The sequence below is a fragment of the Lysinibacillus sp. NPDC056185 genome (assembly GCF_047737915.1).
Lineage (GTDB): Bacteria > Bacillota > Bacilli > Bacillales_A > Planococcaceae > Lysinibacillus.
The window spans coordinates 1-57671 of sequence record NZ_JBLLLQ010000003.1; the positions used below are offsets into that span (position 1 = coordinate 1).

Sequence of the window (57671 nt, forward strand, 5' to 3'; positions counted from 1 at the left end):
TGTTTTGAACAGTTCTCAAGATTGGGGTATCCCATTACCCCTCCCTATCCAGTGCATATAGCAGATAGGGCTACACCCTGCATGGGCTTTCTCGTTCGGAAAATCTGTAATCTTTATGTGGAAAGACATTATAAATCTAAATGACTATATATTTCTCTGAATGTCCAAGCATAAGTACAACTGACGAATAATTAGCATGCTGAAATAAAAACTGCTCATGCTAACGGAATAACCATCGTCTTCTGTGCTGATCACATAAAAATAAAGAAGAGGTATTTGCATGCAAATTATTATTTCAAACAGCTCAAAAGAACCGATTTATGAGCAAATTTATACTCAAATCAAAAAGCTAATTTTATCAGGTGAATTACAAGAGGGGCAGTCATTGCCGTCTATGCGACAGCTTGCAAAGGATTTAGAAATTAGCGTTATTACAACAAAACGCGCTTATGAAGAGCTAGAGAAAAACGGATTTATTTATTCTATTGTGGGGAAAGGTTCGTTCATCTCAGAACAAAATAAGGAAATGATGAGAGAAAGAAAAGTAAAAGTAATCGAAGAAAATCTATTGATTGCCATCCAAAATGCTAAAGAAATGAACATTGGCTTAGCAGAGCTCAAAGAAATGCTCACACTATTGTATTCAGAGGATGAGTGATGGAGACAACTGCTAAATTCGTGTGGTGAATATATTTAGAAATGCGGTTATTGTGAAAAGGTCTACCCTCGAAGATAGTATGTAATATACGAAAAAAGGAAGGTACTTGGATGATTAACCTTATACTTAAGGATTTTTTAATACAAAAGAAATTAATTTTATTTTACATTGCTACTATAATAATCTACTTATTGGCAGGTGCACCCCTAATATTTTTGGGATTTCTTTATAGTGTAATATATATACTAAATGCTTTCGCTTACGATGAAAAAGACAATGCTAATATTTTGCTCAATTCTCTGCCATATACGAGAAAGGAAATTGTCAGTTCAAAATATATAGGTTCACTGATATTTACAACAGTATTTGTTTTCATGATTTATGTGGGAGATTTCCTTATAAATGGAAAAGGGGATCTTTTTATTTGGAAAGAAATGTTGCTTATTATTGGTCTAGTTATGGTCGCTATATCATTCATGTTTCCAATCTCCTATAAATTTAAAACGCAATATTTATTGATTGCTTCAGGTGTTTTATTTGGTATTTATATGTTAACGATTAGTTTACTAGTTCCTATAAATGATATATTAAGAGAACTAACACGAAAGTTCTTGACTCTACAAGAAACGCAAATGTATTTTGTAGCTAGCATTACGGTTATTATTTTATTTATTGGGTCGTGGCTACTATCTATTCGTATATATGAGAGAAAAGCTTTTTAAAATAAACGGCTTGAGCTCAGGCTCAAGCCGTTTTCGTACGCTTAAAAGCAAGCTTCCATAGAACGAAGTTCGTGAGGACAAGCATGAATAAGTAAATGATTGCTCCATAAGTAGTATGAGTAGTCAGGAAGTAATGCAGTGCCGCCAGAACACCTAATGGGATAAGCAATATAACGGTTTTCCAGCTCTGGGCATCGCCAACTTCATTATAAGGCTTTGTGAAAGGAATTACGCTTCCCATGCCGATGTAGCAAATAACGGTGAACATGCAGCTTGCTACTAAAACAATTAATAAATCTGGGATAATTCTCGTACCATAAATGAAGCAGAAAATGATGCTTAGAAAAATATACAATGGAATATACAACTTAATCAAAAAGGCTTTTAAGGTACCTTTTTTCAAGTTTGTATAATCTATAATTGGAAAGACTTTATAGATCCAAGCCGCTTTATATTTTCCTGAATGTCCAAGCAAAAGCACAGCTGACGGAATAATTAGCATGCTGAAATAAATATTTAAATAGCCCATGCTAACGGCATAATCAACAGTTTCGGACCTTGAAAAAGAAAACATAAAAATAAATGGAATGACAAAAGAAAATCCTAAAGATGGATATACTTTCAGTTTAAACTCTCGCTCCTGTTTCATCATAAGAGAAGCGAAACGGTAGAAAGCTCTTTCTTCATGAGTTCTACAAATGATTGTTAACAAAAGGGTCTTAAGTCGATTGTTCTTCTCTTTTTTCGATTTGCTTGTGTTTAATAGTTTTTGTAGATTACGTTCAAAGGTTGGAACCAGCTTTAGATAAAGCCATATCGAGATGATTGGCATGACAATAGCAAATATACTGAACACCACTGTAAATAAAGAGTTGTTACCGTTTAGCAGTAGTTCATAAGGAGCGGAAAACCACATAGGAATTAGAAAAATACTCCACCAATGAAACACTACCGCCATATCAAAATTAACGAATTCAAAGGATCTAATAAGAACTTGATAGCCAATCATCATCATTAATGATAAGCCGATTTGTACATAATTGATGATGTCTTTCAGCTTTTCTCCATCAAAGAATCTTAAAATAGCAATATATAAAATAGCGGTTAATACAACAATAAAAACATTAATTAAAACGAGTAAGAGCACAGTTAAAATGAAGAATACAATCCCTTGATTATATAGGCCCACCATAAGGGGAATGGCAGTGAATGCAATAGTTAAATACGTCAAGTAAATGAAAATATGCATAAATTTGGCTGCATTGATCGTTTTAGCAGAGATAGGCTTGGTCGATAGGATACTTCTGTCCCGTACATCCAAAAGTACTGAAGAAAAATCAGAAATCAATGTGGTCATGATGATAAAAATAATCATTGCATAAGCAATACTCATCTGGAAAAGATAGTTTTGACCAAACCCCATAAAAGGAACCAACATAAGCCCCATTAAAACATAAATCCATAAAGATTTGATGTAGCCATTCTTTTGCTTTTTGTTGTTTTTATTTGACGCTTGGTTAAATATGGTCGGTACTTTACGCTCATCCATTGTTAGTTTAATATGGAGGATCTTTCTCATGATCTCGTAATCGATGCCCATTTTCACAAAAACAAATTGAATCTTATCAAGTAGTTGAAGCGTTTTGAAATCTTTCATGATCATACCTCTTGCACAATAGAAACGAATTTCTCACCAATTTCCTGATGATCATGGAAGCCTGTCAATTGGTTGAAAATCTTTTCCAGAGTTCCTTCGGTATTGTCTGCCTGTAGTTGGGCAAATGTCCCATCGGCAGCGATTTTCCCATCATTCAGCAGGATGATGCGACTACTGATTTTTTCGACAACATCCATAATATGAGAGGAATAAAATATTGTTTTTCCTTGGGCAGCTAGTTGAATCAAAATCTCTTTAAAGATCATCACACTATTCGCATCTAATCCATTGATCGGTTCATCTAAAAATAACAAATCGGGATTATGTATAAGGCTAGCGATAATTAATAGCTTTTGCCGCATCCCTTTTGAATAAGAAGATATCCTTGAATGATACGCTTCACCAACACCAAACAATTCCATTAAGGATTTTGATTTATCCGCAACGACTTCTAATTCAAGGCCATAAAGCTGGCCGATGAAGGTTAAATACTCGTAACCAGATAAATTATCATAAACATCTGCTATTTCTGGTACATAGCCAATACGCCGTCTATATTCAATGCTGTCTTTTCCAATATTCTCCCCGAAAAGCTTAATTTCTCCACCGTAATCGCCTTCGATCCCCAAAATGATTTTGACAGTGGTACTTTTACCTGCACCGTTTGGACCGATATAACCAATTATTTCTCCTCGCGAGACGTGCAAGTCGATTCCTTTTAATATTTCCTTACTACCATAACGCTTCGTCAAATTCGTAATCGTCAAGATTTCTTCCATGTTGCAACTCCTTTCGGTTGATCCTATATTAACCGGCAGTAATTTATCTGGTACCGTCTGGAAAATCTCGATTGGTGAAGACTAATAATCGGTGGAGGATGAAGAAACGCCACCAATTAGAGTTTCACCTTATCTTATGTTTAGTGTAATCGATTTAGATAAAATATCCACAAATATTATGTAATGTATAATAAGTGGGATAATATCCCTGTCGTTATATTATATAATCTATTGATGACCATTATAAGTTAGAAATTTTGGTTTATTGTGAGGGAATTATATCTTTTATGCTGAGAGGGTTGAGCTTTTAGAGATGTATTGAATATTCTGTATTCGCAGATGAGTCAACTTTTTTCGAAGAGATTAATAGCAAAAAAATTATATAATATGACTAAATTTGGGGTATTGACATATTTATGGTTAGAATTATATATTTATTTCAGCGTAATTTTTGGAATATTCACTATACTATTTCGGTCTAACTTGTACCTACAACGTGTTGACATGTAGTTGTGTTGTTGTGGATGATTTTTAAAATCAGTATCAAATGTAAACGTTTACTTAATACAATTGATTGAATGCAAGATTTTTAAAGGGGGAAAATCAATGAAGAAAGTACGCATTGGAGTAATTGGAGCTGGATTAAGAGGAGGTTTAGCTCAATATTGGCATAAGCCTGATGGAGAATCAGAAATTGTTGCTTTGGCTGATATTTCTCAAGAACGTTTAGATAAATTTCAAGAAAAATTTGAAACACCTTTATTTTTAACGAAGGATTATAAGGAATTATTAACAAGAGACGATATTGATGCTATTGCAGTTTTATCACCGGATTATTTACATGAAGAACATATTATTACTTGTTTAGAAGCAGGAAAGCACGTATATGCTGAAAAACCTTTAGCGATTACAGTGGAGGGTTGCGATCGAATTTTAGATATATGGAAAAAATCAGGGAAACATCTAATGGTCGGTTTTAATATGCGATATATGGCGATGTATCAAACGATGAAAGGCTTAATCGATTCAGGTGCTATTGGAGAATTAAAAGCCATATGGGTCCGCCACTTTGTTGGCTTTGGCGGTTACTTCTATTATCATGATTGGCACGGCAATTCCAAAAATACAACATCTCTATTACTGCAAAAAGGCTCACATGATTTAGATGTGATTCATTGGATTTCTGGAAAACATGCGACGAAAGTATCTGCATTTGGTAGCTTAGATTATTACGGTGGAGATAAACCAAATACGTTAACATGTCCGACATGTGATCAGAAAAAAACATGTCCAGAATATGTCCCACATACATTCACGGAATGTGCGTTCCGAGAAGAAATTGATGTTGAGGATAATAACATGCTCATTATGGAATTAGAGGGTGGCATAAAAGCTTCCTATTTACAATGTCACTTCACCCCAGATTATTCACGAAATTATACATTTATCGGTACGAAAGGGCGTATCGAAAATGATGATGTAAACAATAAAATTTATTTGAAGACGCGTAAATCTAATTCCTGGGAAGAGCTTAGTGATGTTGTTTATGAAATGAAACCCGAGGAAGGAAGCCATGGGGGAGCAGATCCTAAAATTGCGCAAGATTTCGTAGAGCTAATACTTTACAATAAAGAGCCTTTAACAACTCCATTTGCTGGTCGTATGAGTGTAGCAGTTGGCTGTGCAGCAACGGAATCACTCCGTAATGGGGGAAGAGTTGTTGAAATTTCACAGGAATCTACTATTCTACAGCATTGATAAATAGGGGGTGTATGTATGACGCTTTTGGATGAAACAACTGTTGAAGAAAAGCCATTTAAAACAAAGCGTTTGTTCAAAAAGCAATCAAAAGTAAAGAGGAATCACTGGGTAGAGTGGAAGAAGTCTATCAGGAAAAATTGGGAGCTTTATTTATTATTAGTCCCTGTCATCCTTTACTTTTTGATTTTCCATTATTATCCGTTATACGGCTTGCAAATTGCCTTTAAGGACTTTATTGCTACAAAGGGGATTACTGGTAGCCCATGGGTAGGTTTTAAGCATTTTGAACGCTTCTTTGATAGTTATTATTTTTGGAGATTAATTAAAAATACAATAGGAATTGGTGTATTTACGTTACTAGTATCTTTCCCTGTACCGATTATTATTGCATTACTGTTAAATGAAGTGAAAAGTCTTCGCTTTAAAAAGTTTATACAGACAATTATTTATGCACCGCATTTTCTATCAACAGTAGTTGTAGTAGGTATGTTGTTACTTTTCTTAAAGTCAGACGGGATGATTAACCAAGTTATTACGTTGTTTGGTGGTACGCCGATTGATTTTATTTCGGAGCCAGCATGGTTTAAGTCAATCTATGTACTATCAGACGTATGGCAAACAATGGGGTGGAGTTCCATTATATATATTGCAGCGTTATCGGCGGTAGATCCAGCGCAGCATGAAGCAGCAATGATGGATGGGGCATCAAAATTTCAGAGAATTATTCATATTAACATCCCGGCGATTATGCCAACAATCGTTATCTTATTTATCTTGAACGTAGGATCAGTTATGGCAATTGGATTTGAAAAAGTATTTTTATTGCAAAATGATTTAAATATATCGACTTCGGACGTCATTTCAACCTTTGTTTATCGAAGCGGGATTATAGAAGCGCAGTATAGCTTTTCAGCGGCTGTAGGCTTATTCAACTCTATCATTAACTTTATCCTTCTCATTATGGTAAACCAAATAGCGAAAAAAGTAAGTGATACAAGCCTATGGTAAAGGAGTGGTGAAATTGAAAGAATCGAAAGGCGATCGAGCGTTTACAATCTTTAATTATATTTTTTTAGCAATTGTTGCGATTATCGTTCTTTACCCATTGCTTTTTGTATTAAGTGCTTCATTAAGTAATCCGCAGTATGTTATCTCAGGTGATATGTGGTTATGGCCGAGGGAATTTACTGTCGAAGCATACAAAAAGGTATTTCAAAATCCAGATATTATTAATGGATTTATCAATACATTGAAGTACACATTTTTCGGAACGGTATTGAATGTTGTGATGACAATTTGTGCAGCCTATCCTCTTTCACGTAGAGATTTGAAAGGAAAAGGTTTCATTATGGCATTTATGGTATTCACGATGTTCTTCAGTGGAGGGTTAATACCAACATACTTATTAATTCGTGACTTAGGCATGATTAATACATTTTGGGTCATGATTATTCCGAATGCTGTTGCTGTATGGAACATTATTATTATGCGGACATTCTTCCAATCGATTCCTCATGAATTAGAGGAATCCGCAACGATTGATGGAGCAGGAAACTTTCGAATTTTATGGAGTATTGTACTGCCGCTATCATTCCCTGTTATGGCAGTAATGGTTTTATTCTACGCAGTAGGCCATTGGAACTCGTATTTTCAAGCTTTAATTTATTTACAAGACCAAAGCAAGTTTCCGCTCCAACTTATACTTAGACAAATCTTAATTCAAGGACAAGCCGATGATATGATTCAAGCAACTTCAGAAAGCTTTCTAGCTCAAAAACTTAGCGTTGAAGGGTTGAAATATGCTGTTTTAATCATTGCCAACCTACCAATGCTAATGCTTTATCCATTCTTACAAAGATATTTTGTAAAAGGTGTCATGATTGGTTCATTAAAAGGTTAAAGAATAGGAGCGATTTAAATGGCGATGAAAAAGAAACGTGTATATGGTTTGATGGCAACTATGATGTTAGCAGCTAGTATTTTAGGAGCTTGTTCAGATAATAAAGAAAATAAAGCAAGTACAAGCGGCAACGCCGACAATGTGAATGCTTCGGGGATGCCCATTGCTAAAGAAAAAATAGAAGTAGATGGATTTGCAGCTAAGTTTTTTGCTTCACAAGATTGGAATAGCTTAATGCTATGGGAAGAATATGAAAAAATGTCTAACATCCATATTAATTGGACAACAGTTCAAACAGAAGTATTAGCAGATAAAAAGAACTTACTTTTAGCAGCGGGGAACTATCCTGAAATTTTCTTTGCATCGGCATTCTCAAGAACTGATTTAATCAAGTATGGTCAGCAAGGCGTATTCCTACCATTAAATGATTATATTGATAAATATGCACCGAATTTCAAAAAGCTTTTAGAAGAATACCCGACTGTAAAGCAAGGTATTACGATGGCAGATGGAAATATTTATGGTTTCCCAACAATCTATGATCCAAAGTTTGAGTCGCTTCGTGTAGGGGCACCATGGATCAATCAGCAATGGCTAGATAAATTAGGCTTACAATCACCTGAAACGACAGAAGATTTATATAAAGTGCTTAAAGCATTTAAAGAAAACGATCCAAACGGTAACGGTCAACAGGACGAGCAAGGCTGGGGATCTGGTTATGGAATTAAGCAATTTATTGATTATTTAAGAGGTTCATTCGGCTTAAACAAACAAGGAACGATGAATCTGAATTTAGACTTTAAAGAAGGAACTGAAGAATTCCGCTTCGTTCCAACAACAGACGAATACAAACAACTACTTGAATTTTTAAACAAATTGTATAGCGAGGATTTAATCAATAAAGATGTTTTCACAACAGAGCCTCAAAAATTCGCTGCTGAAGCAGGTAAAGGGACTTTCGGTATGCTAAGTGAAGTAGATCCGAAAGAATTGTTCAAATTAGATGGTTATGTAGGTGCGCATGTATTAGAAGGCCCTAATGGAGATCGTCAATTTACAGCAATGTCTAACGGTCTTGGTAATTTAGGAATGTTTGTTGTCACAGATAAAGCGAAAAACCCTGAAGCGATGGTACGTTGGATTGACCATTTATACGGTGATGAGGGAACAAAAATGTTCTTCATGGGCTTTAAGGGTGTAACTTACGAGGAAGATGCAGCTGGTAATGTAAAGTATGTAGATAACATTACCAACAGCCCTGATGGTAAAAACTTAGATCAAGCAATAAGTGACTACCTAACATGGCCAGGCGGTTACTACCCTGGAATCGTTACACAAAAGTATTTCCAAGGGGCAGAAGCTAAAGAAAATTCAATTAACAATGCTAAGCAAGTAATGCCATATGCATTGAAAGATGAAGACATTATTCCAGGCTTGAACTTCACATTAGAGGAAAATGATCAAGTGTCAGCTATATTAACAGACATTCAAACATATGTGGATGAGATGACAGCAAGCTTTATTACAGGTAAGACAAGCTTCGACAAATGGGATGACTATAAGAAAACAATTGAGAAGATGGGCTTAGAGAAATATATGGAAGTAGCTCAAGCAGCATATGACCGTACAAAAAAATAAAGTGTAGCTTCATACAGTCGGTGTCATCTCATTGAATGATAAAAGAACACAAGCTAAAACTCTCACTTCCTATGAAAACGCTTGTGTGACCAACAACCTATTGTCTGGAACTAATCGAACATTTACTGGCAGTTGAGCTTCAATTTATTCATTCTTTTGATGTAGATGCCTGACTGCCGGTTAATGTGGGATAAGAAAGAGACATACGCGGCGAATTTAGTCGTGCATGGATTTCTATTGTAGGGAGGCAAAGTAAATGAAATTTGAAGGATGGAAAGGGAAATTATACTGGACAGTTGAGTTAATAACATTGTTAGCAGTGTTACAGTTAATGTGGATTGGCTTAACCTTACTTGGACTTATTTTATTCGGAATTACTCCCGCAACTGTTGCGATGTTTACAACATTACGTAAAAGGTTGCAAGGGGAGGACGATTTAAAAATACTTGTCAAAACATATTGGAAGACATATAAAATAGAGTTTATTTCATCGAATAAAATAGGTATTGTTATTTTAGGTATCGGCTATTTTTTAACAATTAATTTCCAAATAATTTCGTCGTTTCATGGGATGATAGGTTTACTATTGCTTACCTTATTTGTAACGATTAGTATTCTATTTTGCATTATGGTATTGAATATTTTTCAAATTTACGCTCATTATGAGCTACCATCCATCCGTTACTTTGCTGTTTCGATATTATTTAGCGTAGCATACCCACTTCAAATGATCGGCTCTATTGTAGGGATTGCCGTATTATATCGCATTTTTAGTTGGATTCCAGGATTATTGCCGTTTTTCGGCGTTAGTTTAACAGCTTTATTTTTATCTTGGATGTCATCGCATATTTTCAAAAAGAAAACGGAAGCTGAAGCACAAATAAAATCAGAGCATTATCCCAATGAAGGGGTGACTTCATGAACAAGACATGGATCATTCATGCCAATATTGTGATGGAAGACGGCATTTTAGCGAATGGTTTTTTACAAATGGTAGATGGGGAAATTGCAGTAATCGATCAAATGAATAATTGCCCTCCATTGATATCGTCTGACAATATTATTGATTGTCAGCAACAAGGCTATATTATTCCCGGGATGATCGATATACATGTACACGGTGCTTTAGGGCATGACTTTATGGATGGCGTCCCTGCTGATTATGCAAAAATTGCAAAATATTTAGCAAGCGAAGGTGTAACAGCCTTTTTAGCAACAACGACGACAAGCCCTATGTCAGAAATTGAAGCTGCTATCGAAGCACTTGCGTTTTATAACAAAGAACAGCCTACTGCGGTAGCTGAAATGTTAGGAATTCACCTGGAAGGTCCATTTATCAATCGATCAAAAAAGGGAGCGCAGCCAGAGGAATCAATTTTAAAACCAAATGCTAGGCAATTTAATGATTTATACGACAAGTCAAATCAATTAATTCGCTTGGTTACATTTGCACCAGAGGAAGATGTGAATTTTGAATTACTTCGGGCATTGAAAAGTAAAGATGTGATCGCATCTATTGGTCACTCCGATGCTAACTATGATATGACTATCTGTGCCATAAGAGCAGGTATTACACATGCAACCCATCTATTTAATGGAATGAGAGGCATTCATCATCGCGAACCAGGTGTTGTAGGGGCAGTGCTATTAGAAGATGATGTCTATGTTGAACTGATTCCAGATAATATACATTTTCATAAAGATTTGCTGTTGATGATTCGTAAAATGAAAGGTTTGAATCGCATGCTTGTCATTACTGATGGTATGCGTGCAAAGGGAATGCCAGACGGTATTTATACATTAGGTGGCGAAGAAGTAGAGGTGTTTGATAATCGCTGTATTCAACGTAAAACAGGCTCCTTAGCAGGAAGTGTGTTGAATATGAATACAGCAAGAAAAAACATAGAAGAGTGGCTGACACTTTCACTAATCGAACAAGTTCGTCTCGTTTCTCTAAATCAAGCAATCCATTTAGGAGTTTCTGATCGTAAAGGCTCTCTCGCTATAGGGAAAGATGCAGATGTTGTTTGGCTTAATGCTGAGGGGGAAATAGAGAAAACCTTTTGCTTAGGGAATCTTGCCTATGAAAAGAATTGATATATCGATAGGCATCTTTTTGATTAGATGATATATTGATAACAAAACCTAGGAGAAGGATGAGTAGAAGATGAAACCGTTAGATCAAGCTAGTGTAATCCCGCTATATCATCAATTGAAACAAAGATTATCTGCTAAGATTCAATCGGGTGAGTGGAAGCCAGAGGATAAAATTGATTCTGAAAATCAATTGATGGAGATGTTTCGCGTCAGTCGAAATACTGCAAAGAAAGCAATAGAAGAATTAGTACAAGAAGGAAAATTATACCGTATTCAAGGGAAAGGAACTTTTGTCGCGAAGCCAAGGTTTGAACAATCGCTGGGTGGTTTTTATAGTTTTAGTCGTGTGCTTCAAGAAAAAGGTCTAAACCCAAGAGATGAAGTGCTTGAGATTCAGGAAGTATTCCCTTCAACTAAGGTTAGACACAGTCTTGAATTAGGTGAAGATGAACAAGTCATTGAAATGAAACGCTTACGTTTTGCAGATAATGAACCAATTGTTTTAGAATCATCATTTTTACCTAAAAGTATCATCAAGGATAGTGAAATATTACATGAGGTTAGTTCCTCTTCCTTGTATAGCCTATTAGCACAACGTTTTGACATTATCGTTGTGAGGGCAAAAGAAGCTTTCGAACCTGTTCTCATTAGTAGAGATGAGGCGCATTTGTTGAAAACGGAGGCAGGAAAACCCGCTTTATTACTAGAACGTACTGCATTTGATACTTCAGGAAAGCCAGTCGAATTTTGCATTTCAATAGTAAGAGGCGATCGCTGCCGGTTTTATACAGAATTAAATTAAACTCATAGTTACTCTCTATGAGTTTCATAGTGTTAAAAAATAAAAAGTCCAAGGAATCTTTGCGAATGCTGGTATTTTAAATGTGGGTTATTTCTGTTTCTCTGACTACTCGCTGAGGATCGAGTGCTTTTTCCGCTTACGTTGCTTCTGACACTTTGCTTTCGCACAGACGTGAAGAAGTTCCGTTTATCGTTATAAAAATGGAGTATCATGCTAAGTGTAGTGTTTGATTGGAGTGCAAGACTGAGCGACTCCTTGGCAATCACAGAGAGGATTCTGCTTCAAACTTATAGAGGAACGAAGGCTAAAAGTATCGTGTCCTGTGATAACGCCTTCGTACCTAACATCCTTTTGGCCTAAACTGCTAATCGGGCGACTCTGGAAAGTGCTCAGTCGGAACGGAAATCAACCCATTTGTTTTGTCGGTGAGTTCATAATTTATAGGCATCTTAAGCTCATAGACATAATTGTTTTTAATAATGTCACATAAGTTATCTGAATTTTTATACTATAAATCATACCAACAACCCATTGAGGGAGGAACTCGATTATGCCACTAGTAACGACGAAAGAAATGTTAGAAGACGCTTATAGAAATAATTATGCAATTGGTGCTTTCGGGGCGCATAATTTGGAAATTATTAAAGCGGTTATTGCAGGAGCAGAGAAAGTAGGTGCACCTGTTATTTTACAAACGACTTCAAGCACTTATAAATACGTAGAAATGCATTATATGATTGCGCTTGCCAAAACAGCTGCTGAACAAGCAAAAGTACCAGTAGCCCTACATTTAGATCACGGTGAGTCATATAAAGTTGTAATGGAATGTTTACGAGCAGGCTATACGTCGGTGATGATTGATGGTTCTACATTGCCCTTTGAGGAAAATATTAATCTTGTGAAAAGAGTTGTAGATGCTGCAAGTGCAATTAATGTACCTGTCGAAGCAGAGCTTGGAACAATTGGTGGTGTAGAAGATGATGTAACGGTTGACGAAAAAATGGCCTTTTTCACTGATCCTAAACTAGCTGAACGCTTTGTGAATGAAACAGGTATCCAATCGTTCGCGCCAGCTTTTGGCACAGCACACGGTAAGTATAAGCAAGAACCACAGCTACAATTCGAACTACTGCAGGAAATTCACCGTGCTACAAATGTGCCATTAGTAATGCATGGTGCATCAGGTGTACCAGAAGAAAGCGTACGTAAATCTTTAAATTGCGGTATTGCGAAAGTGAATTTTTCAACAGAGCTAAAAGATTTATTTGCCGAGCAATTAAGAGCCTTCTTTTTAGAAAATCCGACAGAAAATGATCCTAGAAAGTATTTTCTTCCTGCACGGGAGGCATTAATTGAGTTAGTAGAGCAAAAGATTGTGATGTTACAAAAATGATTACGACGATAACTTTAAATGCAGCTATTGATCAAGTATATGAAATGAATTCTTTAATGCTTGGTGAGACAAATCGTGTATTGCAGAAGCTGCAGCAAGGTGGAGGAAAAGGCATTAATGTCGGACGCGTCATTCAAACGCTAGGTGGTGAAGTGTTCGTTGGTGGTTTCGTTGGTGGACTAAATGGGGAAAAAATAAAGGCACTTTTAAAGGAAGAGAAAATGCAAACAGGATTTATTCAAATAGAAGGTGAAAGTCGAATTTGCCTAACCGTTTCAAATAAGCAAACGAAGGAAATGACCGAGCTTTTAGAAGACGGACCAACGATTCACCAGCATGAATGGCAAGAAATGCTGAATTGGATTGAAACCCAAACGGAGTGTTCTGAATATTTCGTGCTCTCAGGAAGTCTACCTAAGGGTGTACCGATGGCTGCTTATGCAATGATTATTCGATTATTAAAACAAAAAGGTGTTCGGGTTGCTCTCGATACGAGCGGAGAAGCTTTGAAGCAAGGCGTTGAAGCAATACCTTTTATCATTAAACCTAATGAGGATGAAATTGTTCAATTAATCGGGAAGCAGGCTGTAGCACAAGACGACTTAATTCAAGCTGGTGAAAAAATACAGGATTTAGGAATTGAGCATGTATGTTTTTCGTTGGGCGAAAAAGGCGCTTTATTTGTTAATCGTTCAGGGGTTTATCAAGTAAATGCACCGAAAATTAATGTTGTAAATACAGTTGGTAGCGGTGATGCGTTTTTAGGAGGACTTGTCTATAAGCTTTCAGAAGGTGTGGACTGCACAGAGGCATATAAATGGGCTGTTGCATGTGGCTCTGCAAATGCAGGCGAAAAAGAAATTGCGAAAGTACAAAAGGGGACTGTTCAAAGTCTCATCAAAGAGCTACAAATAACTAAAATTAAAGAGAGATAGGGGTTTTATTTATGCACACATATAATGAGATTATGAAACAAGCTCAACAATTAGGTAAAACAAAAGAGATTGTTCAGTCGCTTACATTCAATGAAGATCCTATAGACATAGTTCTTTTCACAGGATGTGGAACATCATTTTATTTAGCAATTGCAGCAGCACGTTATTACCAATCTGCTACAGGAGAAGTAGCAGTAGCAGTCCCAGCATCTGAGCTATTTTTACACACGGATACTCATATTCTATCAAATAAAAAGTATAATATTATCGGTATTTCACGCTCAGGAACAACTTCTGAAATTATTATGGCATTGGAGCATTTGAACGGAGTAGAGAATATACGTACAATGGCAGTTACGTGTAATGGTGATACACCATTGGCTGAAGTAGCAGATGAAGTGATTGCCTTAAACGATATTTCAGAAAAAAGTGTTGTAATGACGCAATCATTTTCTAATATGTTATATGCGCTGCAACTATACGCGGCAAAGATTAGTCAATGTGCTGAATTGATGAAACAATTAGAAAAAATCCCTGCACTTGTTAAAACGGCATTAGGCAATGGGGAGCAGTTAAAGCAAGTGACAGAGGATTTAACGAAAAAGCGCTTTATCTTTTTAGGGTCAGGTGCTTATAACGGATTAGCTAAAGAGGCAACGTTAAAGCTAAAGGAAATGACACAAACAGAATGTGAAAGCTATTCTAATTTAGAATTCCGCCACGGCCCAATTTCTATTGTCGATAAAGAAACGGTTGTTATTTTATTTACACAAAACGAAACCAAGGACTTCGATCAAGCGTTAATAAAGGATATTCAAAAGCTTGGTGGTTTTGTTGCTGTAATTGGTATAGCATCAGCAGACTTGGAATCAGATTTAATCATTAGACTTTCAGAAGAAATAGATGACTTGAATCGACTTGTTGAAGTAGTTCCATATTTCCAATTGTTAGCGTATCAACGTGCAATATTCAAAGGCTATGATCCAGATAAACCACGTAATTTAACGCAAGTGGTAAGCCTTTAAATGAAACACTTCACTCAGTGAATAGGTAAAAGTTATTGTGTAATTAACGTCCAGTTATCCCGAATCAATCAGACACTACTGGTCGTTAATAAGGGATAAGAAAATTGGCGGTGAAAAGATGAGTTACATTTTAGTAGCAGACGTAGGTGGAACAAAATTAGCAGCGGCTTTATTTGATATACATCAGCAATTGTTGAGCACAAGAGAAGTGGCTAGTGATAAAACAAATCGAGAAGCTTTGTTTGCTTGTTTGATTGATAGCTTTGCACAGCTATGTGCAGAAAAGGAAGTTACTTTTAATGAAATTTCAAAGGTATCTATTGGTGTGCCTGGTATCGTTGATATTGAAAAAGGTATCGCGGTTTATCAAAATAATATACCTTGGGAGAATTTTCCGATTTGTACGCGTTTAACTGAAGTGTTCCCACATGCTCATATTAAAATGGACAACGATGTGTATATAGCAACATGGGGAGAATATCGAGCTAGAGAGTTCTCCAAAGAAACGATGGTATATGTTACATTAAGCACCGGTATTTCTTGCTGTACGGTTGTCAATGGTGAATTTTTAAGGGGAACCGGATTAGCTGGTGAAATTGGCTTTAGTATTGTCTATAATGACGGAACTACACTAGAAGAAAGTGTAGCTGGACCAGCAATTGAAAAATTAGGGAGAAAGCTACTCGGTGATTCTGAGATATTATTGAAGGATATTATGGAACTTTACTACAATGGAAATCCGATCGTCGATAAGATTTTGGAGCCATTAGTCCAATCCGTAGAGAAACAGTTACAGCAAATAATTTTTCTGCTTGATCCACATTGTATCGTTTTAGGAGGAGGCTTTTTTAATCATCATCCTAAAATCATTGACTATATTAAAGAAGCGATTCAGCAGCGTTTTGTAGGGACACCTTTTGCAGGGAAAGAGCAAATCATTGAAGGCAGCATTCATAAAGGTGAAGCGGGTCTTTACGGAGCAGCGATAAAATAACAAAAGGCAGTAAACAAATGAAAGTTTGTTTGCTGCATTTTTCTATTAATAATGTTAAAGGATACGAAGGTGAAATTTACGCAGGTTTCTGCGGGAAGAGGCGGATTTATCAAGTATGCCTCGGCATACTTGTGTCCGGAATCGACTGTATGCTTAGGCCTGCAGATGTTTTTTGTGCGAAAGCGAAGCGACAGCAACAACGTGTTTTTGTCTGTGCGAAAGCGAAGCGACAGCAACAACGTGTTTTTGTCTGTGCGAAAGCGAAGCGACAGCAACAACGTGTTTTGTCTGTGCGAAAGCGAAGCGATAGCAACAACATGAGGGCCGACACGATGTAGGTCATTTCGGTAATGCCACAGGACGTGGCGTTTTTACCGATGCAGGTCGGTTAGTCGTTATCGCATGGATGCGATAACGGCTAACATCCTATATGAACACCTTTACGATTTCCGTAGCATCCGCCAGAGGCTTTAACCTTAACGAATGCGTTTCTCTGTTTCTAAGTCAAAGAAATGAACGCGTGACATGTCAAATAGTAGATGTGCGACCTGACCTTGTGTAATTTTTGTATCGGAGTTCACCCGCGCGATATAAGGCTGACCATTTAATTGCGCATGTAACATCAGCTCAGCACCTGTTAATTCTGATACTTCAATATTCGCGTCAACTGCTGTGAAGAACGGTTCGGGATTTACAGAAGATTTTTCATAAATATGCTCTGGTCGAATGCCAAGAAACAGTTCTTTTTGTAAATAACCTCGTTCTTTTAATAATTTACTTTTTTCTGCTGGAATAGTTAGTGTAATATCATCAATCTGAATCCCATTTTCTTGGAATACTCCTTTAAAGAAGTTCATTGATGGTGAGCCGATAAAGCCACCAACAAATTTGTTCTCTGGTGTTCCATATACTTCTTCAGGTGTCCCGATTTGTTGAACTATACCATCCTTCATTACAACGAGACGAGTGGCCATTGTCATCGCTTCTGTCTGATCGTGTGTTACGTAAATAGTAGTCGTTTTTAATCGTTGGTGAAGCTTTGTAATTTCAGCGCGCATTTGTACGCGAAGCTTTGCATCTAAATTGGACAGAGGCTCGTCCATTAAGAAAATATTTGCATCGCGGACGATTGCTCGACCGAGTGCTACACGTTGACGCTGCCCACCTGATAGAGCTTTCGGCTTGCGATCTAAATACTTTTCTAAATCGAGAATTGCAGCTGCATTGTGGACACGCTCTTTTATTTCCTGCTTAGAAAACTTGCGAAGCTTTAAGCCAAATGCCATATTATCGTATACTGTCATATGCGGATATAGTGCGTAGTTTTGGAAAACCATCGCGATATCTCGATCCTTAGAAGGTACATTGTTCATTTTCTTGCCATCTATTAAAAAATCACCAGACGAAATTTCCTCTAAGCCGGCAATCATTCGTAATGTTGTCGATTTCCCACAACCGGAAGGCCCAACAAGCGCAATAAACTCCCGATCTTGAACCGCTAAATTAAAGTCAGATACAGCTGTTACACCGCCATCATATGTTTTAATAATATTTTTAAGTATGATTTTTTCCATGTTTATAGCCCCTTTGTTTGTTTTTTTAAGTGTATAAAAAATGTAGGGGAAAACTAAATATTTAAAATGCATAATTTTCAGTCATTATTTTTGTGCATTTTGTAATTTTGATCGAAGAAAGCTAGCAATATAGACGAGTATAGCGCCGTCTAGATTTTTTGTAGAAATATTTGTTGTTTCTTGAAATTTTGCTAAACGGTAATTAAGAGTATTTCGATGAATATGTAGTTTTTTTGATGTCAAAGAAATATTTAAACCACATTCGTAAAATGTCTTGACTGTGTCAAGCAACTCCATATCAGACTGCAAAGGTATTAAAATTTGTTCCTCTATAAATTTCAATATGGAAGTAGGCATTTGTTGCGTTAATAAAATAGGGAATATCGTTTCAAATGAATAAAACTGTTCAGCATTTTTATAATGTAAGCATTCCTCGAACCATTGAGCTTCTCGTTGGAACTTACTTGGGAATTGCTTATTTATTTCATAAGCTTCGCCTTGATACAAATGGATTTGAACGAAAAAATCTGTTTCAATTGTGCGAATAAGTGCAATGAAATCTTCCTTTTTATTAATCGAACTATCCATAGCCTCAATTAATAGAAAGCGATTTGTTGCAACCTGAAGTACTACCGTATCTTGCTGGAAAAAGTTCAAAGTAGCTTCTTTTAATTCTTCAGCAGGAGGATTATCATTTAAAAAGATGAGCTGAATAACGCGAGCTTTGCTATATGATAGCCTAGATGGTATGTCACCGTTCAAATATAAAAATTCATACCAGATTTCCGATGGTTGAGATATTGTGGAAGTGATCTCAGTATAAAAAACAGTGAGCCATTGGTAGTCACGCTGTGAAATCTCTTGCTTTGAAACAGAAAACCATTCATTTGCTTGTTGATGGTAGAAATAAAAAAAGTCATACATTAACTCAGTTGGCTTTGTTCGATAATGACGGTAAGTAGAAAACAATGCTTTGAGATTTAAGTTCATTAGATAACTCCTTCCTTTGATATTCTGTAACCAAATATGAATTGCTCCCTTACAAGCAGACAGTGGAAATAATAAACAGATTTTAAGCGGTTTGAGCCATGTAGTCCAATGGCTTAAGCCGTTTAGCTCTTTTTTGGAATGTTCTTATTTTTGTTGTTGACGTGCGGTGGAGACATTTACGATAAGCAGTGTGAGAAATGCTAGCCATTTCAGTGTAACATTTTGTATTTCAATGAACATTAAGAAGTGTCAAAACTAATAGGAGGAGAGATAGTTATCTATATTCGGAAGAAAGATTGATAACATTCTTGGAGGAATATACCATATAATAAAGAGAAAGAATATTTAGTTTTTAGATAGATGCAAATTGGAGGCGTAAAATGCTAATCAAATCAAATGAACAATTGCTAGTTGTATTAGATAATTTATTACGTGAACCGCAGGGATTTTGGGATAGATTTTATGATCAAACATTTAAAAAGGTACCTTTTTTTGTTAATAAACCTGATGAAAATCTAGTAAGCTATTTTGAAAAAAAGGTGATTCAGCCAGATAAAGTTTTAGAGTTAGGCTGTGGCGCTGGACGAAATGCCATTTACTTAGCAAAACAAGGCTGTTCAGTTGTTGGTGTCGACTTATCGGATCATGCATTGCAATGGGCGCAAAAAAGGGTTGATGAAGCAGACGTAAATGTAGATTTCATTTGTGCTAATATTTTTGAACTGAATCTACAAGAAGAGAGCTTTGATTTTATTTATGATTCAGGTTGTTTTCATCATATAGCACCTCATCGTCGTGTGACGTATATTGAATTGATTCATAAATTATTAAAGCCTAATGGTTACTTCGCTTTATGCTCATTTGAGGAACATGGTGCATATGGTGGTTCCGCCATCTCAGATGAAGAAGTATATAGAAAACGTAGCTTAGAAGGCGGATTAGGGTATACCAAAAATCAACTAAAAGAAATATTTCAATCATTAGAAGAAATAGAAATACGGAAAATGATAGCCATATCTGATGAAGATCAATATTTCGGTCTAGAAGGATTTTTAGTAGGTTTATTTAAAAAGAATCAATGAGGAGGTAAGCTTGTGCGGAAAATTAAAGTTCAGCTTTCCGAATATAATCCACATTGGGAGCAACAATATGCATTTGAACAAAACGAAATTGGAAAAGCTTTAGGTGATAGTGCTATTCGTATTGAGCATATTGGAAGTACATCGATAAAGGGACTAAAAGCGAAACCGATTATTGATATTCTTGTTGGTGTTCGGAGTTTAGATGAAGTGCTGAGCTTCATAGACGCTTTAAGTAAAATTGACTATGAATATGTACCGAAACTACAGTTTAAGGATAGAAGATTTTTTAGAAAGGGATTGTGGGAGCAGGGAACAATCCATTTACATATTTGTGAATATAACAGTAATGAATGGACTGAAAAATTACTTTTCCGTGATTATCTAAGAGCACATCCCCAAGCAGCAAATGAATATGCGGTATTAAAAAATCAATTAGCGTCTAAATATCAATTTGATCGATCGACATATACAAAGGAAAAAGAGCCGTTTATCCAAATGATCATCCAAAAGGCTAAGATGTTGTGAATAAAAGGCTTTGAGATTAGGTCCTTTCAATTATTCCCGGGAAATAATTATGATTAATTGCTTAAAGAACGGGATGATAGAAAGGACTTCAAAATGTATTTTTATCCTCAATTATAATTAGCCTATAATAGGTGCAATTCTTCATTTTGAAGGATTGCATTTTTTACGAGCTAGAAATCGTACCACAAGGAAGGAAAAATCCCTATACTGTGGACCTTTTGAGTTGGATACAGTTATGTAAAAATAAAGCAAGGGGGTACAGGAAGTGTTTAATGATTTTAAGCTTAACGATGATCGTCCGGTTTATATTCAATTAAAAGATTATTTGAAAGAAAAGATTGTGAAGGGACACTTGCTGGAGCATCAAAAGCTTCCATCTACCCGTGAACTTAGTAAATTATTATCGATCAGTAGAAATACGGTACTGAATGCATATGCAGATTTAGAGCAAGAGGGCATGATCTATGCTGTAAAAGGAAAAGGTAATTTTGTAGGGAAAGTCGAAACGTTGAAAGCTTCATCTGTCGAATTTAATTGGAAGGAGAGGCTGAATAACGTTACTTTGTTAGCTGATGAATTAGATTTAATGAAGCAAGATATTCATTGGGAAAAAGGTATGATTTCCTTCAATAGTGTTGCCCCTGAAGAAAAGCTTTTTGATGTTGAAAATTTTAAAAGAGCTTTTTTGACCCGTATGTCCCTTGAAGGAGATGTCGTGTTGAATTACGGATACGCAAAAGGCTATAAACCTTTAATCGAGTACCTTCTTCACTATATGGAAATGAAGGGTGTAGATACTTCCAATAAAGATATTTTAATTACGAATGGCTTTACCGAAGGCTTGGATATTTTATTATCTTCTTTAAGTAAAAAATCCGGACGTGTTATTTGCGAAAACCCTACTCACCATGCGGCATTAAAGCTTTTTCGCTTACACGGATTTGACATCCACGGAATCGACATGAAGGATGATGGTATCGATATTGAACAAGTTAAGAAAAGCTTATCGGAAAAGGATTTTGATTTTGCCTACTTAATCCCGTCCTATCATAATCCGACAGGTATTGTGACATCTTCTGAAAAAAGAGCTGAAATTATTAGGCTTTTTTCGCAATATCAAATTCCGATTGTGGAGGATGGCTTTAATGAGGAATTACGTTATTCAGGCTCACATTTAGCACCGCTAATGACTTTTATCGGTGAGGGCAACAATGTTATTTATATTAGTAGCTTTTCTAAAATTCTATTTCCGGGCTTACGTGTTGGATGGATATTAGCTGATAAGGAACTCATCCACTGTCTGGAAAGTATGAAAAGAGCACGTACTATTCATACATCAACATTAGATCAGGCTGTGCTTTATCAATATTTACAGGATGGTTATTTTGAAAAATATTTAAAAAAGGCAAAGTTCGTATATAAGAAAAAATATGAATTAGCCCGTCAAGCTTGCCATCAATACATTCCTTTTAAAAGACTGACAGGAGATGGTGGGCTTCATCTCTTTATTGAGCTAGAAGAAGGAATGGATGCTCGTACACTATTGAAGAAGTGCTATCAAAGGGGAGTTGTCTTTTATCCTGGAGACGTTTTTTATAGCAATGGCGAAGGCAGTAACACATTTCGATTAGGATTTTCTCGGCTAAAAGAAGAGGATATTGTGCGTGGCATTAAGATTATTGGTGATACTTTGAAAAATGAAATAGGGAGTTGAACATATGAAAGTTGGCGTTATTATGGGGGGCATTTCCTCAGAAAAGCAGGTCTCTATCATGACAGGGGAAGAAATGATCGCTCATTTAGATAAGAGTAAATACGAAGTGGTAGCTATTGAACTAAATGAAAATAACACGTCAGAGCTTATTGAAAAGGTGAGAGATATTGATATTGCTTTAATAGCATTACATGGCAAATTTGGAGAGGATGGTACGATTCAAGGTGTACTAGAGGCTATGGGCGTTAAGTATACAGGTAGTGGTATACTTTCAAGTAGTATGTGTATGGATAAAAATATTTCGAAAAAAATTCTACGTTATGAAGGCATTGAAACACCGGATTGGCTCCATCATTCGAATATCGAGGAGCTTCAGTTTGATGAATTAGATAAGATGGGCTATCCGTTAGTAGTTAAACCTAATTCGGGTGGCTCCAGTGTAGGGGTAAAAATAGTTAATGATAAAGAGGCTTTACTCACTTCGGTTGAGGAAGTATTCAAATGGGATCCTGAAATCATTATTGAAAAATATATAGAAGGTGAAGAAATAACGTGCTCCATTTTAAACGGGGAGCTATTACCGATTATTTCAATTCGCCATACAGCGCAGTTCTTTGACTATAAAGCGAAATATGAGGATGCCGCTACGATAGAGGAGGTTGTAGAACTTCCACCTGCCATTCATGAACGTGTTGCTGAAGCCGCAAAAGCCTGCTATGGCGCATTAAGATGTAGTGTTTATGCCAGAATCGATATGATGATCAAGGATGGAATCCCATACGTCATGGAGGTTAACACATTGCCAGGTATGACAAAAAATAGCTTGCTCCCAAAAAGCGCACTCTCAGCAGGAATTACTTATATGCAACTTTTAGATAAGATTATTGAGATTTCCTTACAGGCTGAGGAGTAAAGGCTTCATCGCTGAAATTTTAGATGCATTTGTAAAATGTATACTATATATAAGTTGATTGGAGTGGAGGCTGGGCGACTCCTTAGGGATTAGTATGAATAGTGAAAGATTGTTCAATAGAAAAAACACCTCTATGTTGATTTTTAAAGGGATAATCCCCATTTTCAACAAAAGGTGTTTTCTTAGTTTCTTAATTACGCCTTAGATAATTCAATAAATCCATGTCCAAAAACATCTCGTACATCATGAATAGCAATAAAAGCATCCGTGTCTATTTCTTTGACAATTTTCTTTAACTTCACAACTTCCTGTTTACTAATAACAATGTACAGAATCTCTTTTTGTTCCTTCGTGTAATAGCCATGGCCTGATAGAACTGTCACGCCTCGATTCATAAAACCACTCACATGACTGGCAATCTCTTCTGGCTTATTCGAAATAATCGTAACTGCCTTTTTCGGGTTTACACCTTCAATAACAAACTCCATCACCTTTGTTCCGACATAAAGCATAATGACAGTAAGCATTAATGCTTCTGCTCCGATAATAAAGTAAGATGAAAAAGCTACAATTAAATCAAAAAACAATAAACCGTAACTAATACTCCAGCCTAAATATTTGTTCGTCATTCTAGCTAAGATTGTTGACCCTGCTGTTGTTCCACCAACTCTTATAATTAAGCCTATACCAACTCCAGCAAACACCCCGCCAAAAATAGCATTCACAATAATTTCATTTGAAGAAATCGACCACGATTCTGTTAAATGTAAAAACAGTGAATGAAGGGATACTGCAATAATCGTATAAATAGTCATTTGCCTACTTAAAAACTTATAGCCAACTACTAATAAAGCTGCGTTTAGCGCAAAGCTCACAATACTTGGCGACCATCCAAACAAATAATAGGCGATGATTGTTAAACCTGTTACGCCACCTTCACCTAAATCATTAGGTATAACAAATAAGTTTACAGCCAGTGCAAAAAGCATCGCCCCGATTGCAATCATTAAAAAATCCATAATGAACTTCTTCATATATACACCACCAAAACAAATTGATTTTTTCCTAAATACATACTATATCAAGTTCCAGACATTTCATATACTTTTTGGAATGTTCGTTTATGATAAATCTTATTCATGTTAGTATGTCCTTTATTGGAGAAAAAGTCGAATTGAAAAAAATAGTTCATGAAGCTGTTATTAAACATCGATGTGAAATCAGCTTATAATATATACTATATCCGAGCTTTAAGTATCTACAAAACGGAGGTGTGAAATAATATATCCTACAATAACTGGGGGAAGGAATATAAATAAAGAACAAATAATAAGGAGTGTTAGAAGCAGTTATGGATCAATCGTTAGCAATTCGTAATATTAAAATGAGTTTGAGAATATTAAATATATTATTAATAGCTACTATGGTAATCATAGCATCATGTATCTTATTACTCTTTGGGTTATTAGTTGTAGCTTTAACAGTCTCTGGTGAGAAGATTAATAAACTAGTTTTAGATTCTAACATTGACATTTCTTTTAAATTTAATGGATTAACTGTTTTTTTAAATAAAGATATAATGAATAATTTTGTTTATGATAAAAGTGAAACAATCGTATTAATTTTATTCTCGATGATCTTTACTTTGATTGTTATGTCAATTTTTATTTTATTATGGAAATTTGTTAAATCAGTCATTGTTGGGGATGTATTTACTCTTAAAAATAGTAAAAGAATAGAGCTAGTAGCATATAGTTTATTAATTTTAAGTTTTTTAAGTAATACGATTCAAGCATATATAGTTTCAACATTATTACATATGTTTTTAAACAATAATGAATTAGACAATATTGAATGGATTCAATCCGTTTCTTTTAGATTTTTTGATATAAATTGGAGCATACTACTATGTAGTTTTATAGTTTGGACAATTGGTAGGATATTTAGATATGGCTCTTTTTTGCAAGAAGAGTATGATGCAACAGTATAGGAAGTGAAGGAAATTGGCGATTATCGTAAGGTTGGATCGTGTATTAGCTGATAGGAAAATGCAATTAAGTGAGCTTGCAGAAGCAGTAGACATATCGATTGTCAATTTATCGAATTTAAAAACGGGGAAGGTAAAGGCCATACGTTTTTCCACGTTAAATGCAATTTGTAAAGTCTTGGATTGTCAACCGGGGGATATTTTAGAGTATGCTGAGGATGAGGATACCTTTGAGTAAATAAATTTTTAAGTTGTACTATAGGATGGAAATATGTATAAGTACATTTCTAGAACAAGTCGCATAGGATAACCTTATAATGTGTGAGGGGATTGAGAAAATGTACTACATTCCTTATTACGGAAACAACATGCCTATGTATAACTATGGAGATCAGCTTGTATATTGGACACCTTCTTATCAGATAGGGTATGCGAACAGTGCTGAACCTTCTCGTTTTTCCAATGGTGGAAGTATTGTATTAAAAGATTATGGGCCTCAGCCACTTGTCATCAATCTTAAAGATGCAGCTAAGCAAAATGATACGTATCGTACTACTCTGTGGACGGGAAAGAACTCACAGATTACTTTAATGAGTATTAATGTTGGTGATAATATTGGCTTGGAAATACACCCAAATGTTGATCAAATTTTATATATTGAACAGGGTGAGGGACTTGCTCAAATGGGCCCAAGTAAAAACAACTTAAATTATGAAAGAAAAGTCTATGAAAATTATGCCGTAGTAGTGCCTGCTGGAACGTGGCATAACGTCACAAATACAGGTAATATAGCACTAAAGCTTTATTCGATTTACGCTCCTCCTAACCATCCATTTGGTACGGTACATGTTACTAAAGAAGATGCGGTGGCCTCGGAAGCAGGCTATGGTCAAGGCAATAAATAATCAATTTTAGATATGAAAAATTTTTCCTCGATAATACAAGCATAACTAAAAAAGACAACTCCTACTTAGAGAAGTTGTCTTTTTTGTCGTCGTTTAAAGGCAATATAGATAGATAATAAGCCATTCAATGTTAAAAGAGTAACCAGCGTTATGGCCAAAAATGCAATATCGGGAGCAAAATATCTAATAGTGTGCCAAGGTGTTCCTGTATTATAGCTTAATAATGGAATGGAGATAATGGCCAAAACTAAAAGCATAAAACCAAATATACCCGACACTCTTCCTTTATTAGTTTTAACCTTTAATAGAAGATAAATAAACATCACAAAAAGTAAACATAAAATAGCAATTGTTATGACTTGAAATGTAGGTTTATATTTAGGTGCGTCAACGGGCTCTTTCCCATTTAAAATATTAATAATCCCTTCTTTCAAGTAAAGAAGTGACTTTTCCTCTAAAATATGACTTTTGTTAGTGAGAATTACCCCGCCCCAATCGGTTTCTGGTAGATAAAATACTTCTGAGCGTGCGTCAGGATTTGAACCAGAATGCCATATCATTTCTTCTTTGGATTCTGGATATGAGATTCGTACACCAAGGCCGTAATATCGATATTTACTAGTTTGAACGAACGGCGATATATAAAGGTTCAACGCATTTTTACTTAAAAAATTGTTATGTTCATGGTGACTAAGAAGTTTAATATACTGCACCAAATCTGATGCACTTGCAGTAATATATCCATATGGTGTCCCACCATTATCATAGGTGACTGCACTTTTTACAGGGTGACCAAGCCATGATTGATAGCCAGATAAGTATCCTTTTTCATAGGCCATGCTACTATTAGCGGCTGCACTTTTCATCCCTAATGGAGAAAAAACTTGTTCCTCCATATATTCAGAAAATGGTTGATTGGTCACTTCTTCGATGAGAGCTCCAAGAATAGAAAAGTTAGCATTACTATACTGATGTTTTTCTCCAGGAGTAGCAGTCAGCTTCACATTCGATAAACTTTCTACATTTTCCTTTATAGCACTTAAATCTTTAGATTCTTTGTCCGATATAGCTAAGCCAGAATAAGTGCTTATCCCACTTGTTTGCGTAAGTAAATGTTTAATCGTTATTTGAGAAGCGGCTTGTTTGTCTTTAAGGGTAAACCATGGCATATACTTTTGAACTGGATCATCTAATTGAATAATGCCTGCATCAACCAATCTCATGATGGCTAAACCTGTTAATGATTTACTAATAGAGCCAACTACAAATGGAGTTTCAGCGGTTACCTTTTCTTCGGATTCTCCCGTTACGCCCCACGATTTAGAATAAAAGATATCATTTTTATGAACAATAGCAATAGATGCCCCTGGAATTCGCTGCTCTTCTAAAAAGTTTTCAACATACTTATTTATAGTACTCTTAATGTCTTGTTCCCCAGAATCTGCAGAGATTTGTGAGACTGGTTGAAATAGATAGAATGGAATAAATAATAAACATACTACTATTGTTTTATATACAGAGATTTTTTTCATTGTTGTTTTCACCTATTCCCCCGAAAATTTTTCCTTCATAATTTCATAGTCACGACCTTTAATCTATTAAGTAAATTTCAAAAAAATATGGCTCATTACCAAACGCGTGGTTGATTTCCGTTCCGACTGGGCGCTTTTCTGGGGCGTCCAATGAGCCGCTTCGCTCACATTGCGTATTAACAAATTCTGTTCCTAATTTTTAGTGATTATCCAAAAATATACACTTCTTTAAAGTATATGATATTTGTTGTGAATACTATTCGGGAGAATTTAAACTACTTAATCCAAAGCTTTCGAAAATCTACGAAGCCGAACGAATCAAATTGGATATCCTTAATCATAGGATGGAAGATACGGCTTTTAATAGGATGATTTAAATATAAAAATAAATTCTCTTGTCGTATATAACATTCAACCTCGTTAATCCAACATTCTCTTGTCTGCCAATCCGTTGCTTGCTTTATTTTTTCAAAATAGACATTCAAATTTTCTAAGTGAGCATTAGATAAAAAACGATTAAAAATAAGTGCTTTATTTAAAAATGCACCTAAAAAAGATAAGTGATGATCCATCGAAGCAACTTCACCCATCATTAATAAATCGGCTTCTTCAAGAGAAGGATCGTAGTAATCTGATATTGAGTAGACTTTAACATCTAAGTGAAGACCGAATTTACGAGCTTCTTGTTTGAACCACTCGGCTTCCTCAACACAGTTTTGTTTGTCCAGCGTATATACAGTTATTAATTCTCCTTGATATCCGGCCTCTTCTAGTAAAGATTGAACGCGCCGAATATCCTTTGTTTGGTGCTTAGATTTCCAAAAGAAATAGCTGGACGCTTCTTGAAGATTACTTCGACCTAAATCCTTCCACAATTTCCGTACATCCATAAGATGATAAATAGCCTCTCGAAACGCAGCATTATGAACAATAGTATTGCGTTTGAAATTAAATGACAAAAAGCGAAATCCCACTTCAATGTCTTGTTTATGTTGGTAAGTTGTAATCGTTTCATTGTGATTTTGCACTTCATACATAGCAGAGTGAGTTGTTTCAATTGGTACCCGATAAATTTCAATCTCATCTAATATTGGTCTAGTAAGAAAGTAATTGTCGAACGCTTGGAGGACGAGTAAGTTATCCGTCCGTTTTTTAATTTGAAAAGGACCTGTTCCTATCCACTTATTTTCGTCGAATGGCTCATTGACAGGCAATATAACGAGATTGTGGAAGCTCAGAAATCTAGGGAAAAGTGCATTTGGTTTAAAAAGCTTAAAGCGAATTGTAAAAGGGGAAAGACACTCTATTTGGTCTATATCTTCCACAAGCCAAGAATGTGGTGAAGAACTTGTTTTAAAACGATCAAGCGTATAGCGCACATCTTCACTTGTTAATAAGTGCTGATTATGAAAGCGGACTCCTTTTCTTAAGTAAAAAGTCCATGTTTTCCCTTCATTGTCACTTTCCCAGTTGTGTGCTATGTGAGGGATTACTGTGTCTTGTTCTTGATTATAGGTTACGAGTGTATCTCCTAGTTGATAAATAATAAAGGTCTCAAAGGTAATAGAGGTATGTAATGGATCCAGTGTCGTTAATTCTCTAGTTCGAGCAGTTCGTAACACGTCCCTTGGTTGCCCGGATGATTGAATGCCGAATAAACTTTGAATTTCTTGCGATACATTGGCGATCCAAGTTTTTGGAATAGGCAATTGCAATAGTAAAATAACTTCCTCCAATTGATCGCGTTGAACTAGCTGTTTTACGGCATCCTCAATTTCTTGTTGAAAGGGTTTATAAAACACAATTTGTGAAGGGTTTCCTCTACCTTTACCCGGAGTATAGATTAGTTTGCCTGCCTCTCCGAACTGTTTTAGCCTACGTTTAACACTTTTTTGTGTACAAAACCATAAGCTCTCCAATTCATAAAGTTTGCATTCAGCAGTCTGTTGTTCTTCTCTAGGATATAAAAAAGCCCTCATCTGGAAATAAGAATAATTCTTCATCATCAATCTCTCCTTATCCACTTAAAAGGGGACATTTATGATTGGATTATACCCTTTTTTTCCACTTTTGAACAAAGCATAATGAGGTGGGGGTGGAAGTAATGTTCAAAAATTTACATCGTAACATTCAAATAAGAATTTATACATCTTTTATGAGCCGAGTTGTTGGTTCAATGGTTTTTCCATTCATGGCTATTTATTTTACAAAAGAGCTGAATGCTATCTATGCAGGAATTCTTCTTTTAATCCAATTGATTGTTCAATTTATCGCAAGTTTATATGGGGGTTACTTAGCTGACTCAATAGGCAGGAAAAAAATGATGGTCATTGGTGAATGGATGAAAGTCCTAGCATTTGCGGGGATGATTGTTGCCAATTCACCAGCCTTTACATCTGCTTGGGTAACTTTTTTAATGCTGTTAGTAATGAGTATATCTACTGGCTTTATTAACCCTGCTGCTGAAGCAATGCTGATTGATGTCAGCACAAAAGAAAACAGGGCTTTAATGTACTCCATCAATTACTGGGCTGTAAACTTATCCATTATGCTTGGATTAATTATTGGCGGTTGGTTTTTCCAAACGCACTTTTTTCAACTGTTAATCTCATTACTGATTATTTCCTTTGTAACATTGTGGATGACGAAGTCGTTGATCCAAGAAACTTTCAGTATCACAGCTGTTGAGGAAAAAAGAAGTGAAGATTCCTATGGCATAAGATCTATTATACAAAGCTATCGCACTGTTATTAACAATGTGCCCTTTGTGTTATTTACGCTTGGAGGTATTGCTATTCTTTCAATTGAATTTCAACGTAACAATTTCATTGCAATAAGATTGGAAGAGGAATTTCCTACACGGGTTGTGACATTATTAGGGGATTTAAATATTACACTGGACGGTGTAAAGCTTTTAAGTCTATTAACAGTGGAGAATACATTGATAATTGTGTTCTTTACAGTAGTCTTCACAAAATGGATTAAAGGAAAATCGGTTCAAAAAGTTATGTATTTTGGATTTTTATTATTCGGGTTAGGCTATTCAATTCTTGCCTTTTCAAATAATTTAACGCTTTTGTTTATTGGTGTTGTTGTGCTTTCAGTCGGAGAATTAATGTATGTACCTACAAGGCAATCCTTGCTGGCGGAAATTGTAGATGATTCCCGTCGAGGTGCTTATATGGCTTTTAATGGATTTGTCTTTCAAATAGGCAAAATATTTGGTGTTCTCGGGATCATGGTAGGAGAAGTATTGAACGGAATTGGAATTGGGATTGTCTGTGTACTTTTCGCTTTTCTTGGCATGTTCTTTTCTCGATGGGCCCTGATGAAGCGTGATAGTAAGCGTAAAGTAATTCTAACTACTAAAGTAATTTCGAGGTGAAGGTATATGAAGACAAAGAAATGGAATGAGATAGATCATTATTTTAGCACTAAACTTCATAGTTCTGATGATGTTATGGATTCAGTATTAAAAGCGAATTTAGAAGCGGATTTGCCTGCTTTGATGTAGCTCCGAACCAAGGTAAGCTGTTGTACTTGCTTGCTAAAATGAAGGGAGCAAAAACATTTTAGAAATCGGAACCCTTGGCGGATACAGTAGCATTTGGCTAGGGAGAGCATTACCCGATGATGGACATCTAATAACACTTGAATTTGATGCAAAGCACGCAAAAGTAGCTGAAGAGAACATAAAAAGGGCCGGTTTAGAAAAGAAAATTAAAGTAATGGTGGGACCTGCACTGGAAATATTACCGACCCTAAAAGAAAAGGGCTTTACTTATTTTGATTTTATGTTTATCGATGCAGATAAACAAAACAATCCTCATTATTTGAAATGGATGATAGAACTTTCAAGACCAGGGACAGTTATTATTGGGGATAATGTAGTTCGTCAAGGACATGTTATTGACGACGACAGTGAGGATTTAAATGTTCAAGGAATTCGTCAATTTATAGATTTATTATCTGAGGAATCACAGATAGATGCTACAGCCATTCAAACAGTTGGGAGCAAAGGATATGATGGTTTTGCTTTGGGGGTTGTGAAGTAAGAAGCTATACTTATAAATAACTGTGAGTGGGAATCAACCTTACGCTATGGTGATGAGCCCAATTTTGTGATGGAGGATAATATGAATGAACTTTAAACTATTCGAAGATGAAATTGAAGATTTAGTGGAATTATTAACTCAAAACAAGTGGATGTATCATACCGATCAAAATTTAAAAGAGGAATCCATTCGAAAAGCATATGCAGAAGGATACTATCACAGCGATCGCGAGACGCATTGGATAATTGATAATGAAGAAAAGGTCGGGATTATTACAATTCATGACATAAGCGATACGATCCCGTTATTCGATATCCGTTTAGATACGCGTTATAGAGGAAAAGGATACGGAGTAAAAACACTTCTTTGGTTACAAGATTACCTGTTTGGAGAAAAAGGTAAGATTCGTATCGAAGGTTATACGAGAGTTGATAATATTGGTATGAGAAAATGTTTTGCGAAAGCTGGTTTTGTAAAAGAGGGCTATTTAAGAAATGCTTGGGAAAATGCAGATGGTACTGTAACAGATAGTATCGTTTATGGTGCAATCAAAGATGATTGGATTTTAGGTAGAACAACGCCCATTAAAATCGATGACATACCATTTTAAAACTATAGGTTTGTTTTATCTGCGCGAAAGCGAAGCGACAGCGGCAATTGTTTTATCTGTGCGAAAGCGAAGCGTCAGCAACAATTGTTTTATCTGCGCGAAAGCGAAGCGTCAGCAACAAATGTTTTCTGTAGCGAAAGCAAAGCGTCAGCTACAAAGCGCCCAGTCGGAACGGAAATCAACCACTCGTTATAGTGATGAGCCATATTAATTAAGAAAAGCAGAGATGTTGATACCATAACATCTCTGCTTTTTTAAAATATTAAACAAACATGTTGACGTAAATTAAACCATCGTGTTATTATTATCTCGAATTCAAGATAAATAAATTCAAGATAAATGAATTCGAACCTTTTAATCCATGTAGAAAGTAAAGTTTTACTTTTCATCATAAGGAGGTAATCATATGGGTTTTTTAAATAAATTATTTGCTTCAAAAAAAGAGGAGGAAAAAACAATGGCAGAATTAAATATCGGAATTATTATCGGATCAACACGTGAAGGTCGTGTAAGTCCACAAGTAGCACAATGGGTAAAAGAAATCGCAGATCAACGAGGAGATGCAAATTATACAATTATTGATATCGCAGATTACAAATTACCTTTACTAGGTGAACCAGGGCAAGACGCTTCAGGCGCTCAAGCTTGGTCAGAAATCGTTGCAAAACAAGATGGATTTGTATTTATCGTACAAGAGTACAATCACTCTATTACAGGAGCTCTTAAAAATGCACTAGATTATTTACGTGTAGAATGGAATAACAAAGCTGCAGGTATTGTATCGTATGGTTCTGTAGGTGGTGCACGTGCAGCTGAACATTTACGTGGTATTATGGGTGAGCTTTTAATTGCAGATGTCCGTGTGCATCCAGCATTGTCACTATTCACAGACTTTGAAAATGGTACTGATTTTAAACCAAAAGCAGTGCAATCAGATTCTGTTAACCAAATGTTAGACCAATTAATTCCTTGGTCAAAAGCTTTATATACAATTCGATAATATGTTCAAAGATTGAGGTAGAACGTTATTGGATAAAGTATAGGTGAGAAAGACATTTATCATGAAAGGGTTTGTTAACATGAAAAAACATACTGCGGGTATTCACCATATCACAGCCATTGTAGGGCATCCACAAGAAAATATTGATTTTTATGCTGGTGTATTAGGCCTACGTTTAGTTAAACAAACGGTAAATTTCGATGACCCGGGCACATATCATCTTTATTTTGGTAACAAAGGTGGTAAACCTGGTACAATTATTACATTCTTTCCATGGGCAAATGCTTATCAAGGACGTATTGGTGATGGTCAAGTTGGCGTAACTACTTATGTTGTACCAGAAGGAGCACTACCTTTTTGGATTAATCGTCTTGCAAAATTCAGTATTCCATTCCAAAAAGCTGAACGCTTTGGTGAACAAGTAATACAATTTGATGATCCACACGGACTTCATGTTGAATTAGTTGCACGTACAGAGGGCGAATTGAATGAATGGACATTTGGTGAAGTAACTCCTGAGGTTGCGATTAAAGGATTTGGTGGTGCAACACTTTATTCAAGTCACCCAGAAGAAACAGCAAAAGTCTTAACCGAAGTTATGGGGCTTGAGAAAGTAGCAACGGAAGGTGAGTATACTCGTTATAAATCCAGCGCAGATATCGGCAATACGGTAGATTTAAAAGTTGTTCCTGGTATGCGTGGTCAAATGGGAGTCGGAACAGTTCATCATATTGCCTGGAGAGCCCAGGATAATGCGGATCATCTAGAATGGCAAGAGTATGTAATGAATCATGGACAACATGTAACTGAAGTGAAAGATCGTAATTATTTTAATGCGATTTATTTCCGTGAACCCGGTGAGATTTTATTTGAAATTGCGACAGATCCACCTGGATTCGCTCATGATGAGACACCTGAGACAATGGGTAACCAATTAATGTTACCATCTCAATACGAACAGCATCGTGAACAATTGGAAAGAACATTAATTCCAATCAAAGTGCGTGCGCTTGATTAAAGGAGATGGGACGTTTGATTTCAATTGATCCTAAGAAAAATACGGAACGTGAGAATTATAAGTTACTGATTGGCAGTATTATTCCGAGACCTATTGCCTTTGTTACGACAAAGTCAGAGCAAGGGGTCATCAATGGTGCACCTTTTAGTTTTTTTAATATCGTGTCTTCCAATCCACCGATGATTTCTCTGGCCGTTCAAAGACCAAATGGGCGCTTAAAAGATACCGCTCGCCATATCCATCATCATCAGCAATTTGTTGTGCATGTTGTAGATGAGGATAATGTTAAGCAGGTGAATGAAACGGCAGCTTCATTACCTGTAACTGAAAGTGAAATTGAAAGAGCTCAATTTACATTAACCGATAGTGAGCTTATATCTGTACCAGGTATTCAAGAGGCAAAGATTCGAATGGAATGCCGTTTAGTACAGACGATTCCTTTAATGAATGGTGACGAACAGACAGGTGATTTGTTTATTGGTGAAGTCGTACAATATCATATAGATGAGACCCTTTATAATGAAGGACGAATTGATCCAAGAAAACTTAAATCAGTTAGCAGACTAGCCGGCTCAAATTACGCAAAAATTGGAGATATATTTGAGATAGAACGTCCAGAATAAAAAATAAAATGCGAAAATGTTGACTTAACAGCATTTTCGCATTTTTACTTTATCCAAAAATTCTTTCGATATTCACTGAATCTTCTTTTGTTAATTGGATATCGCTTGCTTTCACATTGGTAGCCACTTGGTTTTTATGTTTCCCGCCTGGGATAACTGCATCAATACCATCTTGAGCTAATAACCAAGCAAGCGCTAGATTTGGTAATGTCGTTTGTTTTTCCTCTGCAATTCCTTTTAATCCATCTACTTTTAATAATGTTTGTTCAAATAATTCACCTTGGAATAAAGGATCCGAAATTCGCCAGTCCCCAGTACCTAGCTTAAAGTCTTTTGTATACTTGCCACCAAGTAGACCATATGCAAGTGGACCGTATGGAATAAATGAAATATCATTTTTTACACAGTAAGGCAATAAATCTTGCTCTGCTGAACGGTTTAACATATTGTACGGAGATTGTAACACTGAAATATCATTGTGCACATTAGCTTCTATAAGTTGATCTAATGTAACATTTGAAATGCCTATTGCTCGGATTTTTCCTTCTTCTTTTAAGCGTGATAATTCACCAATCGACTCTGCAAGAGGGGTCTCGTTGTCTGGGAAGTGTAAATAGTAAAGGTCTACATGATCCATCTGTAGACGATTTAAGCTATTTTCAAGTGCACTTCGTAAATATTGCGGATGATTATTTGTTTTTACTGAACCATCCTCAAACCAATGTCTACCTCCCTTTGTCGCTAAAACGAAATCTTCCCTGGAGTAATTTTTTAATACTTCGCCAACAAGTTCTTCTGAACGCCCTTTTCCATATATGTCAGCTGTATCGAAAAAAGTTATCCCTAAGTCAAGAGCAGCGGAGACTAGCTCTTTCCCATTTTGTTCATTTAAGTTTTCATATAAGTTATGGCCACCTACAGCATTCGTCCCAAGACCAATTTCGGAAATCTTAATATTTGTTTTTTTTAATGTATGAAATTTCATATTTCTACCTCCTCTGTTTTCTGTAATCAGAATAGAGTAAAAAAAATATTTTACCAACATACAAAGTTATAGTTTCATATATAGAAACAAAAGCGTTTTAATTGCAAATAGAAGATCGGTTGAAATTTTCTTTTATGCTAACAGGTAATTGATTTCTTCCGTCAATTGCTTGCTTGCCTCTTCTAACCTTTTGACAAATGACCGTATGGCCGTTTTCTTAATTTGATTCGTCGAACCGTGCAAAGCAATTGCGCCGATGACTTCTTCATTCACATAAATCGGAACTGCAATACAAATTTTACCTATATTCGTTTCTTCGTGATCAACAGCATATCCCTGTGCTTTAATGACCTGTAAATGAGGAATCAATAGGCCATAATCATAGAAGGTTTTTGTTGTAAATGTATTTAGTTCAATACTATTTAATAGTTCACGTTGTTTTTTAGCTGACAGATGAGCTAATACTACTTTTCCGAGTGCGCTTGAATGCATAGGTGTCCGAGTATCGATTGCTTGATAAGCAGGATGTTCAAAAGGCTCCCTAATCACATTTTTTATCACCATCTCACAATCTTCCAAAATACCAATGTAAGTAGTTATTTCTTCTTGGCGAGCTAATTGATATGGCGCCACGAGAGACGTCCATTGGATATCTTTGTGCCAATATAAGTGCTCATCCCTAAAGATATGCGGATTTAATTGATAATACTTATTATATTTAATTACATAATTCATTTTTTCTAGCGTATAAAGCATGCGAAAAACAGATGTCTTATTCATTGATAGTTCTTCCATAATTTCAGTTAATGTAAGAGAATGCTTTTGACGTAATACATCTAAAATCAAAAGACCCTTTTTTAATGTTGATACTTCATAGGAATCCATGTTGCCCTCCCCTAACTTCTCAAATAACTTATTATAGCCTATACAAAGCCATGAAATACTCATAGTAACCATTCTTACTATTATAACGGTAATCTTTTATAACTTCTCAATCTTCAAATATAAACGATCTCAAATTTGTAAAGTAGTGGACAATTAAAAAAATGTCAGTGTTTTTTTGTATGAAGTGTTGATTCTCCTCTTACTGGAGGTAATACACTTTGATTTGAATCAGCTAGATCAAAAAAACAAGGAGGTTTTTCATTATGAGGTCTATTGAATTGTTTTATATCATCTTTAATATTGTTTTGCTAGGTTGGTTAGTCTTTGGTAGAAACAAGTCACGGCAAGGGGTGCTGATAGGTGGTGGTATGTCTATTCTATTTCTGCTTGTCCATGGGATCATAGAAGGTATGCGTTGGCAAATGATTCCGACCTATTTAATGACATTATTTTTTATCGTTGTTGTTGTGATAAGGAACTTTTTTAACCCAAAAGATCAAAAAGAACAACAATCAAATATGTGCCGATCACGCGTTGTTCTTAATTCAACATTAGCTGTACTTTATTCTGCTGTAGCAGTTAGTCTGCCTATCGTGCTTCCGGTATTTACTTTTGAAAAGCCAGTGGGTCCGTACAAAATTGGAACAGTCACCTACGATTGGGTGGATACTCAAAGGGAAGAGACTCTTACACCGGAGCCTGATGACAAACGCGAATTAATGGTACAAATCTGGTATCCTGCTGATACGGCTGCTAAAGGTAATACGGCTCCTTATATTTCCGATTCTGATGTTTTTGCAGAGGGGTATAGTAAAATCCTGAATTTACCGAAGTTTTTATTTGCAAATTTTGGTTATGTCAAAACACATGCTATTGAGAACGCTGAGATTTCTAATCAGGAAACAACCTATCCGGTGCTCCTGTTCTCTCATGGTTTTAGTGGACATAAAAATCAGAACACTTTTCAAATTGAGCAATTAGTCAGTCAAGGCTATATCGTGGTAGGTATGGATCATACTTACAGTAGCACGACTTCAGTCTTTTCTGATGGTCGTGTAGCAAATTACGTGCCTCAAAAAACTGAATCAATTGCATATTTAGATAAAGCAAATGAAGGTTGGGTAGAAGATGCTAAATTTGTGCTGGATCAAGTGGAGCAGCTGGCCCAGAATGATCCTGAAAACCGTTTTACAGGTCGAATGGATATGGAGAATGTAGGTATGTTTGGTCATTCCTTTGGTGGAGCAACAAGCACCCAAATGCTAATGACAGATTCAAGAATAAAAGCAGCTCTTAATATGGACGGTGTTTTATATGGAAAACTCCGAGTTCCTGTGGATGGGCTGAAGAAGCCGTTTATGATGATGAGTGCCGATGACACAATCAGAGAGGCGAAGGAAACGGATGGTAAGGAGCTCATCGAGTTTGTAAAGGAAACTTTGCCACGGTACGAGTATGTAACTGTGGGAGGAAACTATTGGATGAAAATTAAAGATATGAAGCATATGGGCTTCTCCGATTTATACCTGTTTTCACCGCTTTATGAACGGATGGAAGGGGTCGACATCCAAAAGGCATACCGATTAATTAACGATTATTCATTGGATTTCTTCGATCATTATTTGAAGCAACAGCCATTCAAACTATTGGAGCAAAATATAGGCGATCATCCAGAGTTTACGTTACTGAAAGGTTGACTACCAAAACGAATAGTTGAGGGTGTTTAGCCCTCGATTATTCGTTTTATGATTCTTCCATATGTTCAAGCCGCCATTCTATTCCTTGAAATAGTAATTGATTGGCTTTTGAGAGTTGGTAGTATTGTGGGCTTAGAATAGCACATAACGTTTCGCATCGTTCGAGTCGTTTGGTTTTGGTTAATTGAATATATTCTGTAAAGTAGCGGAAGTGATCTTCTTTATTGTCCAATTGCTGTGAGTTCGCATACAGCCTAGCAGTGTCGTCGATAATGGTCTGTACAATTGGACTGTTGGCAGGCAATTTTTGCTTCAGCGCCTTATTCAATCGATCATGGATGTTCTCAAGCTTTCTGACCAATGTTGTAGCATTATATTTTGACTGATGAACAATATTAAAGTACAGAAATTCAGTATTTTTCAAGTCTTTTATAAACTGAGGATCATTTATAAGCTCCTGTAATTCATGCCAAGTAGCTGTTTGTTTGGCGGAGCCTTTCACTTGATTAATAATATATTTATCAAAATAATAAAAAAACGAATCTTTCCACTCTTTAGGAATGCCAATTAATAATTGGGATTCCTTCAATTTTTTATCGATAAATTGTTTTTTATGTTCGGTATTTATTGTTCGTTCGTTTACTAAGTTATGAATATACTGCAATGAATCCCCGTCATGTTCCTTTGCTTGACGAAGAATCGATATCATATCCATAAGCGTAGTAACCTGTGTCTCCATCGATTCGATCTGCCAATCAAGTGTTTTATCAACTGATATTTCTTCAGATATCATTTTGCTTATTTCATCAATTCCGAAATCCAGATAACGCAGGTTTGTAATCATTTCAAGGCGCCATATATCTTCAGCTGTGTACAATCGATGTCCACCCTCAGTATAACTTGTAGGTTTCAGCAATCCAATTTCGTCATAGTAACGGACTGTCTTTATCGTGGATCCTATCATTTTAGCTGTTTCACCTATTGAATATTTTTTTTCTTCCAAATGATTACACCTCCTGATTGGATCACTTATATCTAACAATGATAAATAAACAAAAGTCATTATGCTAGTAAAGAATTTATTTCTCTTATTTTACGATAAACGGGAAATAGATTAATCCTTAAAAGGTCGAATGACATAAATTGCAGGAATCAATAACAACTATTGCATTAGGAGAGATCGAGAGAAAGGACTTATCAGGCAAGTAATGCTGATTATGGCACTAATTGAGGAATTGGACTTGCCCACTGTGAAGTTTAGCTTCTTCATCAGCAACGTAACATAAGTGAACTATTAACTCGTTTTCTAGTAAAAAGGTAAATTGTTATAATAATCAAATTGTTGACTCAATTCGAAAATGCAGATAATATACTGTTTATTGATAAAAATACATAAAAATGAAATTTATTTTCTTTTTTTGAAAGTGGAGTGGTTATTATGGCGAATTTTTTACGGAAGAAGTCAATCGAGCAAGCCAATAAAATAACTGAAGTCGAACGTTTTAAACTTAAGCGTGAACTAGGGTCGTTGCAATTATTGCTGTATGTACTAGGGGCTACAATAGGAGCTGGCATTTTTGTACTGCCAGGAACTACAGCTGCTCTACATGCGGGTCCTGGTGTCGTTGTTTCATTCTTAATAGGGGGTCTTGTAACAATAGCAGTTGGATTAGCCTATGTCGAATTCGCAGCGATGGCCCCTGTTGCCGGGAGTGCTTACACCTATTCTTATATTGCGTTAGGTGAAATGATTGCTTGGATAATCGGTTGGGATTTATTATTAGAATTTATCGTTATTTCTAGTACAGTCGCAGTTGGCTGGAGTGGCTACGTCAATTCGTTTTTACAATCTGTGGGAATTCACTTGCCAGAAGTTTTAACAAAGGATATTGCTCATGGTGGGATTGTGAATCTACCTGCTGTGGCTGGTTGGCTTATTGTAGCTTGGATTTCAATGAGTGGAATTAAAAATGTGGGCCGATCAAATATGTTATTTACAGCTGCTAAGGTTGGCGCGATTATTTTATTCCTTGCTATAGGGGCTTTTCACGTTAACCCTATAAACTGGACACCGTTTACACCATTTGGCTGGTCAGGTGTAATGGCGGGAGCGGCACTAGTGTTCTTTGCCTTTACCGGATTTGATGGTGTAACAACAGTTCTTGAGGAAGTAAAAAATCCACAAAAAACAATACCAAAAGCTTTAATTGGTGGTCTAAGTATACTAACGCTTATTTATGCAATTGTTGCACTAGTATTAACAGGTATTGTACCATCCCCTGAGTTGGATGTTCCAAATCCTACTGTATATGCACTAGAATCTGTTGGGATTCAATGGGGAGGTGCTATCATTGCAGTATCAGTTATTTTTGGATTGCTTGCTACGATGATTGCAAATACAACAAGTGCGACACGCGTGCTGTTTGCAATGAGCCGAGATGGACTTCTACCAGAACGTATTGCACAAACAAATAAAAAAACAGGAGTACCTGTATTATCAACTTTAATTGTAGTTGTAACAGGCATTCTCTTATCAGGATTTTTATCGATCGGAGAATTAGCGGAATTTGCTAACATCGGCGGTTTAACTGCTTTTGCTTTAACAACAGTTAGTGTTGTTGTTCTTCGCTATACACGACCAAATCAACCACGTGTATTTAAAGTACCTGCGCTATGGCTTGTAGCAACTGTAGGTGTTGGAGGATGTATTGTATTAATTTTTAGTCTGCCGCTATTTACTATCGTGCGCTTTTTGATTTGGTTAGCGATAGGTTTAGTTATTTATATAGGCTATGGATACAAGCATGCTAAAATAAGCTCTAAAAATGAAGATCTATAAATGAGATGAAGAGGCTGGGACAAAACTAGCCTTCAAAACTTAAAAAAGTGCGAGAAATCAACTTTTCTAAAATTGATTTCTCGCACTTTTTTAATATAAAATCTTTTAAATCCGGACGTAATTATGCTGAGCCATAATTGATTTTTACTTTGAAAATATACTTATGCCCTGGGCCACGTTTTTATAACAATATTTAAAACAAATCTAGACGCACACCCTTGTTAATTTCAACATATTATAAGTTTATATTCCCTTACAAGCCCAGGCATCAATCTCAACCTTTATGGCAGGAGATGCAAGCGCAACTACATACATCAATGTCATACACGGAAGGTGATTGCCAAGAAAGTCGTTTATTATTTGTTTTCTTTGATCTACATTAATTTCCCCAACCAAATAAAGGGTTATCTTCGTTAAATCTTGAATTTCCATATTTGCACTTTCAAGATTCTTCTCGATATTTTCTAATGCCAATTTCATTTGGGCTAACGGCTCTTCAGGTATAGTCCCGTCTTTTGCCATGCCTATTTGTCCAGATAGTGTTAACCATCTCTGTGGTCCTGTTACTTCTATTTGATGTACATAAGGAGCAACTGGTTGATGAATGTCCTTCGGGTTTCTTGCAACTTTCACATAAACAATCCTTTCTATGGTAATTTTAGTTTAAAATTTATATAAGAATATCATACTAAGACTAAAGAAAAAAAATCTAATTTTAGTACTATATTAAAAGAACTTACATTGGCTATCATGGTGTTCAAAGGGTTATAATAGACTAATAGAATTAAGGCTTATAACGCTGATACAGCTTTCAAAAATATTGTTATTAATTTGATAAGGCATACTATTCTTTTCGCTCCTTGGATGCATTAATTTATTATGAGACTTATAAAGCGCAAGTATTTAAGTCTTATTCTAAGTATTAATGGAAATAATAATCCAATGAAGGGGGCGTTTACATAAGAATGATACGTAATGTTTTACATCAATTTATTAATTGTTTTTGTTCATTTGATAGCGAAACCCAGGCAGTAAAGGCCGCAAAGCCGTTTTGTAGAAGGAGTGAATACATGAGTAATTTCTTTCGAAGCCATGGATTTAAACGTTTTTTAATCCTAGCTGGGATCGCTATTGCATTATATATGATGCGGAGTATGATCAATCTAATTCTTCTCACGTTCATTATTACGTACTTGATGAATCAACTTACCACGAAGACAACAAAAGAGGTTAGAAAGTACGTACGGATGGGCGAGAAGGCTGTAACAATTACCCTCTATCTTTTACTTGTGGCAGGTATTGTTGCTGTTATTTACAAGTACTTACCTATCGTAACTCAACAAATTACACAGCTCTTTGATCTTATTGCTAGCTTTAGTCTCAACCCAAATGATAACGAGATTGCAAGGTATTTAGCTCCAACCTTTGACAAGATTGAACTGGGTAAATATTTAGAGCAGGGTGTAGACCTCACGCTGAAAAACCTTACGAATATTGGTAAAATCATTTTGCATATATTCATTGCACTAATTCTGAGCTTGTTTATTTTACTTGAGAAGAAACGTATTACGGAATTTACAGCAAAATTTAAAGATAGTAAGATGAGCTATCTCTACGATGAACTACATTATTTCTCAAAGATATTCATTCGTTCTTTCGGTAAAGTTATTGAGGCGCAGTTTATTATTGCCGCTATTAACTGTATTTTATCTGTTATAGCATTATACATTATGGGCTTCCCGCACTTAATTGCGCTGGGGATTATGCTCTTTATACTGGGATTAGTGCCAGTTGCAGGGGTCATCATGTCGTTGATTCCTCTAACTATAATCGCATACAGTGTCGGTGGTCCAATGTACATTGTCTATATCCTGGTGATCGTTATGGTACTACATGCTATGGAGGCATACTTCTTAAATCCAAAGCTAATGTCTGCTAAGACAAATCTTCCAATTTTCTATACATTCATGGTCATTCTCTTCTCTGAGCATTTTCTTGGTGTATGGGGATTAATAATTGGTATTCCATTATTCATGTTCCTTCTCGATATTCTCGGAGTTACGTCCTCAGAAGATGAACTGCAACAGGCAATGGAAATACAAGGTGACAAAAAATAGAATAAAATTTCGTTCAAAAAGGGATCAAGTGTGTGTGATTCCTTTTTTTGTTTATAGAAAATATTTACATATGCTAAGATGAACTATGAATGTGTTGACAAGTTAGGGGGGAGAGAAGTGAGTAATTTCATTAAGTTGCTAGATACGAAAGCAGCCCATGCAAAGCCTAATTTTGATATGGCAATACTTTGCATGGGGTGAATTTCAATATTTGCCTTGAAGTATTTCTTATAAAATTAGCTTTGCTACCTTATTTTATTAATTTCAAAATAAAAATGAGGGGTTGGCATAAATGGCTTATAAGAAGGCTTCAGTTATCTTACCAAAAGAGCTTTTATTAGAAATCCAAAAATATGTTCAAGGTGAAACGATTTATATTCCTAAAATAGAAAACACTTATTTAGAGTGGGGTGCTCGTTCAGGCACAAAGAAATATATTGAGGACAGGAATAAGTCTATAAAAGATGCGTTTACGAATGAAGCTTCAATTGAACAATTATCTACGGAGTATCATTTAGCGGTAGAAACGATTAAGAAAATTGTATATACGAAGTAATTTTTAAAGCACTAGCAGTGGATATGTTAGTGCTTTTCATATGTCTAAAACGTTTCTAAATTAAACTAGGCATATTCTTTCTACTACAAATCTTGTTCAATAGTTAAAGGGGGGGGTTTTTATGATTGCAGGGCAAGGTGTATTTTTAAGACCAATTACAGAAAAAGATGTTGATAGTATCTACAAGTGCTTTCAAGATGAAGAAATTATGTATATGACAGGTACACGTAACATTTTAACGAAGGATCAGATTAGAGAGGCTTTGATTCGATTTAGCGAAGATTCCACACGCCATGATTTTGCTATTTGTTTAGTAGATAATAGCCAAATTATCGGTGATTTAACCATTATGGAAATAGACTTAGACAATAAAAAAGCAATATTTCGCATAGCTTTACATAGTATAGAAGATTGCGGCAAGGGATATGGGGCAGAGGCAGTTCAGCTTGTTCAAAAATTTACGTTCGAGGAGCTTCAGCTTAATCGCCTAGAGTTACAAGTTTTCTCTCATAATATTCGGGGAATCAAATCGTATGAAAAGGTAGGCTTCAAAAAGGAAGGAACTTTAAGGCAATCCTTATATATGAACGGTAAGTATTTTGATGAAATAATTATGAGTATTTTACGTGATGAATATATGCAATTAAAAAAGAGCCATTAGTATAGCTAACCCCCTCTCGATTATTGTATTGAAAGGGGGTTAACTTTATTTATATTGCTTTATTTTAAGGAACTTGCTTCTGAGAAAATAGTATGTGTTTTTTTCTTCATAAATATAAAAATTAATAATGCGGTAATACCTTCAGCGACGGGGAATGTCCACCAAATAGCTTGTGGGCCAAGTAATTTAGGCAATAGTACGAGAGCAGGGATAAAAAATATAATACTGCGAAGTAACATTATGGTTGTTGCAAGACGTATTCTTTCAATGGATTGGAAGAATTCCGCAAAGACCATGTTCACTCCAAGGAATACATATCCAATTGCAAAGTGTACAAAGCCTTGAGCTGCCATATTACGAATTTCAAACGTACTATCACCGAATAATGCTATTAGCTGAGAAGGGAATAATGTAGCAATTATGACAGTAGTTAAACCTAGAATAAATGCAGTGGCTATACCGATTTTCAATAACGCTGTTAATCTCTCAATTAATCTCGCACCGTGGTGATAACTAACGAGAGGCTGTAGGGCCATGCCGATACCAAGGAATACGGTTAATAGTACGGTATGAATATAGTTAATCATCGCGTAGGCGGTCACTCCATCCGAGCCCAAATAGTGTAAAAATGTCACATTATATAAAATAACCATAACAGCGACGGAGGCTTCAACAATAAAACTTGGTAGCCCAATAGCAAAAATTTTCTTTAGATCAGATAAGTTGAAAAACTTACGCACAAACTTTAATTCGGATTGTTTTCGGAAGAAATGTAGGCAAAGCACCGACATACCGATTATTGTGGAAAGTGCTGTAGCCAGGGCACAGCCAGTTACGCCGTAGTGGAGCACGAAAATAAAGATGTAGTTTAAAATGATGTTTAACACAGATGTAGTGATTAAACCCATCATCGCAAGCTTTGGATTGCCATCATTTCGAATGAAAATGCTTAGTAAGTTTTCAATTGTGTAGAACACACCGAAAATCAAAATAACATGTAAGTAGTCTTGTACATAAGGAAAGGTAGCATCACTTGCGCCGAATATATAGGAGATTTCCTTTAAATTGAATAAAAGTATTAGAATCAGCGTCATAACGACAACGATCATTGCTGTAAATGCTAATGTAAAGAGCTGGTTCGCTCTTTTTTTATTGCCCTCACCGAGAGAAATTGAAAATAGTGTTGCCCCACCCATACCAATCCAAAGGGAAATAGATAGTAAAATCGAGAATATGGGTACAGCGATATTTACTCCAGCTAAAGCGGTTGGCCCCACTCCGTGACTAACGAAAATACCATCCACTAAAATATTGACTGACATCAGCAACATACCAATCATAGCTGGAAATAAGTATGATAAAAACAAGGGCTTCAGTGGTCTTGTTTCAATTGGATTAATGGTAGTCATGAGCATGTACCTCCTTTACCATCACCTTTTCGCCTTTGTCATCTAGCTCACCGTTAAAGACGAACCCAAACTTTTTATATAGCTGAATAGCTACTATATTATTGTCATAAACGCTTAAATATATATTTTGACAGCTGTATTTAACTACTAAATAATTTATAAGCTGCTGTAAAAAGTATTTTCCCAATCCTTTGTTCTGATAACGCTCATCAATGAAATAGCGATCTAACCAAACACGTTTTGTATTGTCCTTATGTGGGAACACACCATACATAGCGAAGCCAACTGCAATATCTTCTCTATACAATCCAACAGGAATAAAGCGTTCGTCTGTTTCTGCTTCCGCTAAACATTGCTTTGTACTTTCAATAAAATTTTGCTGATGATCAGCAATACGTAATGCTAATACTTTCTCTTTGTTTAAAGCCGTAATGTCACGAATTTCCGTGAACATAATGTCAAAACCTTTCTATTTTTAATTTCTTTCAGCCGGTCCCGGACGCATTGTTTATCTGTGCGACAGCAACAAATGTTTTCTGTAGCGAAAGCAAAGCGACAGCTACAATTATGTCGTGGCATAATAGATTGTGAATAGCTACAATCTAATGTATATAGTAACTATATGGTCAAGGAGGGAAACTTAAAAATGTTTAATAAAAATGTAAAATATTTTACAACTGGTGAGTTCGCCAAAATTTGTAAGGTCAATAAACAAACGCTAATTTATTACGATCAAATCGGTTTATTATCCCCAATTATGAAGGATAGTAAAGACTATCGTTATTATTCCATTGCACAATATGAATTTTTTAGTGTGATTGAGCTATTAAAGGCGGTTGGTATGTCTTTAAAGGATATTCAAAAATATATGGCAGAAAAATCACCTGAAAATTTCTTAGAATTAATGTATCAGCAAAAGGAAATTGTAGCGAAAAAACGTCGAGAGCTGGAGATGATTGAAAGCATTATTGATGTAAAAATCGATTTAACAGAGGAAGCCTTACACATTGATTTTGATAGTATTACGGTTGAGCATCTGCCAGTGGCCACATTGTATTTAAGTAAAAATATCGAGGATTCGACGGAAGAACAGTTTACGAAGGCTATTTCAGATTTTATTGATGAATTAGATCGCTCTCAATTAGACACAGGTTATCCCATTGGAGGGATTACAAGAAGAGAGCAAGTATTAGCCGGAAACTATGATAATTATAGTCATTTGTATATAGAGCAACCACACCCACGAGAAGGTCATCCTTATTTCGAGGCGATTGAAGGAGATTTTATTGTTGGATACCATGTAGGAGATTCTACTACACTTGGTGAAACATACGAGCGATTATTTAAGGTTATGCAGGAAAAAGGTTTTGAACTAGGGCAGTACGTATTTGAAGAATATATTTATGATGCTGTTATTAGAAATCGTGAAGAGGATTATGTAACGAAAATTATGATAGAAATTAAAAAAGGTTGTTGATAAGTTAACTATCAACAACCCTGGCTTTCCAATATGCTTTAGTGCAACGTTAAGTTTATATCAGGATGTTCCTTCTGAATTTCTTCTAATTTATTGTCATTGATCCCTTTTAAATTTTTATTAAAAAAGCCTACTGACAATTCATTAATCAGTTTAAAAATAGCATTCACATCTGCGCCAGATTCATTAATAATTGGTGAAACTGCTGCTAAATCTGTAAAACTTCCATGATTTGTTTTTGGAATAATAGCTGTGTAAACACCAGGCTTTTCAATCGTTTTATTTCTTAAATAGGATTCTACAAACAATTCATCTCGATTACCTGGTTGTTGGCTATATGCTTCTTTCATAAAATTAATGGATGCCTCCGCATTCAAAAGCATAAACGGCTTTTCTGGGCCATTTGTTGGCATAGCGTTACCATATAAACCACCATCCATATCAATTGCCGCTTTAATGCGATCATCCTTTACAAGCATTTGTGCAGAAGTCGCACCACCAAAAGAGTGGCCGAGCATACCAATATTGTCATAATCAATTAACGCTGCAATTGCTTTAAAATTCTTATCAAAATCACCTTTAATGACCTCATCTAAAACAAATGATGTATCCTGTTCCCAAAGCTTGATACGATCACTCAGGAAGGTAATTGTATTTTCAATTGGTGTAAAATCCACACGATCTCCATCTGGAAATACAGTTGTTGTCGCATCACCTGTAAAGTTTAGAGCGACAACTACATAGCCATGGCTTGCTAACTCCTCTAGTTGGAAGGTGTTTTGGCGACTATATAAACTCATTCCATGGGCAAAGAATAGAAGCGGGAATTTGCCTTTTGCCTTTATCGGCGTCGCATCTTTATAAGAATGGGTTTCCGTCAATCCTAAATGTGTTGTAGCGATATACGGAAAACTTTGTGTGATTGCTAATTGTTGTGTTAAGGCCTCTATATGTTCAAAGTAAGGAGAGAGCTGTCCAGTCCCTTTTTCAGCAGGATAATAGACTTGTATCATTAATTCTCGATTTACCTGATGATTAGGTACGACAAATTCTTTACGATTCTTATCGATGAGGTGAAATTCCTGGGTTCCTACTGAATATTCACCTGTAGGTTCAGGAAAAGATATGATTGGAAAAAGCTTTGGTAAGGTGAACATTCCAAATGCTGCTGCAGCAATACCTACAAGTTTAAAAATCTTCATACTTAATTTTTTTGAAACAATCGTGCTTTTAGGCTTTACAAAAACCTGCAGTGTCAATACTAATGAAACAATATAAGCAGGGATCATACGCCAGTTAGCGCCAATTGAAATAATTGTAGCTAATAGTAATATATAGTTGACAACTAACATGAAAATATTAATTTTAGTTATCCCACGCTGTCTATATGTCAGTAAAATGCTTGATAATAATAAAACAATCGTAAATATAACTTCTAAGGTTTTCATATTACATCTCCTTTTACATACATGCGAATGTATGTAATTGTTCAGTGGTGTAGAATTACGAGCAATCGATACATACATACAAATGTATGTATGTGACTAAAATAATAAACTACATAAAGTAGTCTACTATTCGTGAACTTTATCAAATAAAGCTAAAAAAACGTTCTTCAATTCATCATTTACCAGTGGCATTCCAATCCCTTCGAACAGTAAACTAATATGTTCGATTTTTTGAATAAACTCAGCTCGGCTTACACGAAATATTTCTGGATTCATCCAAATGTCAAAAAGCATTGTGAAGGTCTCAGCTGCTTGCTTCGGAAAAGCAATTTGTAGTGATCCGTCTCGATTTCCTTCTTCAATAATTTTTTGAATGCCTGGCGCAACAACCTGTATTCCTTCTGTGATGCGACTATAAACAAACTCAGCAGAATTCATTTTTAAAGGGATGGTGGATAGGTTTTCTTCTTTGACACTTTGAGAAATTGAAAAAGAAATTCCTTGCCTTAAACGTTCTAAAGCATTTAAGTTTTCTAAATCGGATATTTCATTAAAATAATTATTTGCCATCAGCATTTCTTTTGTAATGGCATCAATAACATCAGCACGTGTTTTAAAATGATGATAGAAAGCTCCTCGAGTAATATCTCCCACATCATCTACAATCTCTTGAATTGTTACATTGTCCCAACCATTTACAGTGAATAATTTAACAGCTGATTCAATAATTCTTTTTCTTGTAACTTCTGGATATTTATTTCTGGCCATAAAATATCTCCTTATAGATACATTCGAATGTATTTATAATAATAGAGTGAGACATTTTAATTGTCAACAACATACTATTTAATTCAAAGCAGTTAGAAAAGAACTAAAAAATAGCAAACTAGAAAAACTAGTTTGCTATTTTTATATTCTTATTTTATATAATGTGGTTTACTTACTTTATCAATCAGCAGAAGGCCATCATATTGATCTCGTGGAACAAGACTTTCTTGAATCATTCCCCAGCTATACGATAAACGTGGCTCAAACATCCATGAGTTTCCTCGCTCATTTTGACGGTTTCGCATGTCGATAAATGTGTATGGTTTATTTGAAGATGATAGAATATCCTCGATTGATCCTTTTACTGTCGGTAAAACGGCCATAGGTTCACCCATATTGTTTGCTGTTTCGCCACTAGTCATATAAAGACCAAGTACATAACTATATTTCTTATAGATATCTGGTAGACGTTCACCCATCAATTTTACCGGATAAGGAGAACCCATTACTTCGGATTGTGCTTTACGAATATGGTCATTATGCGCCCAGACGATAAATTTTTCAGTTGGATAAATCTCCTCTGCTAACCAAAGAAGGTTTTCCATCATTGATTGGTCACGCCATTCCATTGTCTTTAAAAAAGAATCATATTTATTTTGTTCTAAATCAATATTTGATTGAATTGATAGTTCTACATAGTCGTCTGCTAAACGGATACGGTCAGCTAAAGTACGTTCCATAAGCTTTACAATATGAGGCTCGCTCGGATAAGCTGCTTTTAACTCTTTTTCTTTTAGCTGAACTTGAGATTTTACTTGTTTATACACTTCGATAATGCTTGGTTTCGCCTTTTGGTAGCCTTTTAGATCCGTACCAAAGCTCCAGTCTACAAGTTGCTTCTCTACTTCACTGAACTGTTTAGCAAGCTGACTATTTTGCAGCCACTCACCATTCGTGAACGCACCTTGCTGTTGAATATCAAAGCCTGCTAATTTCAAAGGTTTATCGGTATTCTGTGTTTTTTTAGCATACTCAAATAACGGCAGTGTTTCTTTTGACCACCATACACCAAAAATAGCATCCTTCATCGTTTGTTGCGCTGTTTGTTTATCAATTTGTCCTTGCGCATTCATGGCATTCCCCATACCGCTTTCAAAGGCTAGGACATTGTAGCCCATTTCTTGGTGTAAAAATTGAATTAAACGTGTTTTCGCTAGGCTAAATTCTGCTGCGCCATGTGAACTTTCCCCTAAAAAAACGATGCGCTTATCATGCAATAAAGGCTTTAACATCTCTAAATCTTCAAATTTAGTGGATGGAATGTTTTGTTGACTAATTGCTTCAGGTTGAATAGATGTTAAGCTGTAAGCATGATCGTTTGTCCACTTTTTCCAATCTTGAAGCGTTTCATTGGATGTACGGGCTTGCTTTACTTCTAAATTGTTCTCCAAAGCTACACGTTCTTCTATCGCTGGAACTGCTGCCGATGCATTTGATACTCCGCTGAACGCTGTAAAGCTTGCTAACGCAATACTTAATGATAATAAAACCTTACGATTCTTACCTTTTGTCACTTTCTATCAGTCCTTCGCTATATGTTAAGGTCAATTATAGATAGTGAAGTTTAAAGTAAAAGGGGAGTTTGTTTAAATTTTGTTTAAATTTGGTTGGATGTCATTATTTTGGATTATTTGAGCGGAGGCAGATAAAAAAACATCTCCATAGCGTATGTACGCTGTAGAGATGTTAACTATTTTATTTATAGTGATACGTGCTAGCTCTCGGATTATTCCGCTGTATTTGATTGAACCATGCACGATCCTTTTCCTCTTGTTTTAAAGTGTTAACGATGGTTGATGAGCAACTAACACAGATTTTTGCCTGAGTAACTTGTCCGCAGCGCTCACAGGGTGCGCCTAAATTAGGGAAAATCGATTTTTTTAATTTTCCTGTTTTTACCCATTTATAGAGTAGCTCAGATGAAACCCCAGTTAATGTAACTACCTCATCGTTCGTTAAATAGCGATTATTTTTTCTCAATAAAAAATGATGTAGTTCTGAAAAAATATCTTCTTCTCTCACATCAATCCTTTTGGTAAATAGTTGCATGATTATTACTCTCCTCGTTTTACTTCAATTAATGACTTCTTCTATAGTTTTATTTGCGTTGTTCGGTTGCTCATCATATTTATAGTTTTCCCATCGATTTCGTGCCAGTTTTCTATATTTATTGGAAACATTTCGATCTGCTATTAATCGAGAGAATCCTTTTTTCGCCTCAGCAATATCTCCAAGTCGGAGGCTTAATTCTGCATGTAAATATTGAATTCTCTCTCCGCCCTCTTGATTGGATGCAAAAGATTTACTGTAAAAATCTCTAGCTGCAAAAAGGTAGCGCATTTCCGATTCCTCATCATTTTTTAAGCGATATAGCCAGGCTATTTTTAAAGCGAAATTGGCCATAAGAAGTGACTCTTCCATTGATGCTCTTGATACAAGATAAGCTAATTTAATGCTTATAATGGCATCGTCGATCGTACGTTCCTTGCAAATATCCATAGGTTTTTGTAGCTCTTTTATGTAAAGCTCATCAATAAGAAGCATGAAAGGCCCATATGTTCTTGTCATAGATTTGTGGTAAGCATAGCCACAATGTGGACAAACGGCAACTTCATACAACAACGGGTTTAAACCTTCGTAAACTGGCATGAAGTCTGTTTGTTCTTCGATAATTTTATATCGATTAGGGCGTACTTTATATGTGGTAAAATGCTTCTTGCAAAACTTGCAATCCACACTACTTTCATAGTAGTAAATGTTAAATGCCATAAGAATCAACTCCTTTACATAAAAAACGATTATTATTTCTTTTGTTCTATTTATATGATGGACAGTATCGTTCAATGTGTTTAATTTAGTTACCTTTATATTAACAATTCTATGTTCTTTGGTATACTCCTTTAGAATTATTAAAATAAAAATGTTCATTATTTTCTTAGTTATTTGGAATTTCGATATGTACCCGTAATAGTATTTATCGGTGTAGTTAAAGCAAGTTATACACTCGATTTAGTTTGTCAAATAACGTACAAATTTAAATAATTATTGATGTTTTTATTATAAAGTTGAATGTGTAGGCGATAATGCCTATTTCGTGATTTTGGTATAAAGATGTTTCTTAATGTAAAATTACAAGTATATTGATTAGGGAAATATAGGATTATTATTAAGCAACAAAGGGGAGTCACTCAACACTCGCCTGTAGTGGAAAGTGACATTTATATCAGGGTGATCGGAGTAGGGCTGAGCGACTTCTTGGAGATCATCGTCATAAGTGTTACCCGAAGTGGGCCATGTTATGGTGAGGTTCCTCTAATCGATATACCTAATAAAATTGTGTAAAACGATAAGGAGCGAACGATGGATTATAAAATTGTATTTTTTGACGTAGATGGAACGCTTGTTAATTATGAAGATGGTCGTATTGAAGAAAGTACAAGAACCGCTATTAAGCAATTAAAAAACAAAGGAATTCATATTGTTGCTGCTACAGGAAGACCCTTGTCAATGTGCCAAGATTTAAGAAACATAGGCATAGAAACGTTTATTACAGCTAATGGTGCCCATGTTAAGTATCAAGATCGAGTAATACATAAAATGCCTATTGCAAAGGAAATTGTCCACGCAGTTAAGGCTTTTGCTGAAGACAATAAACAAAGTCTATCATTTTTTACAGAACAATTATCGATGAATAACGTCCAAGAAGAAAAGACATTAAAAGCTATGCAAGAAACATTATCTTTGCTAGAGTTTCCTGATATTAATGAAGATATTTTAACGCAAGAGGTTTACTTAATGTGTTTATATGGCGATGAGGATATTGAGAAAAAGTATACTTCAAAATTCCCTCATTTATTATTTAAAAGGTGGCACCCGTATATTACAAATGTTTTGCAACATGATGTTTCTAAATCTATTGCTGTCCATGCTGTACTAGATTATTTCGACTTGAGTCCTGAAGAAGCACTTGCTTTTGGCGATGGAGATAATGATATCGATATGCTGGAGCAGGTCGGCTTTGGTATTGCAATGGGCAATGGTAGTGAAGCATTAAAAAATGTCGCTAATTATGTAACGAAGAAATCAACTGAGGACGGGATTGATTATGCTCTACGTGAGCTGCAAATAATTTAATTATTTGAAAGTGAATAATATTTTAGGTAAATTATGAATCTACCAGTCACTAAGAAAAAACTATAGATATGTTACGATACAACATTGATCCATGTTTCATGGAGAAAATTGTATATAATCCATAATACTCATAATGTTGTCTCATTTGAGTTATTATAAAGCTAACTATTAAAAATTATTACGCTTTAGGTGGGATGATTTATGGCGCATCACGTGCAATCTCTTATTGAACATTATGGATATTTTGGCATCATTCTCATCCTAGTTGGGGGAATTGTCGGTCTGCCACTTCCTGACGAGATATTTTTAACGTATGTAGGATATAGCGTATATCAAGAAACGCTGGCACATATTCCAGCTTTAATCAGCGCTATGATAGGTGCAGCGGGGGGAATTACCCTGAGCTATTATATAGGTTATAAATTCGGACTACCTTTATTACGAAAATACGGTTCGAAAGTCCATATTACTGAACAGAAAATTGACTTTACTAGAAAATTATTTGCAAAAATAGGGCCGGGGTTATTATTAATAGGATATTTTATTCCTGGTGTGCGTCATCTTACAGCATATATTGCGGCTATCAATAATTATCCTTATAAAAAATTTGCTTTCTTTGCCTATACGGGAGCAGTTATTTGGACATTTACTTTTATTACCTTAGGAAAGGTACTTGGGGAGAACTGGCGTTATGTTGGGGTATATTTATCCCGCTACAGTATTTATCTTATAGTATTGTTCCTAATACTAATGTTAATCGTTTATTTTATTTTCAAAAAAAGGAATTCGCCAAAGTAAAAAAGGTCTGATTCAATACCTACTCAGGTTGTGAATCAGACCTTTTTATCTTTTAAGGCAATATTGCAAATGAACGCACAGGGAATCCAGAGGCTTTCTCAGGCTTCGGTACAATATTGAAAATAGCAGCACCTTTTGGAGGGAGCTTATCCAAATTTGTCATGAGCTCAATTTGGTAAGTATCTTGCTCAAGCACAAAATATTCGCCATCTAGCTTACCATTTTTACGAAAATCTGTTGCTGAATCCGTATCAAAGGTTTCGTGGCCAATAGCACTTACTTTTCGTTCGCCGAATAAAAATTGTAACGCTTCTAATCCCCAGCCAGGAATATGATTATTGCCATCAGCGTCTTTGTTGCTGAAAGATTCTTTATCTGGCCAACGTTTACTCCAATCGGTACGCAACGCAACAAAGGTACCTGTTTCAATTTCCCCATTTTCAGCTTCAAAGTCAAGAATATCTTGAACACTTAACGTGAAGTCGTTATTTACTTCGGCTTCTTTTGATTTATCAATAACGATTAGTGGTAGCACTAGTTCTTTTAGCTCCAATTCCTCTAAATAGCGTGTATCTCGCACAAAATGGATAGGTGGATCGATATGTGTTCCATATTGCCCAGGGAAAGTGAATTGCTGCGCAAAGAAGCCATCATCATGGGAAAATAATGTTTCAAATTTTGCATCATCAAACATAAAGAAGTGGGGCGAATTAGGACCAAATGTATGTGTTAAATCCACCCATTCTTTCGATTTCAATAGTTGAATTGCTTGTAAAAGTTCGTTTGCCATAATATCTTCCTGCTTTCTTTTAATTATTTTTGGATGTAACAATAAAAAAGAGCCCTCCTTGTAGAAAGAGGACTCTTGTGCAAAGCAACTAAAGTAAGTCTTCTCATCTTCAAGGCTAAATTTCGCCAATTGGAATTAGCACCATACCTATAGGCTGGTTGCTGAGACTTCATAGGGCCAATCCCTCCGTCTCTCTTGATAAGAAAATGCGATATAAGAATTTTCAGAAATAATGATTACAAGTACTTTAGCATATTTATTTATAGTTTACAAGTTCAATAGGGATACATGGTTAAAATTCATAAAGATGCTAAAGGCAAAAAAAGAGGCCCTCTTTAAAGGACCAACTCGTCACCAACCCAAAATTAGTGTTAGCTTACAACAGCTACTTTCAGTAAATGTTATACGAAATCCATCTGGTGTATAGGTAGTTTCGAATTTTATAGTAATGCCTGTTGACGTAATTAACTTTTCAACTTCTGTTTTATTTGATTGTTGTGCTGCGTTCATAAGATCATGCGCAAATTGCTCTGATTCATCAATTTTATCCGTAAGTAATTGTGCTTGCTGCATAATAACCTTGATCCGATTCGCAGAAGTCTTCAATTTCTTTGTATTGACAATTGGAAATGGACTTCTATTCGTTGGGTTTGTCGGCATTGCTAGATGGCTAGAAGGGTGTTGAATTGTTGGTTGATTTGCCATTACCCATGCCGGATAATAATTAGGATAGACAAAATACGAATAAGGATTGTAATACAACTAAATTCCTCCTATCCTATAGCTGATACATTATCTTATGTACAACAAAGACTTTCGGTGTTAATGGCTAATGCTTTGAAAAGCCTGAGCGAAAAGGGGCTCAGTTCAATGGCTTAAATCTTGACCAATTTATTCTTCCTCAAAAGGAGTTATTAAGATGGATATTCGTGCATACATAAAAAATGGTTTTGAAGTTTACTATGAACGTTATAATCAGGTGTCTGAAGCAGGATTTTGTAGGTGGATGTGCCCTGACGTACCTGAAGAAATGAAAGTAGTTGATATCGATGCAGAGTGGTCTATGTGGAGAATGATTCCTTCCACTGTAACAGAGGAAGATATTCAAACGTTAGAAAAAGAGTTCGGACTTAATTTTCCCGAATGGTATAAAGCTTTTATTTCAACGTATCATCATTATTTTGGTGTAATACCTGACCAAAGTATTGAAGAACCTTTAAATAACGTAAGGGATATGTTTAATCCATCATTATGCACTTTAGGATATCTTCCATTTACATGGGATACAGAGTATGGAAAAATAATTTGTATTGATTTAAATAATAATGCTGATGAAGAAAATTGTGCAATATATGAAATTGAACATGAAATTTTATTTGATGATGATGCCGATATTCAATCGTCATTAGACTATCTGTATCCAAATTTCAAGGCATATTTTGATGATACTTTCCTTGAATCTAATAAATAGCAAAAAGGAAGGGGCTTTTTAGAAAGCACCTTCCTCACATTTTTACCTATAGCAACATACCTATTGTTTGTTTCTATCAAAGAGTAACCATAGAAATGTAGTAGCTGCGGCAAGCATCACCATGCCGAATCCGTATATAGGTGTATGAGCTAATGATTGGTGGCGAACGATGATTCCTCCAATGTATGATCCTAGAAAAATACCAATGTTAAAGGCTGAAATATTTAATGCTGAAGCCATTGAAATAGCTGATGGTATATATTTTTCTGAAAGCTGAACGGCATAAAGCTGTAATCCCGGTACATTCATAAACATAAATAGCCCCATCATAAAGACCATTATTAATCCAACGATGGATGATTCTAAAAAGAAGTTGATGCCGAGTAGTGCTAATGCTAAGCCTAGAAAAATAATAAAGATTGAACGCAAAGGGTTATTATTAGCAAAATGACCACCTAATGTATTACCGATTGCTACACAAATACCGTATACAACTAAGATTATGACAATTGCTTGAGGTGAATAGCCCATATATTGCTCTAGAATAGGGGAAACGTAGGTATATACTACGAATGCGCCACCATATCCAATTGCTGTAATAAAGAGAATTAATAACATTCGTATATTCCCTAATACTTTCCCGATATCGCGAATAGATATTGGATTACCTTTAGATAATTGACTAGG

The 57671-nt window shown here is 35.7% G+C and carries 55 protein-coding genes, 1 pseudogene and 1 riboswitch (1 of these 57 running past the window's edge); of the genes and pseudogenes, 35 read left to right on the plus strand and 21 right to left on the minus strand.

Annotated elements, in window-relative coordinates; genetic code table 11:
• Positions 1-280 precede the first annotated feature (280 nt).
• Complete coding sequence (locus ACMZ42_RS04035) at positions 281-658, plus strand: GntR family transcriptional regulator (protein ID WP_370047444.1); 378 nt, start codon at positions 281-283, stop codon at positions 656-658.
• Between the two features lie 110 nt (positions 659-768).
• A complete protein-coding gene (locus tag ACMZ42_RS04040; RefSeq protein WP_415730671.1) occupies positions 769-1380 on the plus strand; it encodes an ABC-2 transporter permease in 612 nt (203 codons plus the stop codon).
• A 22-nt stretch (positions 1381-1402) separates the two neighbouring features.
• On the opposite strand, the gene ACMZ42_RS04045 is transcribed toward ACMZ42_RS04040, so the two are convergent.
• Both ACMZ42_RS04045 and ACMZ42_RS04050 read right to left on the minus strand, forming a co-directional pair.
• Positions 1403-3037, minus strand: a complete 1635-nt coding sequence (locus tag ACMZ42_RS04045; RefSeq protein WP_415730672.1) for a hypothetical protein — start codon at positions 3035-3037, stop codon at positions 1403-1405.
• A 2-nt stretch (positions 3038-3039) separates the two neighbouring features.
• The gene (locus tag ACMZ42_RS04050) at positions 3040-3816 is read right to left on the minus strand and encodes an ABC transporter ATP-binding protein (RefSeq protein ID WP_402873278.1); all 777 of its coding nucleotides are present in this window, start codon (positions 3814-3816) and stop codon (positions 3040-3042) included.
• Between the two features lie 606 nt (positions 3817-4422).
• Between ACMZ42_RS04050 and ACMZ42_RS04055 the strand changes: the two genes are divergently transcribed.
• From ACMZ42_RS04055 to ACMZ42_RS04105, 11 genes are all read left to right on the plus strand, one after another.
• Entirely contained in the window at positions 4423-5574 is a 1152-nt protein-coding gene (locus ACMZ42_RS04055) for a Gfo/Idh/MocA family protein (RefSeq protein WP_415730673.1), read from the plus strand.
• Positions 5575-5592: 18 nt separating this feature from the next.
• A complete protein-coding gene (locus tag ACMZ42_RS04060) occupies positions 5593-6585 on the plus strand; it encodes an ABC transporter permease (protein ID WP_370077306.1) in 993 nt (330 codons plus the stop codon).
• A gap of 13 nt (positions 6586-6598) precedes the next feature.
• Entirely contained in the window at positions 6599-7477 is an 879-nt protein-coding gene (locus tag ACMZ42_RS04065; RefSeq protein WP_415730674.1) for a carbohydrate ABC transporter permease, read from the plus strand.
• Positions 7478-7501: 24 nt separating this feature from the next.
• On the plus strand, positions 7502-9115 hold the full coding sequence (locus ACMZ42_RS04070; protein ID WP_415730833.1) for an extracellular solute-binding protein: 1614 nt from the start codon (positions 7502-7504) through the stop codon (positions 9113-9115).
• Between the two features lie 256 nt (positions 9116-9371).
• On the plus strand, positions 9372-10037 hold the full coding sequence (locus ACMZ42_RS04075; protein WP_415730675.1) for a YesL family protein: 666 nt from the start codon (positions 9372-9374) through the stop codon (positions 10035-10037).
• Positions 10034-11212, plus strand: coding sequence for an N-acetylglucosamine-6-phosphate deacetylase (gene nagA, locus ACMZ42_RS04080; protein WP_415730676.1), 1179 nt, complete (start codon positions 10034-10036; stop codon positions 11210-11212). The genes ACMZ42_RS04075 and nagA overlap by 4 nt, the downstream gene beginning before the upstream one ends.
• A 70-nt stretch (positions 11213-11282) precedes the next feature.
• Positions 11283-12014 carry a GntR family transcriptional regulator gene (locus ACMZ42_RS04085; RefSeq protein WP_370077300.1) on the plus strand — a complete coding sequence of 244 codons (732 nt, stop codon included), beginning with the start codon at positions 11283-11285 and terminating at the stop codon, positions 12012-12014.
• Between the two features lie 550 nt (positions 12015-12564).
• On the plus strand, positions 12565-13407 hold the full coding sequence (locus tag ACMZ42_RS04090; RefSeq protein ID WP_415730677.1) for a class II fructose-bisphosphate aldolase: 843 nt from the start codon (positions 12565-12567) through the stop codon (positions 13405-13407).
• Positions 13404-14342 carry a 1-phosphofructokinase gene (pfkB, locus tag ACMZ42_RS04095; RefSeq protein WP_415730678.1) on the plus strand — a complete coding sequence of 313 codons (939 nt, stop codon included), beginning with the start codon at positions 13404-13406 and terminating at the stop codon, positions 14340-14342. The genes ACMZ42_RS04090 and pfkB overlap by 4 nt, the downstream gene beginning before the upstream one ends.
• A gap of 11 nt (positions 14343-14353) precedes the next feature.
• Positions 14354-15367 (plus strand): SIS domain-containing protein, encoded by a 1014-nt coding sequence (locus ACMZ42_RS04100; protein ID WP_415730679.1) that lies wholly within the window; start codon positions 14354-14356, stop codon positions 15365-15367.
• Positions 15368-15485: 118 nt separating this feature from the next.
• Positions 15486-16361 carry an ROK family protein gene (locus ACMZ42_RS04105; RefSeq protein ID WP_415730680.1) on the plus strand — a complete coding sequence of 292 codons (876 nt, stop codon included), beginning with the start codon at positions 15486-15488 and terminating at the stop codon, positions 16359-16361.
• Between the two features lie 476 nt (positions 16362-16837).
• Here the strand turns inward: ACMZ42_RS04105 and ACMZ42_RS04110 are convergent, their stop codons facing one another.
• Together ACMZ42_RS04110 and ACMZ42_RS04115 are read right to left on the minus strand one after the other, a co-directional pair.
• On the minus strand, positions 16838-17935 hold the full coding sequence (locus ACMZ42_RS04110; RefSeq protein WP_415730681.1) for an ABC transporter ATP-binding protein: 1098 nt from the start codon (positions 17933-17935) through the stop codon (positions 16838-16840).
• A gap of 84 nt (positions 17936-18019) precedes the next feature.
• The gene (locus ACMZ42_RS04115) at positions 18020-18925 is read right to left on the minus strand and encodes a PucR family transcriptional regulator (RefSeq protein ID WP_402873259.1); all 906 of its coding nucleotides are present in this window, start codon (positions 18923-18925) and stop codon (positions 18020-18022) included.
• A 380-nt stretch (positions 18926-19305) separates the two neighbouring features.
• On the opposite strand from ACMZ42_RS04115, the gene ACMZ42_RS04120 reads away from it, so the two are divergent.
• From ACMZ42_RS04120 to ACMZ42_RS04135, 4 genes are all read left to right on the plus strand, one after another.
• Positions 19306-20007: a class I SAM-dependent methyltransferase gene (locus ACMZ42_RS04120; RefSeq protein WP_415730682.1), complete on the plus strand. Its 702-nt coding sequence runs from the start codon at positions 19306-19308 to the stop codon at positions 20005-20007.
• 12 nt (positions 20008-20019) lie between these two features.
• Positions 20020-20532 carry a GrpB family protein gene (locus ACMZ42_RS04125; RefSeq protein WP_415730683.1) on the plus strand — a complete coding sequence of 171 codons (513 nt, stop codon included), beginning with the start codon at positions 20020-20022 and terminating at the stop codon, positions 20530-20532.
• A 265-nt stretch (positions 20533-20797) separates the two neighbouring features.
• The gene (locus ACMZ42_RS04130) at positions 20798-22246 is read left to right on the plus strand and encodes a PLP-dependent aminotransferase family protein (RefSeq protein WP_415730684.1); all 1449 of its coding nucleotides are present in this window, start codon (positions 20798-20800) and stop codon (positions 22244-22246) included.
• Positions 22247-22250: 4 nt separating this feature from the next.
• On the plus strand, positions 22251-23159 hold the full coding sequence (locus ACMZ42_RS04135; protein ID WP_415730685.1) for a D-alanine--D-alanine ligase: 909 nt from the start codon (positions 22251-22253) through the stop codon (positions 23157-23159).
• Positions 23160-23353: 194 nt separating this feature from the next.
• On the opposite strand, the gene ACMZ42_RS04140 is transcribed toward ACMZ42_RS04135, so the two are convergent.
• Positions 23354-24193 (minus strand): YitT family protein, encoded by an 840-nt coding sequence (locus tag ACMZ42_RS04140; RefSeq protein ID WP_370077281.1) that lies wholly within the window; start codon positions 24191-24193, stop codon positions 23354-23356.
• A gap of 317 nt (positions 24194-24510) precedes the next feature.
• Between ACMZ42_RS04140 and ACMZ42_RS04145 the strand changes: the two genes are divergently transcribed.
• The 3 genes from ACMZ42_RS04145 (at position 24511) to ACMZ42_RS04155 (ending at position 26051) form a co-directional block, all read left to right on the plus strand.
• Positions 24511-25149, plus strand: coding sequence for a DUF2975 domain-containing protein (locus tag ACMZ42_RS04145; protein WP_415730686.1), 639 nt, complete (start codon positions 24511-24513; stop codon positions 25147-25149).
• Between the two features lie 13 nt (positions 25150-25162).
• On the plus strand, positions 25163-25384 hold the full coding sequence (locus ACMZ42_RS04150) for a helix-turn-helix domain-containing protein (protein WP_415730687.1): 222 nt from the start codon (positions 25163-25165) through the stop codon (positions 25382-25384).
• 100 nt (positions 25385-25484) lie between these two features.
• Complete coding sequence (locus tag ACMZ42_RS04155) at positions 25485-26051, plus strand: cupin domain-containing protein (RefSeq protein ID WP_415730688.1); 567 nt, start codon at positions 25485-25487, stop codon at positions 26049-26051.
• Positions 26052-26116: 65 nt separating this feature from the next.
• On the opposite strand, the gene ACMZ42_RS04160 is transcribed toward ACMZ42_RS04155, so the two are convergent.
• Positions 26117-27583, minus strand: a complete 1467-nt coding sequence (locus ACMZ42_RS04160) for a serine hydrolase domain-containing protein (protein WP_415730834.1) — start codon at positions 27581-27583, stop codon at positions 26117-26119.
• A gap of 275 nt (positions 27584-27858) precedes the next feature.
• Entirely contained in the window at positions 27859-29586 is a 1728-nt protein-coding gene (locus tag ACMZ42_RS04165) for an ABC transporter substrate-binding protein (protein ID WP_415730689.1), read from the minus strand.
• 101 nt (positions 29587-29687) lie between these two features.
• Here ACMZ42_RS04165 and ACMZ42_RS04170 point away from each other — a divergent pair, with 101 nt between their 5' ends.
• From ACMZ42_RS04170 to ACMZ42_RS04195, 6 genes and pseudogenes are all read left to right on the plus strand, one after another.
• Complete coding sequence (locus tag ACMZ42_RS04170) at positions 29688-30968, plus strand: MDR family MFS transporter (RefSeq protein ID WP_415730690.1); 1281 nt, start codon at positions 29688-29690, stop codon at positions 30966-30968.
• Between the two features lie 6 nt (positions 30969-30974).
• Positions 30975-31638: pseudogene (locus tag ACMZ42_RS04175) on the plus strand (O-methyltransferase).
• Between the two features lie 85 nt (positions 31639-31723).
• A complete protein-coding gene (locus tag ACMZ42_RS04180) occupies positions 31724-32248 on the plus strand; it encodes a GNAT family N-acetyltransferase (protein WP_415730691.1) in 525 nt (174 codons plus the stop codon).
• Positions 32249-32654: 406 nt separating this feature from the next.
• Positions 32655-33248, plus strand: coding sequence for an NADPH-dependent FMN reductase (locus ACMZ42_RS04185; protein ID WP_370077263.1), 594 nt, complete (start codon positions 32655-32657; stop codon positions 33246-33248).
• Between the two features lie 79 nt (positions 33249-33327).
• The gene (locus ACMZ42_RS04190) at positions 33328-34266 is read left to right on the plus strand and encodes a ring-cleaving dioxygenase (RefSeq protein ID WP_415730692.1); all 939 of its coding nucleotides are present in this window, start codon (positions 33328-33330) and stop codon (positions 34264-34266) included.
• A 14-nt stretch (positions 34267-34280) separates the two neighbouring features.
• A complete protein-coding gene (locus tag ACMZ42_RS04195) occupies positions 34281-34889 on the plus strand; it encodes a flavin reductase family protein (RefSeq protein WP_415730693.1) in 609 nt (202 codons plus the stop codon).
• Between the two features lie 49 nt (positions 34890-34938).
• On the opposite strand, the gene ACMZ42_RS04200 is transcribed toward ACMZ42_RS04195, so the two are convergent.
• Entirely contained in the window at positions 34939-35874 is a 936-nt protein-coding gene (locus tag ACMZ42_RS04200; RefSeq protein WP_415730694.1) for an aldo/keto reductase, read from the minus strand.
• Between the two features lie 132 nt (positions 35875-36006).
• A complete protein-coding gene (locus ACMZ42_RS04205; protein WP_415730695.1) occupies positions 36007-36759 on the minus strand; it encodes an IclR family transcriptional regulator in 753 nt (250 codons plus the stop codon).
• 263 nt (positions 36760-37022) lie between these two features.
• Between ACMZ42_RS04205 and ACMZ42_RS04210 the strand changes: the two genes are divergently transcribed.
• The gene (locus ACMZ42_RS04210) at positions 37023-38456 is read left to right on the plus strand and encodes an alpha/beta hydrolase family protein (RefSeq protein WP_415730696.1); all 1434 of its coding nucleotides are present in this window, start codon (positions 37023-37025) and stop codon (positions 38454-38456) included.
• A gap of 46 nt (positions 38457-38502) precedes the next feature.
• On the opposite strand, the gene ACMZ42_RS04215 is transcribed toward ACMZ42_RS04210, so the two are convergent.
• A complete protein-coding gene (locus ACMZ42_RS04215) occupies positions 38503-39459 on the minus strand; it encodes a MerR family transcriptional regulator (RefSeq protein WP_415730697.1) in 957 nt (318 codons plus the stop codon).
• A gap of 435 nt (positions 39460-39894) precedes the next feature.
• Between ACMZ42_RS04215 and ACMZ42_RS04220 the strand changes: the two genes are divergently transcribed.
• Complete coding sequence (locus ACMZ42_RS04220; protein ID WP_370077252.1) at positions 39895-41295, plus strand: amino acid permease; 1401 nt, start codon at positions 39895-39897, stop codon at positions 41293-41295.
• A gap of 243 nt (positions 41296-41538) precedes the next feature.
• Here the strand turns inward: ACMZ42_RS04220 and ACMZ42_RS04225 are convergent, their stop codons facing one another.
• Entirely contained in the window at positions 41539-41928 is a 390-nt protein-coding gene (locus tag ACMZ42_RS04225) for a RidA family protein (protein ID WP_415730698.1), read from the minus strand.
• Between the two features lie 437 nt (positions 41929-42365).
• Between ACMZ42_RS04225 and ACMZ42_RS04230 the strand changes: the two genes are divergently transcribed.
• The 3 genes from ACMZ42_RS04230 to ACMZ42_RS04240 all read left to right on the plus strand — a co-directional run bounded on the left by ACMZ42_RS04230 (position 42366) and on the right by ACMZ42_RS04240 (position 44629).
• Entirely contained in the window at positions 42366-43412 is a 1047-nt protein-coding gene (locus tag ACMZ42_RS04230) for an AI-2E family transporter (RefSeq protein ID WP_415730699.1), read from the plus strand.
• A 292-nt stretch (positions 43413-43704) separates the two neighbouring features.
• Positions 43705-43968 carry a CD3324 family protein gene (locus ACMZ42_RS04235; protein WP_415730700.1) on the plus strand — a complete coding sequence of 88 codons (264 nt, stop codon included), beginning with the start codon at positions 43705-43707 and terminating at the stop codon, positions 43966-43968.
• Positions 43969-44089: 121 nt separating this feature from the next.
• Positions 44090-44629 carry a GNAT family N-acetyltransferase gene (locus tag ACMZ42_RS04240; protein ID WP_415730701.1) on the plus strand — a complete coding sequence of 180 codons (540 nt, stop codon included), beginning with the start codon at positions 44090-44092 and terminating at the stop codon, positions 44627-44629.
• A gap of 59 nt (positions 44630-44688) precedes the next feature.
• Here ACMZ42_RS04240 and ACMZ42_RS04245 read toward each other — a convergent pair whose 3' ends face one another.
• Positions 44689-46038, minus strand: a complete 1350-nt coding sequence (locus ACMZ42_RS04245; protein ID WP_415730702.1) for an MATE family efflux transporter — start codon at positions 46036-46038, stop codon at positions 44689-44691.
• Complete coding sequence (locus ACMZ42_RS04250; protein ID WP_415730703.1) at positions 46025-46492, minus strand: GNAT family N-acetyltransferase; 468 nt, start codon at positions 46490-46492, stop codon at positions 46025-46027. The genes ACMZ42_RS04245 and ACMZ42_RS04250 overlap by 14 nt, the downstream gene beginning before the upstream one ends.
• A gap of 192 nt (positions 46493-46684) precedes the next feature.
• Here ACMZ42_RS04250 and ACMZ42_RS04255 point away from each other — a divergent pair, with 192 nt between their 5' ends.
• Complete coding sequence (locus tag ACMZ42_RS04255) at positions 46685-47515, plus strand: MerR family transcriptional regulator (RefSeq protein WP_370077242.1); 831 nt, start codon at positions 46685-46687, stop codon at positions 47513-47515.
• A 38-nt stretch (positions 47516-47553) separates the two neighbouring features.
• Here the strand turns inward: ACMZ42_RS04255 and ACMZ42_RS04260 are convergent, their stop codons facing one another.
• The 5 genes from ACMZ42_RS04260 to ACMZ42_RS04280 form a co-directional block, all read right to left on the minus strand.
• On the minus strand, positions 47554-48963 hold the full coding sequence (locus ACMZ42_RS04260) for an alpha/beta hydrolase family protein (protein WP_415730704.1): 1410 nt from the start codon (positions 48961-48963) through the stop codon (positions 47554-47556).
• Positions 48964-49089: 126 nt separating this feature from the next.
• Positions 49090-49731: a TetR/AcrR family transcriptional regulator gene (locus ACMZ42_RS04265; protein ID WP_370077238.1), complete on the minus strand. Its 642-nt coding sequence runs from the start codon at positions 49729-49731 to the stop codon at positions 49090-49092.
• A gap of 149 nt (positions 49732-49880) precedes the next feature.
• Positions 49881-51305, minus strand: coding sequence for an erythromycin esterase family protein (locus tag ACMZ42_RS04270; RefSeq protein ID WP_415730705.1), 1425 nt, complete (start codon positions 51303-51305; stop codon positions 49881-49883).
• Between the two features lie 181 nt (positions 51306-51486).
• The gene (locus ACMZ42_RS04275; protein WP_415730706.1) at positions 51487-51840 is read right to left on the minus strand and encodes a hypothetical protein; all 354 of its coding nucleotides are present in this window, start codon (positions 51838-51840) and stop codon (positions 51487-51489) included.
• A gap of 24 nt (positions 51841-51864) precedes the next feature.
• Positions 51865-52560 (minus strand): DUF2225 domain-containing protein, encoded by a 696-nt coding sequence (locus tag ACMZ42_RS04280; RefSeq protein WP_415730707.1) that lies wholly within the window; start codon positions 52558-52560, stop codon positions 51865-51867.
• 591 nt (positions 52561-53151) lie between these two features.
• On the opposite strand from ACMZ42_RS04280, the gene ACMZ42_RS04285 reads away from it, so the two are divergent.
• Both ACMZ42_RS04285 and ACMZ42_RS04290 read left to right on the plus strand, forming a co-directional pair.
• Positions 53152-53925, plus strand: coding sequence for a Cof-type HAD-IIB family hydrolase (locus tag ACMZ42_RS04285; RefSeq protein ID WP_415730708.1), 774 nt, complete (start codon positions 53152-53154; stop codon positions 53923-53925).
• A 201-nt stretch (positions 53926-54126) separates the two neighbouring features.
• The gene (locus ACMZ42_RS04290; protein ID WP_415730709.1) at positions 54127-54723 is read left to right on the plus strand and encodes a DedA family protein; all 597 of its coding nucleotides are present in this window, start codon (positions 54127-54129) and stop codon (positions 54721-54723) included.
• Positions 54724-54775: 52 nt separating this feature from the next.
• Here ACMZ42_RS04290 and ACMZ42_RS04295 read toward each other — a convergent pair whose 3' ends face one another.
• Positions 54776-55513 (minus strand): cyclase family protein, encoded by a 738-nt coding sequence (locus tag ACMZ42_RS04295; protein WP_370077355.1) that lies wholly within the window; start codon positions 55511-55513, stop codon positions 54776-54778.
• 100 nt (positions 55514-55613) lie between these two features.
• Positions 55614-55718, minus strand: a riboswitch (SAM riboswitch).
• Between the two features lie 146 nt (positions 55719-55864).
• Positions 55865-56275, minus strand: coding sequence for a hypothetical protein (locus ACMZ42_RS04300; protein ID WP_415730710.1), 411 nt, complete (start codon positions 56273-56275; stop codon positions 55865-55867).
• A gap of 157 nt (positions 56276-56432) precedes the next feature.
• On the opposite strand from ACMZ42_RS04300, the gene ACMZ42_RS04305 reads away from it, so the two are divergent.
• The gene (locus ACMZ42_RS04305) at positions 56433-56984 is read left to right on the plus strand and encodes an SMI1/KNR4 family protein (RefSeq protein ID WP_386844649.1); all 552 of its coding nucleotides are present in this window, start codon (positions 56433-56435) and stop codon (positions 56982-56984) included.
• A 60-nt stretch (positions 56985-57044) separates the two neighbouring features.
• On the opposite strand, the gene ACMZ42_RS04310 is transcribed toward ACMZ42_RS04305, so the two are convergent.
• On the minus strand, positions 57045-57671 hold the 3' portion of the coding sequence (locus tag ACMZ42_RS04310) for an MFS transporter (RefSeq protein WP_415730711.1). The gene runs 558 nt beyond the window's last position; the window shows 627 of its 1185 coding nt (coding positions 559-1185); its start codon lies beyond the right edge, outside the window — the gene reads right to left on this strand; it ends in the stop codon at positions 57045-57047.

Bases quoted from the DNA above. Each gene is read 5' to 3' on its own strand.
- ACMZ42_RS04035 (WP_370047444.1), top strand. From the start codon at position 281: ATGCAAATTATTATTTCAAACAGCTCAAAAGAACCGATTTATGAGCAA.
- ACMZ42_RS04040 (WP_415730671.1), top strand. From the start codon at position 769: ATGATTAACCTTATACTTAAGGATTTTTTAATACAAAAGAAATTAATT.
- ACMZ42_RS04045 (WP_415730672.1), bottom strand. From the start codon at position 3,037: ATGAAAGATTTCAAAACGCTTCAACTACTTGATAAGATTCAATTTGTT.
- ACMZ42_RS04050 (WP_402873278.1), bottom strand. From the start codon at position 3,816: ATGGAAGAAATCTTGACGATTACGAATTTGACGAAGCGTTATGGTAGT.
- ACMZ42_RS04055 (WP_415730673.1), top strand. From the start codon at position 4,423: ATGAAGAAAGTACGCATTGGAGTAATTGGAGCTGGATTAAGAGGAGGT.
- ACMZ42_RS04060 (WP_370077306.1), top strand. From the start codon at position 5,593: ATGACGCTTTTGGATGAAACAACTGTTGAAGAAAAGCCATTTAAAACA.
- ACMZ42_RS04070 (WP_415730833.1), top strand. From the start codon at position 7,502: ATGAAAAAGAAACGTGTATATGGTTTGATGGCAACTATGATGTTAGCA.
- ACMZ42_RS04075 (WP_415730675.1), top strand. From the start codon at position 9,372: ATGAAATTTGAAGGATGGAAAGGGAAATTATACTGGACAGTTGAGTTA.
- nagA (WP_415730676.1), top strand. From the start codon at position 10,034: ATGAACAAGACATGGATCATTCATGCCAATATTGTGATGGAAGACGGC.
- ACMZ42_RS04085 (WP_370077300.1), top strand. From the start codon at position 11,283: ATGAAACCGTTAGATCAAGCTAGTGTAATCCCGCTATATCATCAATTG.
- ACMZ42_RS04090 (WP_415730677.1), top strand. From the start codon at position 12,565: ATGCCACTAGTAACGACGAAAGAAATGTTAGAAGACGCTTATAGAAAT.
- pfkB (WP_415730678.1), top strand. From the start codon at position 13,404: ATGATTACGACGATAACTTTAAATGCAGCTATTGATCAAGTATATGAA.
- ACMZ42_RS04100 (WP_415730679.1), top strand. From the start codon at position 14,354: ATGCACACATATAATGAGATTATGAAACAAGCTCAACAATTAGGTAAA.
- ACMZ42_RS04105 (WP_415730680.1), top strand. From the start codon at position 15,486: ATGAGTTACATTTTAGTAGCAGACGTAGGTGGAACAAAATTAGCAGCG.
- ACMZ42_RS04110 (WP_415730681.1), bottom strand. From the start codon at position 17,935: ATGGAAAAAATCATACTTAAAAATATTATTAAAACATATGATGGCGGT.
- ACMZ42_RS04115 (WP_402873259.1), bottom strand. From the start codon at position 18,925: ATGAACTTAAATCTCAAAGCATTGTTTTCTACTTACCGTCATTATCGA.
- ACMZ42_RS04120 (WP_415730682.1), top strand. From the start codon at position 19,306: ATGCTAATCAAATCAAATGAACAATTGCTAGTTGTATTAGATAATTTA.
- ACMZ42_RS04135 (WP_415730685.1), top strand. From the start codon at position 22,251: ATGAAAGTTGGCGTTATTATGGGGGGCATTTCCTCAGAAAAGCAGGTC.
- ACMZ42_RS04140 (WP_370077281.1), bottom strand. From the start codon at position 24,193: ATGAAGAAGTTCATTATGGATTTTTTAATGATTGCAATCGGGGCGATG.
- ACMZ42_RS04145 (WP_415730686.1), top strand. From the start codon at position 24,511: ATGGATCAATCGTTAGCAATTCGTAATATTAAAATGAGTTTGAGAATA.
- ACMZ42_RS04155 (WP_415730688.1), top strand. From the start codon at position 25,485: ATGTACTACATTCCTTATTACGGAAACAACATGCCTATGTATAACTAT.
- ACMZ42_RS04160 (WP_415730834.1), bottom strand. From the start codon at position 27,583: ATGAAAAAAATCTCTGTATATAAAACAATAGTAGTATGTTTATTATTT.
- ACMZ42_RS04165 (WP_415730689.1), bottom strand. From the start codon at position 29,586: ATGAAGAATTATTCTTATTTCCAGATGAGGGCTTTTTTATATCCTAGA.
- ACMZ42_RS04170 (WP_415730690.1), top strand. From the start codon at position 29,688: ATGTTCAAAAATTTACATCGTAACATTCAAATAAGAATTTATACATCT.
- ACMZ42_RS04180 (WP_415730691.1), top strand. From the start codon at position 31,724: ATGAACTTTAAACTATTCGAAGATGAAATTGAAGATTTAGTGGAATTA.
- ACMZ42_RS04185 (WP_370077263.1), top strand. From the start codon at position 32,655: ATGGGTTTTTTAAATAAATTATTTGCTTCAAAAAAAGAGGAGGAAAAA.
- ACMZ42_RS04190 (WP_415730692.1), top strand. From the start codon at position 33,328: ATGAAAAAACATACTGCGGGTATTCACCATATCACAGCCATTGTAGGG.
- ACMZ42_RS04200 (WP_415730694.1), bottom strand. From the start codon at position 35,874: ATGAAATTTCATACATTAAAAAAAACAAATATTAAGATTTCCGAAATT.
- ACMZ42_RS04205 (WP_415730695.1), bottom strand. From the start codon at position 36,759: ATGGATTCCTATGAAGTATCAACATTAAAAAAGGGTCTTTTGATTTTA.
- ACMZ42_RS04210 (WP_415730696.1), top strand. From the start codon at position 37,023: ATGAGGTCTATTGAATTGTTTTATATCATCTTTAATATTGTTTTGCTA.
- ACMZ42_RS04220 (WP_370077252.1), top strand. From the start codon at position 39,895: ATGGCGAATTTTTTACGGAAGAAGTCAATCGAGCAAGCCAATAAAATA.
- ACMZ42_RS04230 (WP_415730699.1), top strand. From the start codon at position 42,366: ATGAGTAATTTCTTTCGAAGCCATGGATTTAAACGTTTTTTAATCCTA.
- ACMZ42_RS04235 (WP_415730700.1), top strand. From the start codon at position 43,705: ATGGCTTATAAGAAGGCTTCAGTTATCTTACCAAAAGAGCTTTTATTA.
- ACMZ42_RS04240 (WP_415730701.1), top strand. From the start codon at position 44,090: ATGATTGCAGGGCAAGGTGTATTTTTAAGACCAATTACAGAAAAAGAT.
- ACMZ42_RS04245 (WP_415730702.1), bottom strand. From the start codon at position 46,038: ATGACTACCATTAATCCAATTGAAACAAGACCACTGAAGCCCTTGTTT.
- ACMZ42_RS04250 (WP_415730703.1), bottom strand. From the start codon at position 46,492: ATGTTCACGGAAATTCGTGACATTACGGCTTTAAACAAAGAGAAAGTA.
- ACMZ42_RS04255 (WP_370077242.1), top strand. From the start codon at position 46,685: ATGTTTAATAAAAATGTAAAATATTTTACAACTGGTGAGTTCGCCAAA.
- ACMZ42_RS04260 (WP_415730704.1), bottom strand. From the start codon at position 48,963: ATGAAAACCTTAGAAGTTATATTTACGATTGTTTTATTATTATCAAGC.
- ACMZ42_RS04265 (WP_370077238.1), bottom strand. From the start codon at position 49,731: ATGGCCAGAAATAAATATCCAGAAGTTACAAGAAAAAGAATTATTGAA.
- ACMZ42_RS04275 (WP_415730706.1), bottom strand. From the start codon at position 51,840: ATGCAACTATTTACCAAAAGGATTGATGTGAGAGAAGAAGATATTTTT.
- ACMZ42_RS04280 (WP_415730707.1), bottom strand. From the start codon at position 52,560: ATGGCATTTAACATTTACTACTATGAAAGTAGTGTGGATTGCAAGTTT.
- ACMZ42_RS04285 (WP_415730708.1), top strand. From the start codon at position 53,152: ATGGATTATAAAATTGTATTTTTTGACGTAGATGGAACGCTTGTTAAT.
- ACMZ42_RS04290 (WP_415730709.1), top strand. From the start codon at position 54,127: ATGGCGCATCACGTGCAATCTCTTATTGAACATTATGGATATTTTGGC.
- ACMZ42_RS04295 (WP_370077355.1), bottom strand. From the start codon at position 55,513: ATGGCAAACGAACTTTTACAAGCAATTCAACTATTGAAATCGAAAGAA.
- ACMZ42_RS04305 (WP_386844649.1), top strand. From the start codon at position 56,433: ATGGATATTCGTGCATACATAAAAAATGGTTTTGAAGTTTACTATGAA.